62 protein-coding genes and 1 tRNA gene (2 of these 63 running past the window's edge) are annotated in these 53952 nt (G+C 64.4%); 30 read left to right on the top strand and 33 right to left on the bottom strand.

Translation table 11 applies throughout. The annotated features are described in order from the left end of the window. The 9 genes from fliN to KK137_RS02420 all read left to right on the top strand — a co-directional run. Positions 1–84, top strand: partial view of a flagellar motor switch protein FliN gene (fliN, locus tag KK137_RS02460; RefSeq protein WP_214534461.1) — the 3' end only. Its footprint begins 186 nt before the window's first position; 84 of the gene's 270 nt are visible here — the last part of the coding sequence; the start codon falls outside the window, past its left edge; its stop codon occupies positions 82–84. 5 nt (positions 85–89) lie between these two features. Further along, positions 90–368 carry a flagellar biosynthetic protein FliO gene (locus KK137_RS02455; protein WP_214534460.1) on the top strand — a complete coding sequence of 93 codons (279 nt, stop codon included), beginning with the start codon at positions 90–92 and terminating at the stop codon, positions 366–368. Continuing rightward, complete coding sequence (fliP, locus tag KK137_RS02450; RefSeq protein ID WP_214534459.1) at positions 365–1147, top strand: flagellar type III secretion system pore protein FliP; 783 nt, start codon at positions 365–367, stop codon at positions 1145–1147. Before KK137_RS02455 ends, fliP begins: the two co-directional genes overlap by 4 nt. 2 nt (positions 1148–1149) lie before the next feature. Then, complete coding sequence (gene fliQ / locus KK137_RS02445) at positions 1150–1422, top strand: flagellar biosynthesis protein FliQ (protein WP_214534458.1); 273 nt, start codon at positions 1150–1152, stop codon at positions 1420–1422. Continuing rightward, positions 1419–2204: a flagellar biosynthetic protein FliR gene (gene fliR, locus KK137_RS02440; protein ID WP_214534457.1), complete on the top strand. Its 786-nt coding sequence runs from the start codon at positions 1419–1421 to the stop codon at positions 2202–2204. The genes fliQ and fliR overlap by 4 nt, the downstream gene beginning before the upstream one ends. Next, positions 2201–3328, top strand: coding sequence for an EscU/YscU/HrcU family type III secretion system export apparatus switch protein (locus tag KK137_RS02435; RefSeq protein WP_214534456.1), 1128 nt, complete (start codon positions 2201–2203; stop codon positions 3326–3328). Before fliR ends, KK137_RS02435 begins: the two co-directional genes overlap by 4 nt. Positions 3329–3398: 70 nt before the next feature. Beyond that, a complete protein-coding gene (gene fliD, locus KK137_RS02430) occupies positions 3399–4814 on the top strand; it encodes a flagellar filament capping protein FliD (protein WP_214534455.1) in 1416 nt (471 codons plus the stop codon). Continuing rightward, positions 4814–5188, top strand: coding sequence for a flagellar export chaperone FliS (gene fliS / locus KK137_RS02425; protein ID WP_214534454.1), 375 nt, complete (start codon positions 4814–4816; stop codon positions 5186–5188). Before fliD ends, fliS begins: the two co-directional genes overlap by 1 nt. Before the next feature lie 111 nt (positions 5189–5299). Then, positions 5300–5974 (top strand): response regulator transcription factor, encoded by a 675-nt coding sequence (locus tag KK137_RS02420; RefSeq protein WP_214534453.1) that lies wholly within the window; start codon positions 5300–5302, stop codon positions 5972–5974. 350 nt (positions 5975–6324) lie between these two features. On the opposite strand, the gene KK137_RS02415 is transcribed toward KK137_RS02420, so the two are convergent. Together KK137_RS02415 and KK137_RS02410 are read right to left on the bottom strand one after the other, a co-directional pair. Beyond that, on the bottom strand, positions 6325–9003 hold the full coding sequence (locus KK137_RS02415) for a TonB-dependent receptor domain-containing protein (protein ID WP_214534452.1): 2679 nt from the start codon (positions 9001–9003) through the stop codon (positions 6325–6327). Between the two features lie 103 nt (positions 9004–9106). After that, a complete protein-coding gene (locus tag KK137_RS02410) occupies positions 9107–10729 on the bottom strand; it encodes a hypothetical protein (RefSeq protein ID WP_214534451.1) in 1623 nt (540 codons plus the stop codon). Positions 10730–10984: 255 nt separating this feature from the next. Here KK137_RS02410 and KK137_RS02405 point away from each other — a divergent pair, with 255 nt between their 5' ends. Beyond that, a complete protein-coding gene (locus KK137_RS02405) occupies positions 10985–11359 on the top strand; it encodes a tetratricopeptide repeat protein (RefSeq protein ID WP_214534450.1) in 375 nt (124 codons plus the stop codon). A gap of 103 nt (positions 11360–11462) precedes the next feature. Here the strand turns inward: KK137_RS02405 and KK137_RS02400 are convergent, their stop codons facing one another. Beyond that, a complete protein-coding gene (locus KK137_RS02400) occupies positions 11463–13226 on the bottom strand; it encodes a DUF8021 domain-containing protein (protein WP_214534449.1) in 1764 nt (587 codons plus the stop codon). Between the two features lie 13 nt (positions 13227–13239). Further along, positions 13240–15366, bottom strand: coding sequence for a PQQ-dependent dehydrogenase, methanol/ethanol family (locus KK137_RS02395; RefSeq protein WP_338027939.1), 2127 nt, complete (start codon positions 15364–15366; stop codon positions 13240–13242). Here KK137_RS02395 and KK137_RS02390 point away from each other — a divergent pair. The 3 genes from KK137_RS02390 to KK137_RS02380 all read left to right on the top strand — a co-directional run bounded on the left by KK137_RS02390 (position 15317) and on the right by KK137_RS02380 (position 20419). Continuing rightward, positions 15317–16468 carry an SMP-30/gluconolactonase/LRE family protein gene (locus KK137_RS02390; RefSeq protein ID WP_214534448.1) on the top strand — a complete coding sequence of 384 codons (1152 nt, stop codon included), beginning with the start codon at positions 15317–15319 and terminating at the stop codon, positions 16466–16468. The genes KK137_RS02395 and KK137_RS02390 overlap by 50 nt on opposite strands. Positions 16469–16934: 466 nt before the next feature. Then, entirely contained in the window at positions 16935–18518 is a 1584-nt protein-coding gene (locus KK137_RS02385; protein WP_214534447.1) for a Na+/H+ antiporter, read from the top strand. A 446-nt stretch (positions 18519–18964) separates the two neighbouring features. Further along, positions 18965–20419 carry an AMP nucleosidase gene (locus KK137_RS02380; RefSeq protein WP_214534446.1) on the top strand — a complete coding sequence of 485 codons (1455 nt, stop codon included), beginning with the start codon at positions 18965–18967 and terminating at the stop codon, positions 20417–20419. Here the strand turns inward: KK137_RS02380 and pyrC are convergent. Then, positions 20411–21445, bottom strand: a complete 1035-nt coding sequence (gene pyrC / locus KK137_RS02375; protein WP_214534445.1) for a dihydroorotase — start codon at positions 21443–21445, stop codon at positions 20411–20413. The genes KK137_RS02380 and pyrC overlap by 9 nt on opposite strands. A 228-nt stretch (positions 21446–21673) precedes the next feature. Between pyrC and ygfZ the strand changes: the two genes are divergently transcribed. Further along, positions 21674–22420 carry a CAF17-like 4Fe-4S cluster assembly/insertion protein YgfZ gene (gene ygfZ, locus KK137_RS02370; RefSeq protein WP_214534444.1) on the top strand — a complete coding sequence of 249 codons (747 nt, stop codon included), beginning with the start codon at positions 21674–21676 and terminating at the stop codon, positions 22418–22420. Positions 22421–22500: 80 nt separating this feature from the next. Here the strand turns inward: ygfZ and KK137_RS02365 are convergent, their stop codons facing one another. Next, complete coding sequence (locus KK137_RS02365; protein ID WP_214534443.1) at positions 22501–23100, bottom strand: TetR/AcrR family transcriptional regulator; 600 nt, start codon at positions 23098–23100, stop codon at positions 22501–22503. A gap of 28 nt (positions 23101–23128) precedes the next feature. On the opposite strand from KK137_RS02365, the gene KK137_RS02360 reads away from it, so the two are divergent. From KK137_RS02360 to KK137_RS02350, 3 genes are read left to right on the top strand one after another with little or no spacing between them, the layout of a single operon-like run. After that, entirely contained in the window at positions 23129–24007 is an 879-nt protein-coding gene (locus KK137_RS02360; RefSeq protein WP_214534442.1) for a metal-dependent hydrolase, read from the top strand. 38 nt (positions 24008–24045) lie between these two features. After that, complete coding sequence (locus KK137_RS02355; RefSeq protein ID WP_214534441.1) at positions 24046–24366, top strand: hypothetical protein; 321 nt, start codon at positions 24046–24048, stop codon at positions 24364–24366. 54 nt (positions 24367–24420) lie between these two features. Continuing rightward, complete coding sequence (locus tag KK137_RS02350; protein WP_214534440.1) at positions 24421–25062, top strand: FABP family protein; 642 nt, start codon at positions 24421–24423, stop codon at positions 25060–25062. A gap of 43 nt (positions 25063–25105) precedes the next feature. Here KK137_RS02350 and KK137_RS02345 read toward each other — a convergent pair whose 3' ends face one another. The 3 genes from KK137_RS02345 to rplU all read right to left on the bottom strand — a co-directional run bounded on the left by KK137_RS02345 (position 25106) and on the right by rplU (position 26589). Beyond that, positions 25106–25645 (bottom strand): GNAT family N-acetyltransferase, encoded by a 540-nt coding sequence (locus KK137_RS02345; RefSeq protein ID WP_214534439.1) that lies wholly within the window; start codon positions 25643–25645, stop codon positions 25106–25108. 164 nt (positions 25646–25809) lie between these two features. Then, positions 25810–26079, bottom strand: a complete 270-nt coding sequence (gene rpmA / locus KK137_RS02340) for a 50S ribosomal protein L27 (RefSeq protein WP_214534438.1) — start codon at positions 26077–26079, stop codon at positions 25810–25812. A gap of 24 nt (positions 26080–26103) precedes the next feature. Continuing rightward, positions 26104–26589 (bottom strand): 50S ribosomal protein L21, encoded by a 486-nt coding sequence (rplU, locus tag KK137_RS02335; RefSeq protein WP_214534437.1) that lies wholly within the window; start codon positions 26587–26589, stop codon positions 26104–26106. Between the two features lie 193 nt (positions 26590–26782). Here rplU and KK137_RS02330 point away from each other — a divergent pair, with 193 nt between their 5' ends. Both KK137_RS02330 and KK137_RS02325 read left to right on the top strand, forming a co-directional pair. After that, positions 26783–27286 (top strand): hypothetical protein, encoded by a 504-nt coding sequence (locus KK137_RS02330; protein WP_214534436.1) that lies wholly within the window; start codon positions 26783–26785, stop codon positions 27284–27286. Beyond that, positions 27286–27984 (top strand): Crp/Fnr family transcriptional regulator, encoded by a 699-nt coding sequence (locus tag KK137_RS02325; protein ID WP_214534435.1) that lies wholly within the window; start codon positions 27286–27288, stop codon positions 27982–27984. Before KK137_RS02330 ends, KK137_RS02325 begins: the two co-directional genes overlap by 1 nt. A gap of 12 nt (positions 27985–27996) precedes the next feature. On the opposite strand, the gene KK137_RS02320 is transcribed toward KK137_RS02325, so the two are convergent. From KK137_RS02320 to KK137_RS02290, 7 genes are all read right to left on the bottom strand, one after another. Beyond that, entirely contained in the window at positions 27997–28281 is a 285-nt protein-coding gene (locus KK137_RS02320) for a hypothetical protein (RefSeq protein WP_214534434.1), read from the bottom strand. A gap of 147 nt (positions 28282–28428) precedes the next feature. Continuing rightward, positions 28429–28860: a hypothetical protein gene (locus tag KK137_RS02315; RefSeq protein WP_214534433.1), complete on the bottom strand. Its 432-nt coding sequence runs from the start codon at positions 28858–28860 to the stop codon at positions 28429–28431. Positions 28861–28960: 100 nt separating this feature from the next. Then, positions 28961–29407 carry a molybdenum cofactor biosynthesis protein MoaE gene (locus tag KK137_RS02310; protein ID WP_214534432.1) on the bottom strand — a complete coding sequence of 149 codons (447 nt, stop codon included), beginning with the start codon at positions 29405–29407 and terminating at the stop codon, positions 28961–28963. Position 29408: 1 nt separating this feature from the next. Continuing rightward, positions 29409–29651 carry a MoaD/ThiS family protein gene (locus tag KK137_RS02305; protein ID WP_214534431.1) on the bottom strand — a complete coding sequence of 81 codons (243 nt, stop codon included), beginning with the start codon at positions 29649–29651 and terminating at the stop codon, positions 29409–29411. Positions 29652–29653: 2 nt separating this feature from the next. Then, the gene (gene moaA, locus KK137_RS02300) at positions 29654–30655 is read right to left on the bottom strand and encodes a GTP 3',8-cyclase MoaA (RefSeq protein WP_214534430.1); all 1002 of its coding nucleotides are present in this window, start codon (positions 30653–30655) and stop codon (positions 29654–29656) included. Between the two features lie 11 nt (positions 30656–30666). After that, positions 30667–31011: a Rossmann fold domain-containing protein gene (locus KK137_RS02295; RefSeq protein ID WP_250893553.1), complete on the bottom strand. Its 345-nt coding sequence runs from the start codon at positions 31009–31011 to the stop codon at positions 30667–30669. Beyond that, positions 31011–31382, bottom strand: coding sequence for a dihydroneopterin aldolase (locus tag KK137_RS02290; RefSeq protein ID WP_214534428.1), 372 nt, complete (start codon positions 31380–31382; stop codon positions 31011–31013). Before KK137_RS02290 ends, KK137_RS02295 begins: the two co-directional genes overlap by 1 nt. Before the next feature lie 189 nt (positions 31383–31571). Here KK137_RS02290 and KK137_RS02285 point away from each other — a divergent pair, with 189 nt between their 5' ends. After that, the gene (locus KK137_RS02285; protein WP_214534427.1) at positions 31572–32678 is read left to right on the top strand and encodes a hypothetical protein; all 1107 of its coding nucleotides are present in this window, start codon (positions 31572–31574) and stop codon (positions 32676–32678) included. 450 nt (positions 32679–33128) lie between these two features. Here the strand turns inward: KK137_RS02285 and KK137_RS02280 are convergent, their stop codons facing one another. The 3 genes from KK137_RS02280 to KK137_RS02270 are packed head-to-tail and all read right to left on the bottom strand — an operon-like array spanning position 33129 to position 35782. Continuing rightward, complete coding sequence (locus KK137_RS02280) at positions 33129–34016, bottom strand: class I SAM-dependent methyltransferase (RefSeq protein ID WP_214534426.1); 888 nt, start codon at positions 34014–34016, stop codon at positions 33129–33131. Next, positions 34016–35416, bottom strand: a complete 1401-nt coding sequence (thrC, locus tag KK137_RS02275) for a threonine synthase (RefSeq protein ID WP_214534425.1) — start codon at positions 35414–35416, stop codon at positions 34016–34018. Before thrC ends, KK137_RS02280 begins: the two co-directional genes overlap by 1 nt. Before the next feature lie 12 nt (positions 35417–35428). Then, the gene (locus KK137_RS02270) at positions 35429–35782 is read right to left on the bottom strand and encodes an ArsR/SmtB family transcription factor (RefSeq protein WP_214534424.1); all 354 of its coding nucleotides are present in this window, start codon (positions 35780–35782) and stop codon (positions 35429–35431) included. A 50-nt stretch (positions 35783–35832) separates the two neighbouring features. On the opposite strand from KK137_RS02270, the gene KK137_RS02265 reads away from it, so the two are divergent. After that, complete coding sequence (locus KK137_RS02265) at positions 35833–36315, top strand: SRPBCC family protein (RefSeq protein WP_214534423.1); 483 nt, start codon at positions 35833–35835, stop codon at positions 36313–36315. A 6-nt stretch (positions 36316–36321) separates the two neighbouring features. Here the strand turns inward: KK137_RS02265 and KK137_RS02260 are convergent, their stop codons facing one another. From KK137_RS02260 to coxB, 8 genes are all read right to left on the bottom strand, one after another. Continuing rightward, positions 36322–36738: a DUF983 domain-containing protein gene (locus KK137_RS02260; RefSeq protein ID WP_420829320.1), complete on the bottom strand. Its 417-nt coding sequence runs from the start codon at positions 36736–36738 to the stop codon at positions 36322–36324. A 91-nt stretch (positions 36739–36829) separates the two neighbouring features. Next, on the bottom strand, positions 36830–37399 hold the full coding sequence (locus KK137_RS02255; protein WP_214534422.1) for an SURF1 family cytochrome oxidase biogenesis protein: 570 nt from the start codon (positions 37397–37399) through the stop codon (positions 36830–36832). Between the two features lie 79 nt (positions 37400–37478). Then, positions 37479–38300 (bottom strand): cytochrome c oxidase subunit 3, encoded by an 822-nt coding sequence (locus tag KK137_RS02250; RefSeq protein ID WP_214534421.1) that lies wholly within the window; start codon positions 38298–38300, stop codon positions 37479–37481. 70 nt (positions 38301–38370) lie between these two features. Further along, positions 38371–38931, bottom strand: coding sequence for a cytochrome c oxidase assembly protein (locus KK137_RS02245; protein ID WP_214534420.1), 561 nt, complete (start codon positions 38929–38931; stop codon positions 38371–38373). Continuing rightward, positions 38928–39059: a hypothetical protein gene (locus tag KK137_RS16725; RefSeq protein ID WP_275950673.1), complete on the bottom strand. Its 132-nt coding sequence runs from the start codon at positions 39057–39059 to the stop codon at positions 38928–38930. Before KK137_RS16725 ends, KK137_RS02245 begins: the two co-directional genes overlap by 4 nt. Further along, on the bottom strand, positions 39056–39976 hold the full coding sequence (locus KK137_RS02240) for a heme o synthase (RefSeq protein ID WP_214534419.1): 921 nt from the start codon (positions 39974–39976) through the stop codon (positions 39056–39058). The genes KK137_RS16725 and KK137_RS02240 overlap by 4 nt, the downstream gene beginning before the upstream one ends. A 77-nt stretch (positions 39977–40053) precedes the next feature. Continuing rightward, a complete protein-coding gene (gene ctaD, locus KK137_RS02235) occupies positions 40054–41778 on the bottom strand; it encodes a cytochrome c oxidase subunit I (protein WP_214534418.1) in 1725 nt (574 codons plus the stop codon). 37 nt (positions 41779–41815) lie between these two features. After that, a complete protein-coding gene (gene coxB / locus KK137_RS02230) occupies positions 41816–42919 on the bottom strand; it encodes a cytochrome c oxidase subunit II (protein WP_214534417.1) in 1104 nt (367 codons plus the stop codon). A gap of 198 nt (positions 42920–43117) precedes the next feature. On the opposite strand from coxB, the gene pyrE reads away from it, so the two are divergent. The 7 genes from pyrE (at position 43118) to ruvX (ending at position 48553) form a co-directional block, all read left to right on the top strand. Continuing rightward, entirely contained in the window at positions 43118–43696 is a 579-nt protein-coding gene (gene pyrE, locus KK137_RS02225) for an orotate phosphoribosyltransferase (protein ID WP_214534416.1), read from the top strand. Then, positions 43696–44454 carry a pyridoxine 5'-phosphate synthase gene (locus KK137_RS02220; RefSeq protein ID WP_338027937.1) on the top strand — a complete coding sequence of 253 codons (759 nt, stop codon included), beginning with the start codon at positions 43696–43698 and terminating at the stop codon, positions 44452–44454. The genes pyrE and KK137_RS02220 overlap by 1 nt, the downstream gene beginning before the upstream one ends. Positions 44455–44587: 133 nt before the next feature. After that, positions 44588–44992 (top strand): holo-ACP synthase, encoded by a 405-nt coding sequence (acpS, locus tag KK137_RS02215; protein ID WP_214534415.1) that lies wholly within the window; start codon positions 44588–44590, stop codon positions 44990–44992. After that, positions 44989–45894 carry a signal peptidase I gene (lepB, locus tag KK137_RS02210; protein WP_338027936.1) on the top strand — a complete coding sequence of 302 codons (906 nt, stop codon included), beginning with the start codon at positions 44989–44991 and terminating at the stop codon, positions 45892–45894. The genes acpS and lepB overlap by 4 nt, the downstream gene beginning before the upstream one ends. Further along, entirely contained in the window at positions 45881–46978 is a 1098-nt protein-coding gene (locus KK137_RS02205) for an AI-2E family transporter (RefSeq protein ID WP_214534414.1), read from the top strand. Before lepB ends, KK137_RS02205 begins: the two co-directional genes overlap by 14 nt. Then, positions 46968–48089, top strand: coding sequence for a DUF3089 domain-containing protein (locus KK137_RS02200; protein ID WP_214534413.1), 1122 nt, complete (start codon positions 46968–46970; stop codon positions 48087–48089). Before KK137_RS02205 ends, KK137_RS02200 begins: the two co-directional genes overlap by 11 nt. Then, positions 48086–48553, top strand: coding sequence for a Holliday junction resolvase RuvX (gene ruvX / locus KK137_RS02195; RefSeq protein WP_214534412.1), 468 nt, complete (start codon positions 48086–48088; stop codon positions 48551–48553). The genes KK137_RS02200 and ruvX overlap by 4 nt, the downstream gene beginning before the upstream one ends. On the opposite strand, the gene KK137_RS02190 is transcribed toward ruvX, so the two are convergent. From KK137_RS02190 to argH, 4 genes are read right to left on the bottom strand one after another with little or no spacing between them, the layout of a single operon-like run. Next, the gene (locus tag KK137_RS02190) at positions 48550–49338 is read right to left on the bottom strand and encodes a precorrin-2 dehydrogenase/sirohydrochlorin ferrochelatase family protein (RefSeq protein ID WP_338027935.1); all 789 of its coding nucleotides are present in this window, start codon (positions 49336–49338) and stop codon (positions 48550–48552) included. The two genes, ruvX and KK137_RS02190, sit on opposite strands and share 4 nt — an antisense overlap. After that, a complete protein-coding gene (gene lysA / locus KK137_RS02185; RefSeq protein ID WP_214534411.1) occupies positions 49338–50594 on the bottom strand; it encodes a diaminopimelate decarboxylase in 1257 nt (418 codons plus the stop codon). The genes KK137_RS02190 and lysA overlap by 1 nt, the downstream gene beginning before the upstream one ends. A gap of 13 nt (positions 50595–50607) precedes the next feature. Then, positions 50608–50853, bottom strand: a complete 246-nt coding sequence (locus KK137_RS02180; protein WP_214534410.1) for a hypothetical protein — start codon at positions 50851–50853, stop codon at positions 50608–50610. After that, positions 50850–52226, bottom strand: a complete 1377-nt coding sequence (argH, locus tag KK137_RS02175; RefSeq protein ID WP_214535897.1) for an argininosuccinate lyase — start codon at positions 52224–52226, stop codon at positions 50850–50852. The genes KK137_RS02180 and argH overlap by 4 nt, the downstream gene beginning before the upstream one ends. Before the next feature lie 16 nt (positions 52227–52242). Between argH and KK137_RS02170 the strand changes: the two genes are divergently transcribed. After that, positions 52243–52827, top strand: a complete 585-nt coding sequence (locus KK137_RS02170) for a TlpA family protein disulfide reductase (protein ID WP_214534409.1) — start codon at positions 52243–52245, stop codon at positions 52825–52827. A 4-nt stretch (positions 52828–52831) separates the two neighbouring features. Beyond that, positions 52832–53605, top strand: a complete 774-nt coding sequence (locus KK137_RS02165) for a dioxygenase family protein (protein WP_214534408.1) — start codon at positions 52832–52834, stop codon at positions 53603–53605. 23 nt (positions 53606–53628) lie between these two features. On the opposite strand, the gene KK137_RS02160 is transcribed toward KK137_RS02165, so the two are convergent. After that, positions 53629–53704: transfer RNA gene (locus KK137_RS02160), tRNA-Val, on the bottom strand. Between the two features lie 55 nt (positions 53705–53759). Continuing rightward, positions 53760–53952 carry the final stretch of a TonB-dependent receptor plug domain-containing protein gene (locus KK137_RS02155; RefSeq protein WP_214534407.1) on the bottom strand. It continues 1649 nt past the right edge of the window, so only the last 193 of its 1842 coding nucleotides appear in the window; its start codon lies off the right edge, out of view; its stop codon occupies positions 53760–53762.

Raw genomic sequence — 53952 nt, 5'->3', positions numbered from 1 at the left:
GGCGAAGTCGTGGCCGAAGGCAACCGCTTCGGCCTGCGCATCCTGGAGCTGGTCGGACCGGCCCAACCCGCACTCGAGGCGTAATCCCAGTGGGCTGGTATATCCTCAAGCTGTTCCTGCTCCTGCCGCTGATCGGCGGGATGATCTGGGGCAGCCTCAAGCTGACCCAGCGACTGCAGGGCAAGTTCGGCGGCCCGCAAGGCGGCACCCGCGCGGTGCGGATCGTGGAGACGACCATGCTCTCCCCCACGATGCGCCTGGCGGTGATCGAATTCCATGGCCGCGAGATCCTCGTCTCGACTTCGCGCAATGGCCTCACGCGGCTGGCCGAAGCGCCGGCTCGCGAAGTCGTGGAGACCGCAGCGTGAAGCGTCTTGCCTCCCTTTCGGCGCTCGTCGCGCTGATCCTTCCGAAATTGGCCTACGCCCAGGCGGCTGTCGCGCAGGCCGTTCCTGCATCGGCGGCCATGCCGGGCGCGCTCGACCGCGCTTTCAGCAACATGGCCGGTGCAGGTGGCGAACCGCTGAGCCTGTCGCTCCAGCTGCTGCTGGTCATGGGTCTGCTGACGATCCTGCCGGCCCTGATCCTGATGATGACCAGCTTCACCCGCATTATCGTGGTGCTGGCGATCCTGCGCCAGGCGCTGGGGCTGCAGCAGTCTCCGCCGAACCAGGTGCTGATCGGTCTGTCGCTGTTCCTCTCGCTGTTCGTCATGGCGCCGACGCTGGAGAAAGTGAACGCCAACGCGCTCGCCCCCTATTCCGCCGGCCAGATCAACGCTGAACAGGCGATCGCGGCGGCCGGTACCGAATTCCACGGCTTCATGATCCGCCAGACCCGCAAGACCGACCTGGCGATGTTCGCCGACATGGCCAAGGCGCCGAAGTTTCAGTCTTCCGCCGATGTGCCCTTCTCGATCCTTCTGCCGGCCTTCGTCACCAGCGAGCTCAAGACCGCCTTCCAGATCGGCTTCATGCTGTTCCTGCCGTTCCTCGTCATCGACCTCGTCGTCTCCAGCGTCCTCATGTCGCTGGGCATGATGATGATGTCGCCGATGCTCGTTTCCCTGCCGTTCAAGCTGTTGCTCTTCGTCCTCGTCGACGGGTGGGCGCTGCTGATGGGCTCCCTCGCGGCGAGTTTTGTCTAGCGATGGACGACCTTTCCAACCTGCTTGCGCTCGCCGACAGGATGCTGTGGGTCACGGCGCTGCTCGCGGCGCCGGTGCTCCTCGCCAGCCTTGCGGTGGGTCTCGTGATCGGCCTGATCCAGGCCGCGACCTCGGTCAACGAGCAGACCCTCACCTTTGTCCCGAAGCTTGCCGCGATCGCCATCGTGCTGGTCATCTTCGGCGCGTCGATGATGACGCTGCTGGGTGATTTCATGCAAGAGATCTTCGCAGAGATAAGCCGCATCGGCCAATGATCGCCCTCGACTTCGGCTTCGGCGCCCTCGAGACCGAGTTCTGGCGCGTCGTCTTCCTGATGACCCGGATCGGAGCCGCGATGATGGCGGCGCCGATCTTCGGCGCTGCGATCATCCCGGTGACCGTACGCACTTGTGCGACCGGCGCGGTCGCCGTGTTCGTAGCCGCCTGGATGCCGGGTATCCCAGTGCCCGAAGCGCTATTTTCGGTGCAGGGCCTGCTGGCGGTTCTCGGTGAAGTCCTGGTCGGCGTCTCGCTGGGCTTCGTGTTGCAGATCGCCTTTGCCGCTCCGGTCGTGGCAGCGGAACTCATCGGCGGCGGCATGGGCATGAGCATGGCCATGGCGGCGGACCCAAGCGGCGGGGGCCAAACCACTGCCTTCGGGCAATTCTTCACCATCGTCCTGACGCTTATCTTCCTTGCGACGGGGGCGCACCTCCACTGGATCCACCTGGTGGTCGAAAGCTACAACGCCTTCCCGCCGGGAGAGACCTGGCTCGGCGCCGATCGCTTTGCGCTGATCGCCTCGTTCGCCGGCACCATGCTCGAAACCGCTGTGCGCATCGCGCTACCGGTGACGCTGGTACTGCTGCTGGTGCAGATCCTCACCGGCGTGCTCAGCCGTTCCGCGCCATCGCTCAACCTCTTCGCCCTCGGCCTTCCGGCGGGCGTGCTGGCCGGGATCACCGCGGTGATCCTCGCCGCGCCGATGATCTATGACCAGCTTACCGGTGTCGCCGCAGTCTCGCTCGAACAAGTCGAGGAAGTGCTGATCCGATGAGCGAGAGCGCCGGCGAAAAGACCTTTGCGCCAACCGAGAAGCGCCGCCGCGACGCAGCCACCAAGGGCGACGTCCTCCGCTCGCGCGAACTGTCGACCGCTGCCGTCATGCTGTTCGGCGCCGCCTGGCTCGCCTTTGCCGGGCCCTGGCTTCTCGGCGATATGGCCGACGCCCTGCGCGGCGGTCTGACATTCGACCGGAACGCGATCGACAACTTCAGCGTCGGCTCGACGCTCATCTCACTGCTGCTGTCGGTGTTCCCGCCGCTCGCCTCGCTGGCGGTACCGATCATGCTGCTCACGGTCGTCTCGCAACTCGGCTTTTCCGACGGGCGCTGGGTCGGCTCCAACATCGCCTTCAAGGGCTCGCGCATCAATCCGCTGTCGGGTCTCAAGCGTATGTTCGGCATGACCGGGGTGATCGAGATGGGCAAAGGCCTGCTCAAGATTGCCCTGCTCGGCGGCATCGCGTTCTATTGGGGCAGCAGTTGGCTCGAAACGATCGCGGGCATGGGTAAGGGCAACCTGTCGCAACAGCTTCAGGCCGGATGGGGCGCGCTGATCAGCCTGCTCTTCGCCCTCGCCGCAGGCCTGGTCGCGATCGCGCTGATCGACGTGCCGATCCAGTGGGTCCGCCGCATGCAGCGCCTCAAGATGAGCCACCAGGACATGCGCGACGAGAACAAGGAGGCCGAAGGCTCGCCCGAGGCGAAAGCCATGCGTCGCCAGCGCCAGCGCGAGATCGCCATGGGTGGCGTCGCCCCGGCGATGCGCGAAGCGCAGTTCGTCCTTACCAACCCGACCCACTTCAGCGTGGCGATGACCTACGACCCGGAAAAGGCTTCAGCTCCGATCGTCCTGGCCAAGGGACGCGGCGAAAAGGCCATGGCCATGCGCGAACTGGCCCACGAACTGGGTGTGCCGATGATCGAACTGCCACAACTCGCGCGGTCGGTCTACTTCACCACCCGCGAGAACCAGACGATCCGCGAGGAGCTCTACGGCGCCCTCGCCTCGGTCCTGGCCTTCGTCTACTCGCTCAAGCGCGGCGAAATGCCGAGCCTCCCCGCGATCGACGTGCCGCTCGAACTGCGCTTCGACGCGGAAGGACGGTTGGGTTCGTAGCGAAGATCCTCCCCGTAACGCGGAGGAATTTTCCCCTTAATCCTCACCCTCGCCAGCCGTTCTGCCATTCATGAGCGAAACCAGTTCCATCGTAAGCGCCCTCGGTGCCGGTAGCGGCGTCGACATGGTCGCGTTGGCCAACAACCTTGCCCTCACGCAATTCAAGCTGCGCAACGACAGGCTGGCGGCCAAGAAGGACCTGCTGAGCCAGCAAATCTCTTCCGCGTCCTCGATCAAGAACATGCTGACCCAGCTCGCCTCCGCGATGGGCGAGCGTGTGCGCGTGGGCGACCTTTCGCCGCAGCCGAGCGTTGCGAACGGCAGCGTGGCGACCGCCTCGAGCCCGAGCGGAACCCAAGGATCGGGCACCTATTCGCTCGAGGTTCTGGCGCTCGCCAGCTCGCAGACCCTCTCAAGCCCGGCCCTTGCCTCGAGCACGACGGTTGTCGGTGCGGGCAAGCTGACCTTGCGCTTCGGCGCAACGACCGCGGCGGGATTCACCGAAGGCACCAAGGCCGCGGTGGAAATCGACATTCCGACCGGCGCAACGCTGTCCACCATCGCTTCAGCCATCAACGCGAAGAGCTCCGGCGTCACCGCTTATGTCGCGCAGACGAGCTCTGGTGCCCAGTTGGTGCTCAAGGGACCCGACGGGGCCCAGAACGGCTTCATCGTCGAAGCTACGGAAACCGCCGGCCAGGAAGGGCTAGCCGCGCTGGCCTGGAACCCTTCCGCTGGGGGCGCCTCCTCCAGGCTCCTCGCCACCGCAAGCGATGCCTCGTTCAAGCTCGACGGCTTGAGCATGACCAGCGCCAGCAACACGATCTCGAACGTCGCGCCGGGCCTCTCGCTGTCGCTGACCGGTACGAACGCCGGATCGCCGACCAAGATCACCTTTTCCAACCCGTCCAGCACGATCGCCACCGCGATGCAGGATCTCGTTGACGCGCTCAACGAGATCGCCGGCGACTTGAAGGCGGCGACCGATCCCACGTCCGGCGATCTCGCAGGCGATCCGGGCGCCCGCAGGCTCAAGCAGCAGCTGTCGAAGCTGGCGGGCGAGATCGTCATGCCGAATGGGGCCGAAGGCTCGCGAACGCTGTCGGATCTCGGCCTCGCCATCCAGCGCGACGGCACGTTCAAGCTCGACACGACGCGCCTGCAGGCCACGCTGACTCGCGATCCCGCCGGTGTGGCTGCCATGTTCACGACCGGCCTCTACGGTGTCTATTCGACAATCGACAAGGTCGCCCGTGCCGCCACCACCTCGACCGATCCGGGTTCGCTCGGCGGATCGATCACCCGATACCAGAAGCTGTCGACCCAAATCACCGAACAGAGCGCCAAGCTGGCCGATCAGCAGGAAACCCTGCGCGCCAACCTGGTGAGCCGCTTCGCCAAGGCCGACACCCGCATCAGCACCTCGCAATCGACCTTGAGCTTCCTGAAGCAGCAGATCGAGTCCTGGAACGCCGGGAAAGATTGATGCTGGCCTTCACCGACCCGCGCGAAGCCTATCGTCGCAGCGAAATCGAAGCCCGTATCCAGGGCATCGGCGATCCCGGCGACCTCGTCCGCATCTGCATCGAGCAGGTCGTCGGCGGCCTGGGTCTTGCGCTCATCACCAACAAGCGGCCGGACCCTGCGGCCCGAAGCAAGGCGCTTTCGCGGGCCCTTTCGGCCCTCATCGCGCTGGAGATGGGCGTGGACCAATCCGCGCCGCTCGCCCCGGCCTTGATGCAGCTTTACGGGGCGGCGAAGAGGACCATCCTCGACAGCGTCATCTCCTTCGACAGCGAGATGCTCGGGCGGGTCCGGGCCGACTTCATCGAAATCGGCAGGACGCTGAAGAACGCTTGAGTGCGCAGAACCTCCCCCAGCCCACTGGAGGAGGATGAACCTCGCACATCCGTAACATGCCCGTCATATCCCTGCGGCATTCCGGTCCTGAAAACCGGGAATGAGCGGCGTATGATCATGGTCAACATTTTCACTACCAGCCCGCTTGGGGGACCTCAGGGCGACTTCCAGCACGGAGGCGTCACGTTCACGTTCGACCTGCTGGTCGAGGACACTCCCAGGCGGCTTGTCGAAGGCCCCATGTACGCTTTCGTGGATTGGGCGCTTCCCGGTATATCCGGTCTCGAGATGTGCCGCCGCCTGCGCGCCAATCCGCGCACGGCCTATGCCCACCTGACGCTCGTTCTCGAAGAAGACGATCCCGAGGACAACCGCCGCGCGCTCAAGGCCGGGGCCGACGACTACATGGTCGGTCCACTCGATCGTACGCGCGTGCTCGACAGGGTGCTGGCGCTGTTTTCCGAGCGGCAGGATCATCATGCCGCCCGTACGGTGGTTGCCGGCGGCCTGGTGATCGATCTCGTGGCATTTCAAGCTCGCTGGCGCGGCAACCCGATCCGGCTTGCCCCCAACGAGTTCCGGCTGCTGCGCTTCCTCGCCGAAAATCCCAACAAGGCCCACTCGCGGCAGGACATCATCAAGGGCCTGGGCAAAGGCTATGCCCATATCGGCGAGCGCACGGTCGATGTGTGGATGAAGCGCCTGCGCCCTGCCCTGCAGGAAGCGGGTATGGGCGACGCGATCCGCACCATCAGGATGGTCGGCTATTGCCTCGACGTGACCTAAGGAAAAACAACTTTCCTACAAAGGCTTAGGCATCGCATAGACTTGTGGTGCCCTTCCCGCCTTCCTCGCCCGGCGCGTTCAACGCCAAGCTCAATGGTGCGTTGAAAGGTTACACGGGTTTTTCGAAGCACCGCGGAATTCCGCCGAAAAAGGCGTCACCCCGGGAGTTCCGAAACCCCGAAATGCGTGTGCGCAAAGGTTACACTGGGCCGGGACATGGGAAACTCGCCGCCCGCGACCTCAAGCGAGCGGCGGAGGGAGCCGGCTATGCGGCGCCAGCCCCTCCGACACTGACCTACGGCGAAAGCCACCTCCCTGTGACCGCGTCGCGATCACAAGGAGGGTTGAACTCAGAACGTCACCTGCGCCGACAGCGAGATCAGGCGGCCCATGTCGTAAGTGTTCACGTCGATGCGGTTGTCGCCCGCCTGCTGGAACTCTTCGTGACCCGTGCCGAGGATGTTGCGGACCTCGAACTTGAACTCCACTTCCTTGCCGGCCAGTTGCACGCCCTCGCGCGCCACGAAGTCCAGGCGAACGCCAGGCTTTTCGATCACGTCGGGCTGCGGCGGCGTGCCATTGAGGCCGCGGCTCACCACGCGCGAGCTCGCGTAAGTCAGCAGGAAGGTCTGCTGCGACAACCGGTCGGGATGCTCGAGGCCGACCTGAAGGTTGACGATGTGGTCCGATTGCCCAGTCAGCGGCGAACCGTCGCGGAAGTAGTCGGTCGCCAGGCTCGACGATGCGGCATAAACCGCAGTGGTATCGTCGGCGCCGACCTTCAGTTCCGATTGGGTGTAAGTGTAGTTTCCGATGACGACAACCCGGCGGTCGCCCGGAAGAGTACCGGGGGCGAAGTCGAAGTACTTCTGCAATTCGATCTCGCCGCCGTAGAGCCGAGCTTCCGGCGCGTTGGCGTAACTGGTGGTCAGCAAACCGCTAAGCTGGGTCACGAAAGCTTCGATCGGACGATCGATCTTCTTGTAGAACCCGGCAACCGAGAGGCGCTGGTCGGCATCGAAATACCACTCGCCGCGCAGTTCACCGTTCCACAGCTCGCTGTCCACCAACAGCGGGTTGCCGAGGTAGACGCGGTTGCTCTCCGGATCATTGTACGGTTGGTAGATCAGCTCGCGGAACTGCGGCCGGGCGATGGTCTTCGAAGCGCTCGCTCGCAACTGCAGGTCAGGCTGGACTTCCCAGGTGAGAGTTGCGCCGGGCAACCAGTAGCTGTTGCTCAGCGCGGTGCTCGCGGAGGATCCGCTGGGGTTGGTGAACACCTGCACCGGCGTGACCGTCTGGTCGGCCGATTCAAAGCGCACGCCCGCGTCGAGGCTGACCCCTTCGGCAAACTCGATCGTGGCCTTGCCGTAGGCGGCGTAAGTCGTCAGCTCTGCGAGGAATTCCGGGGTGCTTTCGTCTTCCTCGATCAGGCCGATGTCGTAGTAATCGATGACCGAGGGTTGCAGCAGCAGGTCCGGGCGGAACAGCCCAACGCCCGGCTCGAACGTGGATGGAGCGTCAAACAGGAAGCCCCGGCGCGATTGGGTACGAGCGGTATCCTGATAGGCGCCCCCGACGGTGACGGTCACCTCGGGAATGACCTCGTAGCTCAGGTCGAGTCCGCCGGACCACAGGTCCTCGTTGAGGTCCGAGAACGCAATGTCGGCCGAGCCGCTGTTGCGGTTCAGGCGGTTGACGAAGTAGGCGCCGAGCGGATCGGTCGCCGAATTCGAACGTACATATTCGAACGAGAGCTCGTACGGGGCTTCGCGCTGCGAGTTCGCGTAGCCCGCACGAACGTCCAGCCCGACGCGATCGGCGATTTGGAACTCGCCGACGATCTGGGTGTCGATCAGCTGCCGTTCGTACCAGGCCGTATCCTGCTGCAGGAAATCGGCGACGCCTTCGTCCTTCTTGCCCTGGGCCAGGCGCGCCTGTTTGATCGTGTCGCGAATGAACAGGTTGGTCCAGCGGATGGTGTGTTCGCCGAACTCGTAGCCCAGGCCAATGAGCGCGTTGGTAACCATGCGCTGGTCGGTCGTCACGCGGCGGAAATCGCTGTCGAGTGTAGAGAGATCGGCGCTGAGCGAGGTCTGCTGGATCGCATCGCGGTTGAGCCACTTGCTGCTGAATCCACCGCCCACGATGAGGCCGAGCTCCCCGTCGCCCACCTCCCAGGAGTCGCCGCCCGAAAGCGACATCGAGTAGTTGGGCGGAAGGTGCTTCCAGCGCTGGACGATCGCATTCCGGCCGTTGACCAGCTCGCGGGCGATTGCCTGCGTATCGACCGTGCCGTCGCTGATGCGGGCGCCACTGTCGAAGAAGGCCTGCAGGGCCGGCGGAATGTCGCGCTGGCCGTTGTCGAAGCCGGTCCAGTCGGACGAGCTGCCGTAGAAGTCGTAGCCGAGCTGGTTGGTCGTCTCGGTGTCCCACTGCCCGCCGACCCCGACGGTAAGGAACGCTTCGGCCGGAATTGCCTTGGTAGTCAGGTTGATGACCCCGCCGCCGAACTCGCCCGGATAGTTCGCCGAGTAGCTCTTCTGCACGAGCGAGGAAGCGATGACGCCAGTCGGGAACAGGTCGAGCGGCACCACGCGCCGCAGCGGTTCGGGGCTCGGCAGGGGCGAGCCGTTGAGCAGGGCCAGCGAGTAACGGTCACCCAGGCCGCGCACGTAGACAAAGCCCGATCCGACCACGCTCAGGCCGGTCACGCGGCCAAGCGCGCCGGCGATGTTGCCTTCGCCGGTGCGGGCGATCTGCTCGGTCGTGAGAACCGAGAGAACCTGTGACGCACCCTGGGTCGGATCGCGGTTGATGCGCCCGGTGACGATGATCGCACCGCCGGGGATCGAGATGTCGGTATCCTCGACCGGCTGGTCCGCGGGAGCAGACGCTGTGCCGTCGTCCGGAGTGGCTGCTTCCTCGGATGCGGCCGCTGGAACGGCATCCTGCGCCCATGCCGATATCGGGCACGTAAGCGCGGTGGTTAGAAGAAGCAGCCCCGCCAGCTTCTTGCCAGTGGTCATAACCTGGACCCCCATGGGTAAAACAAAAAACAAGACCGGGCCGGGCCCGGATACGACGAAGGGGCGGCCCCGGAATGTCTCCGAGGCACGCCCCTCCAGTTCATTACGAGATGGTAGGCAGGCTGGTGCAGTTGCCCGAGTTGTCGGTTCCGAAGTTCGCCAGCGCGCTGTTGCAGGTCCACCCGGCGTACCAGGTGTCCGCGGCATCCTTCACCGCGCCAACATAAGTGGTCGAGTCGAAGAACGAAGAGATGGTCTTCGGATCGGTCGCCACCAGTGCCGTCTCATTGGCGCCATTGATGAACAGGCCGGTCAGAGTGTTGGTGAAGGCGTCCTTGTTGTTATTGCCGGTAAAGACCGCCGCAACGTCAGCCGCGGTGAAGGCGACGCCGGTGCTGCCGCTGCCGATGAACTTGGTGGCGTTGCACTCCAGTGCCACCGAGCGAGCCAGCAGCGTGTTGCGCAGCGCAGTCGATCCCGTTCCGTGACGACGGACGCACTCGTTGTTCGGCGAAATGATCATGCCGTTGACGAGAGTGATGTCCGAGTTGCCGCGGAAGAGCGCCGACGCCTGGTCGTTGTTGTCGTTATTGACGCTGGCCTGGCGCTGGATGGCAGTGAAGTTCGCCACCTTGAGGTTCGTACGCGGTGTGTCGGCTTCGTTGCCGTTGCTGTCGATTTCGAACAGGGCGTCACCGATCCCGTCGCGCTGAAGGAGCAGGGCATATTGAACGTTGACGCGCGCCCCCGTGTCGACGTCGAGGCTGTCGTCGTCGGCGCCGGTCGCGATGTAGTACTTCATGTTGAACTGGCCGCCGAAGAACTCAGCACCGTCGTCCGAGCTGTTGTGGCTGTGGATGTGATCGATGGTCGTACCGCTGCCGACGCCTTCCGCGGTGAGAGCCTGGAGCTCCACGTTCTGACCCAGGACGAAGCCCGAATAACGGATCTGCACGTAGCGCAGCGAGCCGGCATTGTAGGTGTCGTCCGCACCGCCGAAGCGGGCCGGATCCGGTGCACCTTCAGTCTGACGTTCGCAGGTTCCCGCGGCGACCGAACCCGTCGTGCAATCCGTTGTACGGGCGCGGCCCATCAGCACGACCCCACCCCACTGGCCCTGCGAGTTGTCCGTGTTGAGGCCAAGGACGTTGTCGCGGCTGGTGAAGATGATCGGCTGGGTGGCCGTACCGACGGCGCTGATCGTATTGCCCCGGTTGACCGCGAGCCAGGACTGGCCCGTACCGCCGAAGAGGATCACGCCCGGCTCGATGGTAAGCTTGACGTTGGTGTCGCTGGTCAGCGTGGCAGTGGGGCATCCGACGGTGGAGGTGGCGAAGGGCGCTCCGGCAGTCGGGGCCGAGAAGCCGCCGTCGCAACCCACGTCCACGCGGCCGTTCAGGCGGTAGAGGACGCCGGGAAGGCGCGGCAGAGTGCTCGACGCGCGGATAACGTGGGGCAAGTCGCAAACGCGCCATTCGCCAGTCGGCCCGGAAATCGTGCCTGCGTCGGTAAGCCCCTGCGGATCGGTGATGGTCGGGCAACCCGAGGCCGGAGTCACCAGGGCTGGCGCCGTTGGCGTGGGCGTCGGCGACGGGCTGGGCGCCGGAGCCGGTGGGTTGATGATGACGTTGCCACCGGTACCCGGTGAAGCGATGTCCTCGGGACCGCAGGCGGCCAGCGCCAGGACACTGCAGCCAAGAACGAGCGAGCGAGAAATATTAGTCACGAAGCGGTCCCCCTCAAAAATCCGGGAATGCGGATGGCGCGATTCGAAATTCGCGACTCGCCAGTTAGGACCGGGAGGTGACAGTTTTTTTTCAAACTTCTCCAAATAGATATATGTCCGAAATATTACATTTATGACGACTCTTGATGTTCATTCATTTTTTCATGATTTCACTTTTATGACAGTATTACATTTTCATTGCAGATGGATTTGAGCCGGCGCACTATCGCCAGGTAGCAAGCGGGGAGAAAAGCCATGGCTGCAATGTTTGTGCTATCGGCGGTGATCGCCGTGCATTCAGTTACTTCGGTGCCGGGTCCAGAACCCGTGGTCACCGAAGTCAAGGAAGTCGCCTTTGAATCTCTGATCGAGGGTCGGGCCGAAGAGGCTATCGTCACTCTCGAAGCTCAGCGAGCCAACGAGCCTAACGATCCAGCTGTGCTGATCAATCTCGGCACCGCCTATGCGAAGACCGGCCAGTGGGCCAAGGCCGAAGCGGCCTACAAGGCCGCGATGGCCAGCAGGGTCGGGTATCAGCTCGAACTCTCGGATGGCCGCTGGACCGACTCGCGCTCGGCCGCCCGTCGGGGGTTGCGCAGCCTCGGGACCACCTCGCTCGCAATGCGCTGACGCGCAGCTCATTGGGTCAAGAGCCCAAGGTCGCAAAAGAGGGCCCGGGGGAAGCACCACCCGGGCCCTTATTCTGTCCGATCGTCACGGAACGGTCATCCGACTAGTCGTGCGGCTTCATCCCGTAGGGCAGCTCTGACGTGAACGCCTCGACGCGCTCAATCTTGCCGTCGACGAAGCGCAGCAGGACCACGACCTGGTAGGTCAACGGATATCCGCTTCCCCCGCTGGCGGGCAGATCTTCGAACAGGCGGTAGGCGATCAAGCCACGGCTTTCGTCGGCCGCGAGCAGTTCCTTGTCGCGTATCCGCTCGATCGCCGCGAGCGGGGCCGAGCCGAACGCTGGAGCGCAGGCAGCCACGTCCTGGCCGTTCACTACCCACCGGCAGTTGTCGGCCAGCCCGGCGGGAGCCTTGCCGTCCTTGGCGGTCATGGCAGTCTGGAACGCCTCGGCGCCCGCAATCATCGCCGCGCGCGAAGTACGCCTGCCTTGCGGGACGACGGCGAACGTCGGTCCCGCAAGCGGCTCGACGTAGGGCGTGCCGTATTCCTTACGCCGGATCAAAGCGTCGATACCGCCGATCTGGCGGCCTGCGCTGGTAACCGTGATCGCGGCCCAGGCCGGCTGGCCGTGCTCCTCCACCCGGCCGATCCACACGCCCTTGCCGGTCTGGGCATCGGCGACGACCAGCGGCTTGGCGTCGATGGCGGTGATGCCCTGCCAGATGCCCTCGTTGACGCGGATACCGACGCTGTTTTCAGCATAGGCGACTTTGTCCGCCCAGGGCAGCTGCTGCCACTGCCCGCGCACGGGATAGGCCTGCATGACCGCGTTGGTGTTCGCCGCGACACAAGCCGTGTCGCAGGCGGCCGGGTCAGGCTGGTGGGACGGCGCCACGGCCGGGCCCCAGAACGGGTTCTGCTTGAAGTAAGGCACGTAGGTGAACACCGCCTCGATCCGCTGGATCTCCGCATCCTTGATCCGGAACGCTTCGAGCAACGTGATCGAGTTCGGCCACTTGAGCGCCGTCTTCATCTCTCGCCCATTGGTCAGCAGGTAACGGTCCCACTCGTTGGCGTGATCGAAGAAGCCCCGGCCCACGGCCACGCCGCGTTCTTCGTCGATGATGAAGAAGTCGCGGCGGATGCGTTTGTTGATGCGATAGAGTCCAAGTTCGAACTGCGCCCGGCAGCCCGAGGCGATCGCCGCCGCGTTGCCACCCCCGCCGCCCGGAGGCGGGGCGGTGGTGGAGATGCCGTTTTCCAGCCGCGCGCAGTCCTCGGAGAATGGCGCGAAGACCTGGCCGTCGTTGACCTCGACCGTGTCGAAGTAGGAGTCCGCAATCGCGTGCATCCGCTCGCGGCTGCGGCGCTGCTCGGGGGGGAGGACCTGATTGAACTCCGGGTCATGGACCATCTTGCTCACGTCACCGAACGGCGCGGGGAGCGAGGTCTTGCGGTGGACCACGCTCTCGATCTCGTCGATCTTCCCGTCGGCCACATGGATGCGGACCGCGTAGATCGCGGGCACACCGTTCTCCTTGACCGAGCCGAACCACGCGGCATTGCCAGTGGTGGGGTCGGCGGTTTCCAGGCCGACCGCATCGACGCCGGTCACCGTGTTCCACAGCCCCTCGCCCACCGGGATGAACACGTTGTTCTCGGCGAAGCGCACATTGGCGGCGAGCGGGAGACTCGAGGGATCGCGCGCTTCCAGCGCCTTCATGTGAGCCTTGAGCAACCCGATAAGGCATTCGCGGTCACAGGCGGGAATGCGCACCGCGCTATCCTCGCCCGGAGCCTGGGCGGCCAGCGGCGTCGCGGCGAGCACGAGGCAGCCCGCCACCAGTCGAGTAATCGCACGCATCCTCATTATCCCCCTATTGTGCCTTGGCGGACGCGTCCGCGTAATCCTCGTTGCCCCGTGCGATCAAATAGGCGTGGATCGCCTCGACATCTGATGGCGAGAGCACGTCCGCAAAGCTCGCCATGCCCTTGTCGGCGTAGAGCCCCTTGAGGACGATGTCGTTGAACTTCGCATGAGTGTCCGCGGTCATGAACCGCAAGTCCTTGACCCCGCCCACAGCATTGTCGCCGTGGCAGCGATTGCAGGTCTGCCCGAACAGCGCCCGGCCTTCACCCACTTGCGCCTCGGAGGCCCGCAGCATCGGCGGGCGTGGGAGCGCCGAGGGCGGTGGCAGAGGCGGGAGCGACACGCCCTTGGCGTCGAGCTTGAAGACCAGCAGTTTCGCCGTCGAGGTCTGGAACGGCCCGAGGTTGTAGACCGGTGATCCGCCCCACCCCGCGTTGATCGCAATATATTGCTCGCCGTCGATCATGTAGGTGATCGCCCCCGCCACGGGCGCCTGGTCGATGTTCATCTCCCAGAGCTTGGCCCCGGTGTCGGCCCGATAGATCGCCAGCGTCTTGTCGATCGTCCCCTGGATCAGGAGGTTGCCCGCCGTCGCCAGCACGCCGCCCGAGCCCGGATGGGCATAGGGCACGCGCCAGGCCTCGCTCTGCGTCACCGGGTTCCAGGCCAGCAGATAGCCCTTCTCCTTGGCGTTTGCCTCTTGTTGCAGCTTGGCGCGCAGTTCCGGCATGTTGCCGTAGCCCTGCCCGCTATTCGAGCGGTGGTGCACGAAGTTGAACGCGCCATCCTCCGCGCGGGCATAGATCGAAGGCTGCTCCTGCGCGCTCAGGTACATGAGGCCCGTCAGCGGGCTGTAGGCCATCGGATGCCAGGTATGCGCGGCGAGCCAGCTCGGGCTCATCAGGTGCGGCGTCGTGGTGTTGTGCGCGCCGGGCTGGAGCACCGGGCGCCCCGTCTCGAGGTCGATGCGGCTCGCCCAGGTGTTCTCCGACACATAGGTCTCGGCAGAGATCAGCTTACCCGTCGCCCGGTCGAGGACGTAGAAGAAGCCGTTCTTCGGCGCCTGCATGATGACCTGGCGCGGCTTCCCGGCGATCTCCATGTCGGCCAGCACCATCGGTTGAGTGCAGGTGTAGTCCCACTCCTCTTCGGGGACCATCTGGTAGTGCCACTTGTACGCACCCGTGGTCGCATCGACCGCGACGATCGAGCAGAGGAACAGGTTGTCGCCCTTCCCCTCGCTGCGGAAGTGCCACATGTGCGGCGAGCCGTTGCCCGTGCCGATGTAGACCAGGTTGAGCTTGGGATCGTAAGCGAAGCTGTCCCACGCTGTGCCGCCGCCGCCGTACTTCCACCATTCACCATGCCAGGTCGGCAGCGCGATCTTCATCGCCGAGTCCGAAGCTTCGCCATCGGGTCCGTCCGCCGGGTTGCCGGGCACCGTGTAGAACTTCCACAGCTGCTTGCCGGTCTCCGCGTCGTAAGCGACCACGAACCCGCGCACGCCGTAGTCCGCGCCGCCGTTTCCGATCACGACCTTGCCGTCATAGACCCGCGGAGCGCCGGTAATCGAATAGGCGTCCTTGTCGTCGAAGGTCTGCTCGGACCAGACTTCCTTGCCCGTCTTGGCATCGACCGCGATCAGACGCCCATCGAGCGCGCCGATGTAGATCTTGCCGTTCCACGCCGCGATTCCGCGAGCCGATGGACCGCAGCAGGCCAGCCGCGCCCACTCAGCGCCAACCTTGGGATCATAAGTCCATAACTTTCGACCCGTTTTGCCGTCATAGGCGGTGACGATGTTGTAGATGCTGACGTTGTAGAGCACCCCGTCGATCACCAGCGGGCTCGCCTGAACGCCGCGGAAGGTCTCGAGGTCGTCGTACCAGGCGAGGCCGAGGCGCCCGACATTGCTATCGTTGATCTGGTTGAGCGGGCTGAAGCGCTGTTCGTCCCAGGTGCGGCTGTAGGACTGCCAGTCACCCACGCTGGCCGGTGCATCGGTATTGCGCATGGTGTCGCCGGTCACTTCGGCCGGCCCGGCGCTCAACGCCATGCCGTTGGCCAGGAGTCCCAGCGACGCGATGGCCGCAATCGCCCGCGCACTCATCCTCGAAGCGGTGAAGTCCGTCACCCGTCCCATCCCCAATCCCGATACCCTTGTTTTGCCGTTCTTTGCCGGGCGCGAGCGCTCCTGTGAAGCCTCAAGCGAACTTTCTGCGGCAATCACCCTTCCAACCCGTCCGCTGCGCTCTATGATGCTGCCAAGACTAGAAAAGCGAGAGGGAGAGATCATGAAGAACGGCGCGATGCTTGGGGCCCTGTTGGCGGCGGGATGCGTCATTCTCCCGCTGTCGTCGGCCAGTGCCGACATCCGCGTCAACGGCAGCCGCATCCACCCCGAGAGCATTACCGCCGACGCGGCAGGCAACATCTACACCGGCAGCGTGCCGGGGACGATCTACCGCGCCAAGCCCGGAAGCGACACCGCCGAACCGTGGATCGTGCCGAGCGCGGCGAACGGACTGACCTCGCAGCTGGGCGTGCTGGTGGACGATGCGCGCGGGGTGCTCCTGGTCTGCAACAACCCGCCCTTCGGCGGTCCGCCTCAGTCCGGCGCGAAGTCGAGCCTCAAGGCGTTCGACCTCAAGACCGGCGAACTCAAGGCGAGCCATGACTTTCCGACCGGCGGGCCGATCATCTGCAATGACATCGCCGTCGACCGCGGCGGGACGACTTTCGCAACGGACACCTCGGGCGGGCGCATCTTCGCGCTGGCACCGGGTGGCAGCGAGCTGACGGTCTTCGCAGCCGATCCAGAACTGGTCGGAATTGACGGTATCGCCTTCGCCGCAGACGGCGCGATGTACATCAACAACGTGCGCAAGAACACGGTCCAGCGGGTCAACCGCAAGGGCGGCGGCGCCTATGAAGGCCTGACAACCCTCACCCTCTCCGAGCCCGTGAACGGCCCGGACGCGCTGCGGCCCGTCAGCGGCAACCGCTTCCTCCAGGCAGAGGGCCCCGGCAATCGCGTAACCTACGTCGATATCGAAGGCGACCGGGCGATCATCACCCCGATCAAGACCGGCCTCGATTCCTCACCCGGCGTCACCCACATTGGCAACACTGGCTACGCCACCGAGGGCAAGATCAACTACCTGTTCGACCCGGCCCTGAAGGAGAAGAGCCCAGACCCCTTCTTCATCCGCAGCTTCCCGCTCAGCGGCCAGTGAAGGCAGTCGAAGGCAAGACCGCCTTCGTCACTGGTGGAACGAGCCGATCGGCTCGACATGGCGAAGGTCTTTGCCGGGGCAGGGATGACGGGGTCCCGGCCGACATCCGCGAGGATCGCATCCCCAAGAATACCCGCGGCTCCGAGGCGCCACGCCCCAAACGCCAGGCCGCTATCCTGCGCGCTGGAAGAGGACAAGCAGCGCGAGGCGACCGCGCCTGAGTTGAGACCGGGGCTGGTTGAAAGCCCAAATCCATCGCGAAGCGCTGTAGGGTAGACGACCCGCGCACTGCGGGTTTTTCCCTATGCAAGCAAACCCTTAACAATCTTAACATTTCTGTAGATGCAGTAGCCGGGTCTGTAGAACTTTTTCCGGGTGAGCGGCCTGGCGGCAAAGGCAGCCGTCACGCCGACGCTTGCCAGAACAGAACCGGGTGAGAGCCGGCCAAAGCTGAACAGGGGGGCTCATGCATCCCGTCGATACTTTCGAACTCGTTCTGTCGCTTCTCGCTGTCGTGGTCGCGCTGCATTGGGCCGCGCAACGCGCGGGCTTTCCACCCTCGATTGCCTTGCTCATCGGGGGTGGTGCGATGGCCTTTATTTCAGGCCTGCCGCCGGTTGAACTCGACCCGGAGCTAGCGCTGGTCCTGTTTCTCCCGCCGCTGGTTATGGACGGCGCTTACTACACGGCCTTGGGGCGTTTTCGGCGCCATTTGCCGGGGATATTGTCGCTCGCGATCGGCGCCGTCATCTTCACGACGCTTGCGGTGGGCCTCGTGGTGCACTGGCTCGTGCCCGGTCTCCCGTGGGCTGCTTGTTTCGCGCTCGGGGCTATCGTTTCTCCGCCCGATGCAATTTCGGCTCGCGCCGTGCTGCACCGCGTAACGCTGCCCCGTCGGCTATCGGCCCTGCTTGAAGGGGAAAGCCTTCTGAACGACGCGACCGGCCTGGTGCTGTTCCGTTTCGCAGTGGCCGCCGCCCTGAGCGGGGTCTTCGATGCAGGCGCCGCCCTTTCGACTTTCATCGTGCACGCGTTCGGCGGCGTGGCCGCGGGACTGGCGGTATCGGCGCTCTGGATCTTCGCGGTGCGCCATCTGCGGGACTCGACCCTGATCATCATGGCCAACACCCTGATGTGCTGGGTCGCCTATATCGCCGCCGAGACCCTTCACGTCTCCGGCGTCATCGCCACGGTCATCGCGGGATTGGTGCTGGGCTGGTACCAGCACATCATCCTCCCGGCGCGCATCCGTCTTCGCGGCGCGGTCGTATGGCAGACGCTGGTGTTTACGCTGGAAGCGCTGGTCTTCATCCTCATCGGCTTCTCACTGCGCGGCGTGCTGGATCGCGTCGGCGGCATCGAAGCCGTCACGCAGACCATGGCGGTTCCCATCATCGGCGTGGTACTGGCGGTGACGGTGGCGCGCTTCGTGTGGGTCTTCGGCACCGATCTCGTTCAATACGCGCTCTGTGCGATGGGCATGACCTACCCCCGCCCGCTGGGCCCAAGAAAGGCCACCGTGCTGTCCTGGACCGGCATGCGTGGAGTGGTAACCCTGGCGGTGGCGCTGTCCTTGCCCGCGGCGATGCCTGGGCGGGACCTGATGTTGGTGACGGCCTTCGCGGTGATCTTCGCCACGATCGTGCTGCAAGGCGCCACTCTGGGCTGGCTGATCCGAATGCTGAAGCCGGTGGACCGGGATCCCCCAGCGCAAATGAGCATGGCCGAAACCGAAGCGGCCATCGAGCGCGCGCGGGCGGAGGCGATGGAGGTTCACGCCTATGCTCCAGACGGCACCCTGATCCACCCGAACCTGCTCGACGAATCCCGCAAACGCCTTGAGATCGTCCAACGCTATGCGGCCGACGAAGAGGGTTATGCGGAAGGCTTTCGGCTGCATTTCGAGGTGCAGCAGCGCACCCTTGCCGCAGGACGCGCCGAACTTCTGCGCATTCATCGCGCGGGCCTGATCGAAGACGAGGTCCTGCACGATCTGGAGCATGACCTGGATATCGAGGAACTCGCCATCATCCTTCAGCGAGGGGAATGACCCGCACAAGCCCTTGAATTAACAAAAACTGCTTTCCTACAGACGCTCGCCTGGTCCAGGGCGGCAGTGGCTCTTTCGTATCGTTGGATTGGCGTTTGTGGCGCGCGCCGACTCCCCGAGCTTGTCTCGGGGAGGGTGGTGGGCCCCTCCAAGTTGACACTTTTTTTCCGCAGATCCCCGGGAAAAACACGCAAGTTGACACTCTTGTGAACTAGCCCCGCGACGGTGTCACCCCGTCACCCCTAAAGTGTCAACTTGGCCCGATACCCTGCTCCCCCCAACCCGGATCGAAGTGATGGCCCTCGCTCCAGACCTCTGTAATGATCACGCCACACCGCGCGTGTTGGGATGGCCCGATCGAATGGCGGCGCGGCCCGCGGTAGGCGCGCTAGCCCGTTTTGCAGGGGCCCGGTGACCTGCTGGCCGGGACAGGATAGGTACTTCGGATGCCGACACGATTCCCGGAAGTCCGCGCCGCGCTGGACGAGCTCCGCGCCCTCTACGATGCCTCGGTGGGGAACCTGCGGGATGCGCTCCAGCTCTACGCGGAGCAAGGCACGCCTCCGGCGCTCGAAGCGCGCCGTCAAGGGGCCTTCGCCTATCCCGAGCTTTGCGTGGCATACGAACCTGGGGGCACCCCGCCACCGCTTTCGCGGTCGTACGCCCGCCTTAACCAGCCGGGGCTCTATTCGACCAGCATTACTCGCCCCGACCTCTTCGCCGACAGCCTTACCGAACAACTCGACCAGCTGGTCGGCGATTTCGGGGCCACGGTCTCGGTAGGGCGTTCGGCGAGCGAGATACCCTTCCCCTACGTACTCGATGGTTCGGGGATCGAACTCGGCACGATCAGCGCGGCGGACCTCGCAAGACACTTTCCCTCGACCGAGTTGGTCCACATCGGGGACGAAATCGCCGATGGCCTCTACCAGCACCAACCTGGTAAGCCGCGACCGCTCTCGCTGTTCGATGGGCCCAGGACAGACTTCAGCCTCGCGCGCCTCAAACACTACACCGGCACCCCGCCCGAGGACTTCCAGCACTTCGTGCTGTTCACCAACTATGCGCGCTATGTCGACGAGTTCATCGAGTTTGCCACCGCGGCATTGAGGGAGCCCGGCAGCGATTACAGCCGGCTCGCCGTGCCGCGCGGAAGCTACACTCGCGACGGCCTGGTAGACCCGCAGGCGCAAGTCGCAGCCGGATCCTGGCGCAAGTACCAGATGCCCGCCTACCACTTGGTCGCTGAAGGGAAGCGCGGCATCACCTTGGTCAACATCGGCGTCGGCCCATCGAACGCCAAGACCATCTGCGACCACCTGGCCGTGCTTCGCCCGCACGTCTGGCTGATGATCGGCCACTGCGGCGGGTTGCGTGAGAGCCAGAAGATTGGCGACTATGTCCTGGCCCACGCCTACCTGCGCGACGACCACCTGCTCGACGACCTGCTGCCGCCCGAGATCCCCCTTCCTGCCATTGCAGAGGTCCAGCAAGCGCTTTTCCAGGCGACGCTAGCGGTCACCGGCGAGGACGAGGACGCAGTCAAGACGCGCCTGCGTACGGGTACCGTGGTGACAACCGATGACCGCAACTGGGAGCTTCGGTACACCCGCTCCGCGCTGCGTTTCAATCAGAGCCGCGCGGTCGCGATCGACATGGAGTCGGCCACGGTCGCTGCGCAGGGCTATCGCCACCGCGTCCCCTACGGGACCTTGCTCTGCGTCTCCGACAAACCCCTGCACGGAGAGCTCAAGCTTCCGGGCCAGGCCAACGCCTTCTACCAGTTCGCCACCCACCAGCACTTGCGCGTGGGGATCGAGGCGCTCGGCATCTTGAAGCAGGACGTCGAGGCCTTGCACAGCCGCAAGCTGCGCAGCTTCGACGAGCCACCGCTACGCTAGCTGCCAGCGCAGGGTCTGCCCCGCATGGAACGGCACGACATCAGTGCCATTCACGTCGATCACGTCCGGCACTTGCACTTCCGTCCGCTTCAGGGTCACCGTACCCTCGTTGAGCGGCAGTCCATAGAAGCGCGGCCCGTTCTCACTGGCGAAGGCCTCGAACCTTTCGATCGCACCCTCGTCGTCGAACACGGTCAGGTAGCTCTCGAGCGCGAAAGGCGCGTTGAAGATGCCCGCGCAGCCGCATGCCGATTCCTTGGCCTCCCGGGCATGGGGTGCCGTGTCGGTGCCGAGGAAGAACTTGGGCGACCCCGAGGTCGCCGCGCGGCGCAGCGCCAACCGATGCTTCTCCCGCTTGGCCACCGGCAGGCAGTAGGCGTGAGGCCGGATGCCGCCCACGAGCATGGCGTTGCGGTTGATGTGAAGATGCTGCGGCGTGATCGTCGCTGCGACCTTGGGTCCGGCGGCTTCGACGAAGTCGACCGCGTCTTCGGTCGTGGCGTGCTCGAACACCACTTTGAGCTCGGGCAGGTCATAGAGCAGTGGTGCGAGGATGCGCTCGATGAACACCGCTTCCCGGTCGAACACGTCGATCTGCGGGTCGGTCACCTCCCCATGGACGCACAGGACCATGCCGATCTCCTGCATCCGCTCCAGCACCGGGCGGATGTTGGCCACGTCCGTCACGCCGTTGTCGGAGTTGGTCGTGGCGCCCGCCGGGTAGAGCTTTGCCGCCGTGAACGCGCCCTCTTCGAACCCTTCGGCGAGGTCATCGGGATCGGTCGCGTCGGTCAGATAACAGGTCATGAGCGGCTCGAAGTCCGTCCCGGGCGGCAGGGCCGAGAGGATGCGCTGGCGGTATGCGGCCGCCCCGGCGGCTTTCGTCACGGGCGGCACGAGATTGGGCATGACGATGGCGCGGGCGAACTGCCGGGCCGTCCATGGAGCGAGACCGCGAAGGATCTCCCCATCGCGCAAATGGACATGCCAGTCGTCGGGTCGACGGATGGTCAGCGAATCGGTCATGCCGGGTCTCTCGTGGCTAGCGAAAGTGACGAGGGGTGACAGGGGTGACACTGTTCTGAATGTGTCAACTTGGCGCCGGAAAGTGTCACCCTTGCCCGTAAAGCGGCGAAATTCGGTCGCTGGAAGACAGGGTGATCAGGGCTCATTTCCAAGCCCATGGCACACTGGCGCGGAGTAGGACAGACCTGCTTGCTTGACTATCGTCGCGCCCCGCCCAACTTGCGGTCCATGGCCCACGAACGCTTGTTCTCCCGCGCGGTAATACGCATCACCCCTGAAGATCCGGCCGAGGATGCAGCCCGCTTCCTCCAGGCTCTCGTCACCAATGACGTAACCGGCGAACTGCCGGTCTACGCCGGATTGCTGACCCCGCAGGGCAAGGCCCTGTTCGATTTCATCGTCTGGCCTGGCAGCCATGGGGCCCTGTTGCTCGACTGCGAGGCCGAGGCGGCCGAGGACCTCGTGCGGCGACTTTCGCTCTACCGCTTGCGGCGCAAGATCGGGATCGCGGTCGACCCCTCGCTCGGTGTGTACTGGCAGGCGGAAGTAGGAGATGGCGGCGCCCCCGATCCGCGCCTGCCGGGGCTCGGCCAGCGCTGGATCGCTGCCGTTTCCGATGAGGATCAATCAGTCGACGCCGAATGGCAGCGGCACCGCCTCACACTGGGCGTGCCCGAGGGCCGAGCCGAACTTGGCGACGTCTTGTGGCTGGAAACCAACGCCATGGAACTCGGCGGGGTGTCATTCTCCAAGGGCTGCTACATCGGACAGGAGAACACTGCGCGGATGAACTGGCGGCAAAAGATCAACCGGCGTTTGCTGGTCGTGCCGCTCGACCAGTCGGAAGAGAAGCGGCGCAAGGCCGCCTATCCTGAGCTCGGGCTGGCCATCGATCACTGGCGGGTGGAGGACATCGCCCCGGCGCTGCTGCCGCATTGGCTGGAGCTGGCGGAACCCTCTGACGACGCAGGCTAAGGGCCTGTGCACGGGCGGCGCAGATTGGGGCCTCACTGCCCGCGCTTAGATGCTCTAGTGGGCCGTCCGCAGTCGCAGACCTAGCCCGCGATGTAGCCGCTCTTCACATAGGCCGCTGTCAGCATGGCCTCGGCATGATCGCGCGTCGTGTCTCGTGGGACCTGCAGCGAATGGGCGAGGCGTTCGCCCATCATCGCATCACCCAGTGCCATCAGCACCAGCGCCAGCGTCGCCTCGTGCATCGTGCGCTCCGCGCCCGGTGTCAGCTCCTGAGGATGCAACTCGTCCACCAAGCTGTGAATCATGTCGATGATCGGATCGAGTGCATTCTCGTTGCCGGTCAGGATCATCCAGGTCGCGAGCGCCCCACCGCCTTCGCGATCCATGATGTCGAAAGTCAGCTCGACGATCTCACCGGGCGTACCCAGACCGGCACGCGTGGCGACCGCCGCCTCGGCGATCGAGGCGCAGACGGTGGCGGCGAGATGCTCGGCCAGGGCCTGCTGCAAACCGGACGCGGAGCCGAAGTGGTGCAGCAGGTTGGCGTGTGTCCGATCGACCCGAGAGGCCACGGCCTTCAACGTCACCGCCTGCGGACCGGCTTCGATCAGCAAGGCTCGCGCGGCTTCGAGAGCCACGCGGCGGCTCTCATCCGGGGTCAGGCGCTTTCTTATTGACATGTTTGTCAGTTAATCCCACCCTGCTTCCATGAACGCACCTTCCCACTTCGGCGAGGATGCGGCAAGCGCCGCCGCGCCGGCATCCCACACCTTAACCGTACGCGATCGCCGGTTTGGCCGGAGTTCAAGGCAAGAACGCTGGTGGCTGGGCGGCGATCCCGTCGCGACGGCCTGGTTCAACGCCTTGTCCGCGACATTCCCTCGCGGGGAGGCGCTGTTCATCGACTCGGTGCGGGCTTTCCGTGAGGGCGCCTCCCCCGAACTCGAAGCCGAGATCCGCGCCTTCATCAAGCAGGAGATCAACCACACCCGCGAGCACCTGGCCTTCAACCGCGCGGCGGAGGAAGCGGGTTACGACATGAGCCGCATCAACGATCGGGTTGGGCGGCTGATCGAGCTTGTCTATGCGCGGCCAAAACATGGCTGGCTCGCGGTCACCATTGCACTCGAACATTTCACCGCCATGTTCGCTCACCAGTTCCTGCGGCATCCGCAGCACTTCGCCGGAGCCAAGCCCGACCAGGCCGAGCTGTGGCGCTGGCATGCGGTTGAAGAGATCGAACACAAGGGCGTCGCCTACGACACATGGCTCCACGCGACCAAGGACTGGAGCCGATGGAAGCGATGGAAGGTGAAGAGCCTGCTCATGCTGGTGATCACCAAGCGTTTCGTGACCAACCGCTCGCGCGATGCGCTCGACCTGCTGGCGCAGGACGGCATCACCGGCTGGCGGGCGAAGGCGCGGCTCGGCTGGTACCTCGCTGGGCAGCCGGGCATCCTGCGGCGGGTGTTTCCCGAATGGTGCGCCTATTTCGTGCCCGGCTTCCATCCGTGGAACCAGGACGACCGGGCGCTGATCCAGCGCTACGATAGCGAGTACGCCGCGGCGGTAATGCCGGCCGAGTAGCCATTGCGGAGGGTCGCCTCGCGGCTCATAATCGCGCGATGCGATGGAGCCCGCTTCTGCTGCTGGCCGCACTGAGCGGTTGCTCGGAGAGTGTCGATACCTTCCACGTCTATGATCCGGACGGAAGGGTCCGAGCGGCCCATGTGCAGCTCTGCGGTACCGAGACTCCGATGCTCCAGCACGGGAAGTACTTCTTCGCCGGTGTTCCGATCACGTGTGAGGGTAGCGGCCAGATCCACTTGGCATACCGCGACGGAGACCGCGCTGACTGCGCAATCGGCCACGTGAGCACCGGCTCGCAGCAGTGGTATTTTCGCGCCCAGAAGGCGAGCTGCGAACCCCGGGAGATGCACGGCTAGCCACTTTTCCGGCAGACGTTATGAGGGCATCCGGCAACAAGGGGGCATCGTCGCGTGGAATTACCTGAAGACATCTTCACCGAACCGGAGAACGTCGATCCGGAAACCTTGCACAACCTCGGCCCCTTGCGCCGCCTCGCGGGCACCTGGGAAGGTTTGCGCGGCGTGGACGTCAATCCGAAGGCCGACGGTCCCGAGCAGCGCGACTTCCGCGAACGAATCGAGATGGTCCCGATCGACCCCCAGGCCAACGGGCCGCAGCTGTTCTATGGCCTGCGTTACCACGTCCATATCAACACGCCTGAAGAGGACATTACCTTCCACGACCAGGTCGGATACTGGCTGTGGGAGCCTGCGACCGGTCTTGTCCTGCAGACGATCGCGATCCCGCGCGGGCAGGTGGCGATTGCGGCGGGCCACGCCAACCCTGACGCAACCAAGCTGGTGCTGTCCGCCGAACGGGGGCAAACCGAGTACGGCATCTGCTCGACGACCTTCCTCGAGCTGGCCTTCCGCACCGATTCCTATCGTATCGAGGTCGACTTCCACGAAGACGGCTCGTGGAGTTATGTCCAGGACACGATGCTGATGGTTCGCGGCCAGGACACGCTTTTCCAGCATCGTGACCGCAATCGCTTGAGCAAGATTGTAGAGCCAGACCTCAACCCGTGGTCGAAGATTTTGCGGGCTAAGTAAATGAACCAATCCTCCCCGAGCCATCTCGGGGAGGACTATTGGCTCAAGCCGCTACCGGCATTCGAGCAGAGCAATCCTCGCTCAATTCGGCCGAATATTCGACCGACAGCGAAGTCGTTCCCCGCGCCAGGCTTGGGCGCTTGCTGGTGCGACCGGTGGGCACGAAGCCGACCTTGCGCAACACCCGGCCCGAGGCCGGATTGTCGGCAAAGTGGTCGGCCCGCACACGGCGGTATCCGATCGCCTGGGCGAGCTTGAGGATCGCTTGGTTCGCTTCGGTGGCATAGCCCTGCCCCTGGTGCGAGCGAGCGATCCAATAACCGATGGCCGGCTCGCCCTGCTCTTCGTGGAAGCCGCAGACGCCGATGATCCGCCCGCCTTCGTCAGGTACGGTGATGAGAAAGCTCGGCAATTTGTCCGGCTTGGGCGTGGTCAGCCACTGGCGGGCATGGTCCATGTGGTAGGGCCAGGGAACGCGAGCAAGGTTGCGCACGATCGATTCGTCGCCGATGGCGCGCGCCAGTTCCGGCGCGTCCTCTATCCAGCCAGGCCGCAGGAACAGCCTCTCGGTGCGAATGAACATCCAACGTACTCCCTTGCTCCGCCGCGCGCCTTAGGAAGAGCGCGTGACAGTGTGATTGCGAGGGAGAAAAACAAAAAGGGAGACGGGTTGGCCCGTCTCCCTCTTGAGCCGGATTGATCCGGCCGGGCCATCCCTGAGGATGACCCCTTTAGCGAGTCATCCGATTATTCGGCGGCTTCTGCCATAGCGTCCACGGACACGTACTTGCGGCTCTGCTTGCCATCGTGGAATCGCACCTTGCCTGCGGTGAGCGCAAAGAGGGTGTGATCCTTGCCAATGCCGACGTTCACGCCCGGATAGACGCGGGTGCCGCGCTGACGGATGATAATGTTGCCGCCGACCACTTCCTGGCCGCCGAACTTCTTCACGCCGAGGCGACGGCCAGCCGAATCGCGACCGTTGCGCGAGCTACCGCCTGCTTTTTTATGTGCCATCTCGAACTACTCCTCGGACTTCTCTTAGTCGGCCTTCTTGGCAGCCGGCTTCTTGGCCGGTGCCTTCTTGGCGGCGACGGGCTTCTCGGCAGCGGCTTCCGTCTTCGGAGCCGGCTTCGCAGCCTTGGTTTCCTTCACAGCGGCCGGAGCGGCTTCAGCCTTCGGCGCTTCGGCCTTCTCAGCAGCAGCCTTCTTCGGGGCTTCCGACTTCGCATCGCCGACTGCGACGATTCGCAGCAGGGTCATCTGCTGGCGATGACCGGCCTTGCGGCGGTAGTTGTGCCGGCGGCGCTTCTTGAAGACGACGACTTTCTCGCTCTTCGCCTGGGCAATGATCTCGGCCGAAACCTTGACCTTGGCGGCATCCTTGAGGTCGCCACCTTCGCCGGCGAGCAAAACGTCACCCAGCGTGATCGTGTCGCCGGCTTCACCCGCCAGCTTCTCGACCGCGATCTTGTCTCCGGGGGCGACGCGATACTGCTTGCCGCCCGTGCGCACTACTGCGAACATGGTCTTCAAATCCGTTCGTTACGACTGCCGCTTTCCCGGGATATCCCGTGTAAACGACAAAAAAGGCGCCCAGTGGGGCACCGGAAAGTGCGCCGCCGTTAGGCCAACAGCCTGTCTCTGTCAACGCTCCGCCGGAGCATTTTCGGCTCGGCAACGCTGGAAACCGCTTCAGTGCACAGCTAAGGCCGTCCCGATGCGTTTCAAGCCCACTGCCCTCCCCTTGCTCATCCTGGCATTACCGCTGACCGCCTGCGCCAGCGCGTCCGACGCTTATCCGAGCCTGGCGATCCGCGAGGGGGAGAGGGTCGAAGGGACGATGACGCCCGTCATCCCTCCCGTCATTCGGCCTGCCGCGCCCGCCGGTGTGCTCAGCCGCGTGGACCAGCTGGAAGCCGAGGCCTCCAGCGCCAACCAGGCCTTCATGTCGGCGACTCCGGCCGCGCGCCGAGTGGTCGGCGCGGCTCGCGGGCAGGACATCGGCAGTGAGAACTGGTCAGTGGCGCAAGTCGCGCTGGCCGGGCTCGAGGCCGAACGCAGCAAGGCCATGACCGCGCTCGCCGACCTCGACCGGCTCTACGTCGATGCCGGAGTCGCGGGCACCGAGATTGAGCGAATCGCTTCCGCCCGAGAGAGCGTCATGTCGCTGGTCGAACAGCAGGACGCCGTGCTTGAGGAATTGGCGGGGAGCTTGCGCTGATGGGGCTCAACTGTTCCACCTGCCCCGTCAGAGATCGGGCGGCCTGTTCGGTGCTGACCGATGGCGAGCGCGAAGCGCTGGCTCGCTCGGGCCGCTCGCGCAAGCTCAGGCGTGGTGAAGTTCTGTTCGCCGCGGGTGACGAAAACACCGCCTGCGCCACTCTGCTCAAGGGCGCGCTCAAGGTGACCAGCGTCGACGAACAGGGCACCGAGCGAATCCTCGCCATCGTTCACCCCTCGGGCTTTATCGGCGAACTGTTTGCGCCTTTCGCTCACCATGACGTGGTCGCCCTCACCGACAGTGAGCTGTGCGTGTTCCCCCGTAGCGAGATGGGCCGGGCGATCGACCTCAATCCCAGGTTGAGCCAGGCCTTGCTGCGGCGCTCTCAGGAAGACTTGCTCCAAAGCCGCGAACTCCTCGCCCTCAGCGGCCGCCGCAGCGCGCCGTCTAAGGTCGCGGGTCTCGTGATGGGTATCGCCGAAGGGGCGAGCGATTCGTCGTGCCACGCGGCGCGCGAATTCGAGCTTCCGCTGACTCGCGGCGAGATCGCGGGAATGCTCGGACTGACGATCGAAACTGTCAGTCGCGCGCTGACGAAGTTCGAGCGCGACGGGGTCATCCGACGAAGGGGAGCGCGCGGAATCGAGTTGCTCGACCCGGCACAACTGGGTTGGGTCGCAGAGGGCGCGGAACTCTAGACCCGACCTGGCTCAGTTGCCGTTGGTGGCGTTCCTGGTGCGCTGCAGTTCCCGAGTCTTGTCACGCGCCTCCCGTTCTTCCTGCTGCCATTGCTCGGGCGTGCGGCAGACCTTGGGGCCTCGCACGCGCGAGCCGACCGGCGTCAGCCTGCGGCAGGTCAACTTTTCAGTCGACCCATCGGCGTTGGTCACCGTGACCGGGTCGGCAGTCCGATCCTGGGCACGAGCCGGCATCGCCGTCGGCAAAATCGATACAGCCAGCACCAGCGAAAGGCCTGTCAGTTTAGTAAGCGACATTGAAATCATCAGCCCCCAAGTTTCATTCGATACAATCGCTCCTTGGATCGGTTTTTGCAAGCGGGCGGATGATCGGCTCGGGAAGCCTGGTGCGCGGGATCGATTGGCTCGACCCCGCGCGGCTGGGCCAGGGTGTGGAAGGCGCGGTTAGCGGACCACCGCGGCGATAATCACCGCAGCAAGGCCCCACAGCAGGATCAGAACCGGGAGGATCAGAACCTGCACGGCGGCTGCCCCAGCAGTGCTGCGGCCATACGGGGTCATCACCCCGCGCTGTTGGAAGCGGCTCCAGCTGGTCAGCTGTTGCGGGTTGAGCGGCCCCATTTTCATCCACATCGCCGGCACAGCGAAGAACATCGCGACGAACACGATGAAAATCGCCATCGGTACGATCAGGCCAGGATTACCAAAGCCCACGGCCATCACGCCCAGGAAGCCGAAGTAGGACGCCGCGGTCCCGACGTAGAGACCAGCCGGAAGTTCGAACGTGCGGTCGACCGAAGTCGGCAGGCTCAGCGCGGGTTCATCCAGAACGATCGCCTTCTCGGCGACAACTTGGCGAGTCAGTCTTTCGGCCATGGTTCACTCCTGTCTGTGAGAACAGGCATGCGCCGAATCGGCCAGAAGCGCTTTGATGGCGATCAAATCCTCAACGCTACGCGACAGGGAGGATCGAGGATTACCCCCAGCGCTTAAGGTCGGAATGATCCTGCTGGCGAGGTTCGATCCAGTGCCAGCCGTCAGCACGTTTCTCGCGCTTCCAGAACCAGGCGTTGCTCTTGAGGTGATCCATCGCAAAGTCCGCGGCTTCGAAAGCGTCGCGCCGGTGGCGTGCAGCCGCGGCAACCAGCACGATGGGCTCGCCCGCTCGCATCAGGCCGGTGCGGTGGATCAGGAGCAAGCCGTCCAGAGGCCAGCGGGCCAGCGCCTCTTCCGCGAGCGCTTCCATGCCGGGCTGCGTCAGCGGCTCGTAATGGCTGAGCTCGAGCGCCTCGACCCCTTCGTCGGGGCGCACTTTGCCGACGAAGCTGGCGATACCGCCTGCCGCCGGATGGGTTGCCGAGAAGGCCGCCAGCTCGGCCTCCGGAACCAGAGCATGATCGAGCAGCCGAACGTCCCGCGCCATGTCAGCCCCCGCTGACGGGAGGAAGCAGCGCAACTTCGTCGCCATCTGCGGCCGAAAGCGCCGTCTTGTCGGACAGGAGCTTGCCGTTCACGGCCAGCTTGACCTTGTCGCCGCGAGCCCCTTCTCCCAAAGGCCCGGGAAGCGCCGTCAGCAAACCTTCCCAATCCAGAGGGCCGGGCACGAGCGTCTCGGGGGCGCCCGAAAGGTCGGCCAGCTTGCCCAGGAAGACCAGCTTTACGGACATCGTCAGCCGCCGGTGAGCGACATGTGACGCGGCTGTGCCGGTTCCTGGCCGCGTTCGATGCGGAAGTGGTGGCGCTCTGGCTTGATCCGCATCGCTTCGTCGAGCGCAGCGGCAAGGTTCGCATCCGGCGAGTCGGACCGCAGCGCGGCCCGCAAGTCGACCTGCTCCGCCCCGCCGAGGCACGCATAGAGCTGCCCGGTCGCCGTCACCCGGATGCGGTTGCACCCGGCACAGAAGTTGTTCGTCAGCGGTGTGATCAGACCCAGTCGCCCGCCGGTCTCGACCACGTCGAAGTAGCGCGCAGGGCCGCCGGAGCGGTATTCGCTCGGGACCAGCGTCCAACGGGCTTCAAGCGCATCCTGCACCACGGTCAGCGGGAGGTAGTGATCGACCCGTTCGCCCTCGACCTCGCCCAGCGGCATGACTTCAATCAGCGTCATGTCATGGCCCTGGGCGTGGGCCCATTCGACCAGGAACGGAATCTCCGCCTCATTGAGATTCTTGAGCGCCACGGTGTTGAGCTTGACCTTGAGCCCCGCTTCCTTGGCGGCGGCAATGCCCTGCAGCACCTGGCCAAGCCGATCGCGGCGGCTGAGCGTCTGGAACAGGCTATTGTCCATCGTGTCGAGCGAGACGTTGATCCGGCGAATACCAGCCGCCGCCAAATCGTCCGCGTGCTGCGCCAGTTGTGTCCCGTTGGTGGTGAGGGTCAGCTCTTCCAACCCGTCCCCGAGCTTGCGACCGAGAGCCTGGACAAGCTGGATCATGTCACGCCGGACGAGAGGCTCGCCCCCAGTCAGGCGGATCTTGCTGATGCCGCGATCGATGAAGGCCAGCGCGAGCTTGTGCAACTCTTCAAGGCTGAGCACTTCCTTGCGCGGAAGGAACTGCATCTGCTCCGGCATGCAATAGCTGCAGCGCAAATCGCACCGGTCGGTCACCGACAGGCGGAGGTAGGTGATACGCCGATTGAACGCGTCAACTAGAGGGGCAGAGCAACTCATCCAGATCGTATCTAGTCGTTTTCGCCGGATTTGCCATCCACGGTGAGGATTTGGCCCGTGATGCCGGGAGCGGTGGCCAGGAATGCGAGCGATCGAGTGATTGCCGCCTCGTCCTCTCCCCCGATGCCGTTCACTCGCAACGGTGTAGCGGCGCGGGCCAGGTCCTGGATCGCGGCAAGCCTCCAGGCTCGATGATCATGAGGGGCGGATGGGAACACGATAACCAAGCCCTCCCCATCCTGGGAAGGATCGAGCTGGCCTAACTCCGCTCGAATTCGGGGCAGCACGTCCGCATGAAACACGGCCGCCGCGTCGAGCGCACCTTCGGGTAACGGTCCGACGCGGATGACCGCCATCAACGCCGCTCGCGATGCAGGGTGATGCCTATCTTCTCGTCCGCTTCGCTCAGCGCCAGCTTGACGATCTTGACCGTCACCGCCTCGACCCGCTTGTCTTGCAGGAACAATGTCTCGCACACGTGGTCGGCCACTGCCTCGATCAGCTTGAAATGCGTACCCCCGTCGAGCGCTTCGGAACACGCGAACTTCAGGTCCATGTAGTTCTTGCTCGCGTCGAGCGAGGTGTCGGGATCGTAGTGCTCGATGGGCTTCATCCGCACTTGCACGGCGAAGCGCAGCGGCTGCGGCTTGCCCGTCTCTTCGGAGTAGATCCCGGTGTGGACCATGTGCTCGAAGTCGGCGATCTCGAGGATCAGGCTGTCTTGCATTCGGGGAGAGTCTTCCTTGGCTTGGCGCCGCCGATGGCACCAAGAAGGGCGAAAGTCCATCGGCCGCGATCGAGGCCCCACCCGTGCGACAATTCGCGACTTATCACCCTTGGGGACCGCGGTTATAGCCCCACGACTTTCGCCCGGCCGCCGACGCCGGAGCGCACTTGAGAACGCCAGGGGATCGCCATGAACAAGCTTGCTCTCAACCTTCGCCTTGCCGGTGCCGCCGCTGCACTTGCCGCAAGCCTCGTTGTGCCCGGAGCGGCATTCGCCCAGCAGGCCGGCGCGGACCTCACCGTGATGCCGCCGGTATCGACTGACTTCCAACCGAAGAAGACCTCGTGGGGAGACCCCGACTTCCGCGGCACCTGGCCGATCAACGACGTGGCCGAACTGCCGGTCAACCGGCCGGAGCAATACGGCAACCGCTTCTTCAAAACCGAAGAGGAACTCGCCGCCGAGCAGGCCCGCGCAACCGAGCTCGAGACTCGCTACGCCAAGGAAGAGAAGGAAGAGACCATCGGCACCGGGCACTGGATCGAATACCTGGCCGGCGCCCGCCGCACTTCGATGGTGATCGACCCAGTCGACGGCAAGCTCCCGGCCATGACTCCGCAAGCCGAGGCGCTGCACCGCGCGGGCCGTTCGAGCTGGACGCCCAACACCAGCTTCGACTGGGTGACGGACTTCGATTCGTGGGATCGCTGCATCAGCCGCGGGTTTCCGGCCTCGATGCTGCCGTTCCGCTACAATAACGGCATCCGCATCTACCAGGCACCAGGCTACGTAACCATTGCGCTCGAGATGCTCGGCACACGTGTCATTCCCGTGCGCAGCGCCGACCATTGGCCGGAAGGCGTCGAGGCGTATCTCGGCAACAGCGTCGGCCACTGGGAGGGCAACACGCTTGTCATCGAGACCACCAACCTGAAGTCAGGGGACAGCGCCACCCGCGACATGTTCGCCCGTAACGGTTCGCCGCTGAACATGGCCACTCGTGGGGTGCCGCCATGGAACACGATCCCGACGAGCCAGCAGGCCAAAGTGGTCGAGCGCCTGACCATGACCGGCGAGAACACGATCACCTACGAGATGACCTACTCCGACGCGCAGGTGTTCACCGCACCGTGGACGGTCCGCTTCGACTGGACGCGCGACGATTCCTATGAGTTCTTCGAATATGCCTGCCACGAAGGAAACGTGCAGGTGCGCAACTACATTACCGCCTCGCGCGCCGGGCGGCTGGAAGCGGCCTCGGCCGACGATCTTGCCGCCGAGGGTGGCGGCCACTGAGGTGAGTGACGGAGGGATGAGCAGGTCGAACGCTCACCCCTCCGCCATCCCCGAACGTGCTCGGGGATGATTAGGCGACGAGCGTCGACAACGCGATGCCGAGACTGGTCACCAGAATGAGGGCGGTCAACCAGTACTCGGGGTAAAAGCGGCGGCGCTGAAGAGGGCGGCGCCTCAGCTCGAAGCCTTGTGGCTGATGTAGGGCCTGACCAGGCATCTTTCGTCTCCGTAAATCTTCGCGCGACATGGCGCTATTTTGGCGACGAATGGGTTCCAGCGCCTTACCCAGCAGGGCTTCGGATAATGCTTAACGCCAAGGCGTAAGCGCAGCGAAAAATTAACCATGCCCCGGGCCCCGGGAAAACGAGGAACACCCTAAGTCGCGGAGGGTATTGTCTTAATGCCGCGCTCGGCGCGCTCGCCCACCCCTCTCCCTGGGACAGAGGGTTTCTAGTCGTTGCTCCAGCGGGCGAAGATCGCGGTCGGCAGCAGGCGGCCACCTTCCCCGTCCTCTCGTACGGCGAGATCGCCGTGCTCAATCCGGCCTGGAAGATCGGCGAAATGCTCCGCCAGCAGCCCGGCCAGCGCCAGGCTGCTCATGCGCACGGCGTAGACCGTCAGGAACAGGAAACGGCTGTCCTGATCGAGAAGGCGGCGGCAGTCGGCGATCAGCGGCGGCAGGCCTTCCTCGATCCGCCAGACCTCTCCTTCGGGACCGCGGCCGAATTTCGGCGGGTCGAGAATGATTCCATCGTAACGCTTGCCCCGGCGCACCTCGCGCGCGGTGAACTTGGCCGCGTCATCGATCAACCAGCGGACCGGACGCTCCGCCATGCCGGAAAGAGCTGCGTTCTCGCGCGCCTGTGCAACCGACTTCTTGCTCGCATCGACATGAGTGACGGGACCGCACTCACTCAGGGCCAAGGTGCCGACGCCGGTGTAGCCGAACAGGTTAAGCGTTTGCACATCGGCCTTCCCCGCCAGTCGGCCGCGCATCCAGTCCCACACGGGCGCCATATCGGGGAAGAACCCGAGGTGCCGGAACGGAGTGCAGTGCGCGGTGAAGCGGACCTCGTTCCACATCAGCGGCCAACCTTCTTGCGGAACGGCGCGGGCGAACCCCCAACGCCCCCCGCCATCCTCGTCGGAGCCGGGGACGAACTCGCCTTCCGCATCCCAGTCGTCGAGACGCGCCGACCACAGCGCCTGTGGCTCGGGTCGGATAAAGCGATAGGCACCATAGCGCTCGAACTTGCGCCCGAAGCCGCTGTCGATCAGGCCATAGTCGGCCCAACCGCTGCCTTCGATCACCAGCGGCTGTTCGACGAACTCTGCCATCAGGCCGAAGGGGTCGCGTGCTCCGCGACGTAAGCGGCGACCGCCTCGTAAGTGCCCGGAAGCTCGGTGTAGCGCTCCTCGCGGTCGAACAGGTCGCCGACCCGCGTAGGAAGCGGGGGACGTTGGCCGGTAGCGCGCTCGACAGCGTCGGGGAACTTCGCCGGGTGCGCCGTCGCCAAGGTGACGACGGGAATCTCGCGCGGGAGGCCGGCGGCGCGGGCAGCGTGAAGGCCGATGGCAGTGTGCGGATCGATCACCTCTCCACACTCACGCGCTGCCCAGGCCATCGCCTGCGTCATCTCGGTCGCGTCGGCACGAGCGCTGGTGATCAGCGCCGCGGCGCCTTCCCGCTGCGAGTTGGTGAGCCGCATGGCCTTGCTCGCCTCAAAGCCCCGCATTTGTTCAGCCAGGGCAAGGCCGTCACGTCCGCCGCAATCGAACAACAGCCGCTCGAAGTTGGAGCTGACCTGGATGTCCATCGAAGGCGCCGCGGTCGGTGTGACCGTTCCGGCCGAGTAGTCGCCCGCCGAAAGCGCGCGGTGAAGGATGTCGTTGACGTTGGTGGCGACGATCAGCCGCTCGATCGGCAGCCCCATCTGCGCCGCGACGTAGCCGGCGAAAACGTCCCCGAAGTTGCCGGTCGGCACGCTGAACGCAACCTTGCGCTCGGGCGCGCCGAGCTGGAGCGCCGAGGCGAAGTAGTAGACGACTTGCGCCATCAGCCGGGCCCAGTTGATCGAGTTGACCGCGCTGATGTGGAAGCGGGTCGTCATGACGGTGTCGCCAAACATGCGCTTCACCATCGCCTGGGCATCGTCGAAGCTGCCTTCGATGGCGATGTTATGGACGTTGGGCGCCTTGACCGTGGTCATTTGCCGCCGCTGGACCTCGCTCACCCGGCCCTTCGGGTGCAGCATGAAGATGTCGATCCGCTCGCGCCCGGCAACCGCGTCGATCGCAGCAGAGCCGGTGTCGCCGCTGGTGGCTCCAACGATGGTCAGGCGGTCGTCGCTGCGGGAAAGGAATTCCTCGAACAGCCGGCCAAGCAGCTGCAGCGCCACGTCCTTGAACGCCAGGGTGGGTCCATGGAACAGCTCCAGCAGCCACTGCTGCTCGTCGAGTTGCTTGAGCGGTGTGACGGCGGCGTGGGCGAAGCGACCGTAAGCCTCGCTGCACAGCTCGCGCAGGCGCTCTTCGGTCAAGCTCGTGCCGACGAAAGGCAACATGACGCGCACGGCCAATTCGGCATAAGACAACCCGGCCATGTCGGCGATCTGCTCGGGCGTGAACCGCGGCCATTCGCGCGGCACATAGAGGCCGCCGTCGGACGCCAGTCCGGCCAGGGTGACACCTTCGAAGTCGAGCGCAGGCGCGTTGCCGCGGGTAGAGACGTATTCCATCGTGCGCAGCGGTTAGCGGCGGGCCGCTGGCGTGGAAAGAGTTTCCTGCTCCAGATCAATCTTCAGACGATGAAGCCGCCCCACCGCCTGCGCAGCGAGCGGCCCGATCCAGCGCTCGTGGATCGCCTGGATCGGCATCGCGTCGAGATAATTGAACCGCTCCCGCCCTTTCCGCACCGCCACGACCAGACCCGCGCGCTCGAGAGCGCCGAGGTGGAGCATGACGGTGCAGCGGTCGAGTTCGGGAAAGCAGGCGCAGAGCTGCTTGGTGGTCAGCGGCCGCAGCTTGAGCACGTCGCAAATACGTCGCCGCACGGGATTGGCCAGCGCCTTGAAAACCGCATCCAGATCGTCTTCGGTTGACATGTTATCTTTTTATAACATAATTTCCTGCGACTCAAGCGAGGAAGACCGTTATGGAACTCAAATTCAGGGTCGCCGCCCGCGTAGCCAAGCCAGTGCACGAGGTGTTTGAGGCTGTCGCAGACCCGAAGCAGTTATCGGAATACTTCACCACCGGCGGCGCCAAGGGCCGGTTGGAGACGGGAGCCACGGTAACGTGGGATTTCCACGACTTCCCCGGCGCCTTCCCGGTCCACGTTGTCGAAGTCGTACCCAACCAACGGATCGTGCTTCGCTGGCAGGCGAACGAAGGCGAAGCGCCCAATGTCGAAGGCGGCGAGTTAACCGATGCCGATTACGAGACCACGGTCACCATGAACTTCAAGTCGCTCGACGACGGCCGGACCCTGGTAGAAATCGCCGAGGAAGGCTGGCGATTCAACCAGGGCGCACTCGGCGCCTCCTACGGAAACTGCCAGGGCTGGTCGCAGATGCTTTGCGCACTCAAGGCCTGGCTCGAGCACGGCATCAACTTGCGCGAGGGGATGTACAAATAGGGGGAGCTAGTCCGGCTTCCGCTCATCACCGTGGAGTTGGGCCCACAAGGCGTCGGTCCCGGCTTCACGGCTCTTGTTCACATATTGCGAAGCGACGAGCCAACCCTTGATCGGCCGCAGCGGCAGCACACAGCCCGCCACCATCAACGGCACCGACGTCAACAGGTGGACCCAGATCGGTGGAGTGAATGCGACCTCGAGCCAGACGACGATGAAAATCAGCGGCAGCGCCACGATGCAGAGCGAGAAGAACGCGGGGCCGTCATCGGGTGAGGCAAAGCGATAGTCCAGTCCGCAGGACTCACAGCGATCGACGAGCTTGAGCCAGGACTTGAACATGTGTCCCTTCCCGCAACGCGGACAGACACCTTTCCAACCAGCCTTGAGTATCCACGGCAGGGCTTCACCTTCCTTGAGGGTGATCACTGGGCACTCCTTCTGCTGGCCATGATTTGGAGATAGGCCCACGACCGCCGTTTGCCACCAGCATTGGCTTGCCTGGGGTAAACTCGCACTACGGCTCCCGTCTGCGCCGTCGGAGCGCGAGGACGTATATCACCAGCGCCGTGACCGCGAAGAAGAACCACTGGCCCGCGTACATCAAGTGGTTATTGGGAAGGTCCTTGGGGTCGGGCGCGGCGAGCGGCTTCAGACCCACTGCGGGCTTGGCGACGTGGAGGATGCCGTGCGGGGCGATGACCCCGCTGACCTCTCCACCCGTCCAGGTGAACGGCTGCGTCGGCAGCGACCAGCCAAGAGCTACCTCGGCTTCCCCTCCGCCATCGAGCGCGCAACGGGCGATCTGGGCGACGCCCTTCGAACCATCGACCGCCGTCGCGGCGGTGGTGCGCATTCCGATGACGCGCTGGCAATCGAACTGACTCCAGCGAAATAGCGAGTGCTCAAGCTCGGCTTCCGTCCGCGGCCAAGCGACCGCGGAGGACAGGGCCTGGGCCTGGCTGTACTGCGCGATCAAACCCTCTTTCCATTCCGCACGGCGAAGCTGCCATACGCCAAGGCCGATCATCGCCGCGATCGCGGCGGCGACGATGATCGTGGGAAGAACAGGCAGCTTGCGGGTCATCGGGCGCTCAAATCAAAAGGGCAGCCACGGCCAAGCCGGGCTGCCCCTTTGTCGTTTCAAATACGTGGGTCACTCAACCTCAGTGGTAAGCCGCACCCCAGCCACCCCAGACGTAGACGACGACGAACAGGAACAGCCACACCACGTCGACGAAGTGCCAGTACCAGGCAGCTGCTTCGAAGCCGAAGTGCTGCTTCGGGGTGAAGTGACCCAGGTAGGCGCGACGCAGGCAGACGATCAGGAAGATCGTGCCGACGATCACGTGGAAGCCGTGGAACCCGGTCGCCATGTAGAACGCCGAACCATAGGTGTTCTCGCCGAACGGGAACGGCGCGTGGATGTACTCGTAGGCCTGGATGCTGGTGAACAGGAGGCCCAGCAGGATCGTCAGCCACAGGCCCTTCTTGAGGCCGTCACGATCACCGTGAATAAGGCAGTGGTGTGCCCAGGTGACGGTGGTGCCGGAGCACAGCAGGATCAGCGTGTTGAGCAGCGGAAGGGCGAAGGGGTCCATGACCGCTTCGATCGCCTTGGGCGGGAACTGTCCGCCGATTACCTCGGCGATCTCGCTCGGGAAAAGGGCGAAGTTGAACCAGGCCCAGAACCAGCCGACGAAGAACATCACTTCCGAAGCGATGAACAGGATCATGCCATAGCGCAGGTGCAGCTGCACGACCGGTGTGTGGTCGCCCGCCTGGGCTTCCTTCACGATGTTCGAAAACCAGCTGAAGAAAGTGGCGATCAGGCCGGCGATGCCGAGACCCAGGACCAGCCAATGGCCGGGCAGGTCGTGCATGAACAGCACCATGCCCGTGGTAAACGTCACTGCCGAAGCGGCACCGGCAATCGGCCAGATGTCGGGTGGCAGAATGTGATAATCGTGGTTCTTGGCGCCGGCCATGTGAACTTTCCTGATCCTTGATGCGGTGGCCCTTAATGCGGTGGCGCGGGCCGGTCTAGAGGTTTGCTAGCTACCTTGTGCGATGGAACGTGTAGCTGAGGGTAATCTGCTCAACATGCTTCATGTTGGGATCGTCGAGCGCCTTGGGATCGACGTAGAACAGCACCGGCATCGCGACTTCCTCGCCCGGCTTGAGCGTCTGCTCTGTGAAGCAGAAGCACTGGATCTTGTTGAAGTACTTGCCCGCCTGCTCGGGCTCGACGTTGAAGCTGGCCGTGCCCGTAATCGGAACCGCGCTGAGATTCTTCGCCTCGAAGATCGCCATGTCGCGTTCGCCGAACTGCACCGTGTCGGTTACGTGGCGCGGACGGAAGGTCCAGGGCATGTCCGCAGCCGTGTTGGCGTCGAAGCGGATGGAGATCGTCCGCACCCCGGCGTTCTGGGCCTGCTTCTGCGCCTCGACAGCCTCCGCCATCGTCGCGCGCTGAGTGGTGCCGCCGAAGCCGGTCACGCGGCAAAACAGGTCGTAGAGCGGTACCGCGGCATAACCCAGTCCGAGCATGGCTAACGCCACGATCAGGGCGATAAGACCGACGCGGCGATTCTTCCGTTCGATCGAGGCCGTACTCATCCGCCGCTTCCTACCTTCACGATAGTGATCGCATAGAACAAGGCCACAAAGGCCGCGAGGACCAGCGCCAGGGCGATGTTGCGCCCACGGCGGGCCTTCTTGAACTGCGCTTCTTCTTCCGGAGTCATGACGCAATCCCCTGCCCCAGTATCAGCCGGTCCGCAACCAGCGCGGCGAACAGGGCGAAAAGATATAGAACCGAAAAGCCGAACAGGCGCTTTTCCGGCTTCATTTTGTCCTCCTCCTGACGGCTTCGGAACGCGACCGGGAGCGCGAGGATCACGAACAGGCCGGACAGAACCAGCGCGGCCATTCCGTAGATCGCGCCAGTGCCGCCAATCCACCAGGGCGCCAGGCTCACGGCAAAGAGGATGACCGAATAGATCAGTATCTGCCGCCGTGTCGCGCCCTCACCGGCCACTACCGGCAGCATCGGAATACCGGCCTTGGCGTAGTCCGACTTCACGAACAGCGCGAGGGCCCAGAAGTGCGGCGGGGTCCACATGAAGATGATCACGAACAGCAGCACCGGCATCAACGTGATGTGGCCCGTCACCGCGACCCATCCGATCAGCGGCGGGAAAGCCCCCGCCCCACCGCCGATGACGATGTTCTGCGGCGTGCGCGGCTTGAGCCATATGGTGTAGATCACCGCGTAATAGAGGATCGAGGCGGCCAGGATCAGCCCTGCCAGCCAGTTCACCACCAGCCCCATCACCAGGACAGAAGCAACCGAGATCGCCACGCCGAAGTCGCGGGCGTCATTGGGCCTCATGCGGCCTTGTGGAAGCGGCCGCTGGGCGGTGCGCTTCATCTTGGCGTCGATGTCCGCTTCCCACCACATGTTGAGCGCGGCCGCGCCCCCGGCGCCGACCGCAATGCACAGCACCGCGGTGAAGGCGATCACGGGGTGGATGTGGCCAGGCGCGGCAAGCAACCCGCAGAGCCCGGTGAATACCACCAGGCTCATCACGCGCGGCTTGGTCAGCGCGAAGAAGTCGCGCCATTCGGCCGGGAGCGTCTGGGTCTGGGCAGTTGCTGTCATGGTCTTACCTGAAAAGGGGGCGCACCGTTACCGGCACGCCCCCTCCTTATTCCCTGCGGCCCGTTTGGGCCACCGCGTCAGTGAGCCGTCGCCGTGTCCGGCTTGGCGCCGATCGCGTCGTGATGCGAGTGGTGGTCCTCGATCACCGGCAGCGTTTCGAACTGGTGGTACGGCGGCGGGCTGGACAGCGACCATTCGAGCGTGGTCGCACCTTCGCCCCAGTAGTTCGCCGGCGCCTTCTTGCCTGCGACGAACGCGTAAATCAGGTTCGCGAAGAAGATCAGCATCGAGCCGGCCATGATCACGTAACCGATCGAGGAGATGTGGTTCCAGTACTCATAGGCCGGGGTGTAGTCCGGATAGCGGCGAGCCATCCCCTGCAGACCCAGGAAGTGCTGCGGGAAGAAGATGATGTTCACGCCGATGAAGAAGATCCAGAAGTGCAGGTGGGCGAGGAACTCGCTGTGCATCTTGCCGCTCATCTTCGGGAACCAGTAGTAGAACCCGGCGAAGAGCGAGAATACCGCACCCATCGACAGCACGTAGTGGAAGTGCGCCACCACGTAGTAGGTGTCGTGCAGGTTGTCGTCGAGACCGCCGTTGGCCAGCACGACGCCGGTCACGCCGCCGACGGTGAACAGGAAGATGAAGCCCATCGCCCAGACCATCGGGCTCTTGAACTCCAGGCTGCCGCCCCACATCGTCGCGACCCAGCTGAAGATCTTGATGCCGGTCGGCACCGCGATCACCATGGTTGCGGCAGTGAAGTACATCTTGGTGTTCACGTCCATGCCGACGGTGAACATGTGGTGGGCCCACACGACGAAGCCGACGACCCCGATCGCAACCATCGCATAGGCCATGCCAAGGTAGCCGAACACCGGCTTGCGGCTGAAGGTCGCCACGATCTGGCTGATCATGCCGAAGCCCGGCAGGATCATGATGTAGACTTCCGGGTGACCGAAGAACCAGAACAGGTGCTGGTAAAGGATCGGGTCGCCACCGCCCGCCGGATCGAAGAACGTCGTGCCGAAGTTACGGTCGGTGATCAGCATGGTGATCGCCGCGGCGAGCACCGGCAGTGCCAGCAGCAGCAGGAACGCGGTCACCAGAACCGACCAGGCGAACAGCGGCATCTTGTGCAGGGTCATCCCCGGCGCGCGCATGTTGAAGATCGTGGTGATGAAGTTGATCGCGCCCATGATGGAGGCAGCGCCCGCCAAGTGCAGCGAGAAGATACCGAAGTCGACCGCGGGTCCGACCGATCCGGACGTCGAGAGCGGTGCATAGACCGTCCAGCCTGTACCGGCGCCATTGCCAGTACCGCCGGGGAAGAACGCCGAAAGCATCAGCGAGATGAAGCCCGCAACGGTCAGCCAGAACGAGATGTTGTTCATGCGCGGGAACGCCATGTCCGGCGCACCGATCATCAGGGGCACGAACCAGTTGCCGAAGCCGCCGATCATCGCCGGCATGACCATGAAGAACACCATGATCAGGCCGTGAGCGGTGATCAGGACGTTCCACATGTGGCCGTCATGATTGATGTCCGAAGGCGTACCGTTCAGGAACTCCACGATGTGACCCATGATCTGCACGCCCGGCTCGGCGAGCTCCCAGCGCATCAGGCCCGACACAGCACCACCAATGATCCCCGCGAAGATTGCGAAGATCAGGTAGAGCGTGCCGATGTCCTTGTGGTTGGTGGACATGAACCAGCGGGCGAAGAAGCCGGGCTTGTGATCGGCATCATGGTGATGCTCGTCCGCATGGGCCTGGAAATGGTCGGCGGTGGTAGCCATCGTCAGCGTTACCTTAAAATCTATCGTTCAGCGAAATTCAGGCGGCGGGAGCCGTCGCGGCGGGCGAAGCGTCAGCGGCGGGAACCGCGGCCGCGGGCGTGGCTGCCGGAGCGGCAGCCGGAGCAGCCGCAGGTGCCGCGGCAGGCGCGTCACCGGGAACCGTGCCACCCTGCGAGCGAACCCAGGCTTCGAACTGCGGCCGCGGCAGAGCCTCGATCGCGATCGGCATGTAGCCGTGGCGAGCACCACACAGTTCCATGCACTGCCCGTAATAGATGCCCGGCTCGTTGATCTTGAGCGTGCGCTCGTTGATTCGGCCGGGGACAGCGTCGATCTTGAACCACAGCGACGGCACGCCGAACGAGTGGATCACATCGGCACCGACGACCTGGATGCGAATCGTTTCACCGACCGGCACGACCATGCGGTTGTCGGCGGCTAGGTGGCGCGGCTCGCCACGCTTGTCGGCCTCTTCCTCGCTCAGCATGTTCGAGATGACTTCGAACCCGCCGTTGTCGGGATAGGTGTAGCCCCAATACCACTGGTAGCCCGTCGCCTTGATCGTCAGGGCGTCCTTCGGCGCGCTTTCGTATTGGCGGGCCAACAGGGTGATCGAGGGAACGGCGATCACAACCAGGATCAGCACCGGCACCACAGTCCAGATCACTTCGATCAGGGTGTTGTGGCTGGTCTTCGACGGCACTTCGTTGCGCTTGCGATTGTAGCGCACCACCACCCACAGCAGCAGCGCCAGGACAAACAGGCTGATGGCAGTGATGATCGGCAGCAGCACGAAGGTGTGCATGCCATAAGCGAAACGGCCATCGTCGGTGTGCTGGGTCTGGAAGTTGATCGCGCCGGGCGTCGGGGCGCCCTTGATCCATTCCGGACCGAGCGGCTTGTAGGTGTTATCCAAAACGACCTCGCCGATCGCGGTAGCCTCGGCCGGCGTGGCCGCAGGGGCTTCGGCCGCGACGGGGGCAGCAACGGCAGCAGCAGGAGCCGCGACAGTCGATTCGGCGGGCGGCGTGGCAACCGCAGCCTCCTGTGCGAGGCTCACCTGCGGCGTCGCGGCGACGGCGAAGAGTGAGGCCAGGATGAGGGTGTGCAACCGCTTGCGGGCGATATCGCCGAAGTTCATTTTACTGACGCTTTCCGTTCTCGATTGACGCGCGCTAAGGCTCGCCCGACCCCGGGCAGGGCCGGTTTTGGCGGGCCTATACGCCCGCTTGCCCCATGCCTCAAGCGCTTCTAGGGAGATTTTTCGCATGGATCGTCAGGGGGGTATGAACGCCGCCCTCGGCAACTGGAACTGGTACACCGAAAGGCCGCTCCCCTCATGACAGAAGACGAGGTACTTGCAGAGTTCCGGGCCAGCCACGCCCTGCTGGAGGGTCACTTCCTGCTCTCCTCCGGCCGGCACAGCGGTTATTATCTGCAATGCGCCCGCGTGCTGATGAATCCCGAACGCGGCGGCAAACTCGCCCGCGCGCTCGTGCAAAAGCTCCCGCGCGAACTGCGCAGCCAAATTCGCAAGGTAGTATCCCCGGCGATGGGAGGGGTCATTATCGGGCACGAAGTCGGTCGAGCGCTCGATGTTGATGCGATCTTTCTAGAGCGCCCAACCGGCGTGTTCGAGCTGCGCCGCGGGTTCGATATCGCGGAAGGCGAGAAGATCCTTCTGGTGGAAGACGTCATCACCACCGGGCTCTCCAGCCGCGAGGCGATGAAGGAGATTGTGGCCCTGGGAGGAGACGTCATCGCAGCGGCGGCTCTGGTCGACCGGACCGGAGGCGAAGTCGACCTCGGCGTGCCGTTTCATGCTCTCGTGACAATCAATTTCCCGACCTACGAGGAAAGCGAAGTTCCGCCCGAGCTGGCCGCCATTCCGGCGATGAAGCCGGGGAGCCGCAAATAGTGGCGTTGCAGCAGGCTCGGGGCGGGCGGTCCGCGGGTCGCTTACGTCTCGGCGTCAACATCGATCACGTCGCCACGATCCGCAACGCGCGCGGAGGCGAGCATCCCGACCCGGTTCGCGCGGCGGAGATCGTCGCGACAGTTGGCGGCGACGGGATCACCGCGCACCTTCGCGAAGACCGGCGCCACATCCGCGACGAGGACCTCCGCCGAATCCAGGCCGCTACGGATCTGCCGCTCAACCTGGAGATGGCCGCCACCGACGAAATGGTGGAGATCGCGCTGCGCCACATGCCGCACGCAGCCTGCATCGTTCCCGAGAAGCGCGAGGAACGCACCACGGAAGGGGGGCTCGACGCAGCCGGTCAGCACAATCATCTGCAGCCGGTCGTATCACGCCTGGTCGACGCGGGCATCAGGGTAAGCCTTTTCATCGCTCCCGACGAGCGCCAACTCGAAGCCGCCTTGCGGCTCGGCGCCCCCGTCGTCGAGTTCCATACCGGCGAATACGCGCACGCCACAGGCGATCAGGTGGCCATCGAGCTCAAGAAGATCGCCGACATGGCTGCGCTAGCGGCGAAGAACGGCATTGAACCCCACGCCGGCCACGGCCTGACATACGAGAACGTGCAACCGATCGCGGCGATCCCGCAACTCGCCGAACTCAACATCGGCCACTATCTTATCGGTGAGGCCGTTTTCGTCGGCCTGGAGAATGCGGTGCGGCGGATGCGCGAAATGATGGACGCGGCGCGGTGATGCTCCCTCTCCCCTTAGGAGAGATAAGAGGCCCGTGCCGCATGCGCGGGACGGGTGAGGGTCACGGGGCCCAATCGCCCTCACCCTTCCGTGGCTCCGCCACTCTGTCTCTCTTCGGCGCGGAGAGGGCATCATGATAATCGGCATGGGGTCAGACTTGTGCAATATCGAGCGCATTCAGGCCGCACTCGACCGCCATGGCGATCGATTCGAGTTGCGCTGCTTTACCGTGATCGAGCGGGCGAAGGCGGCCAAGCGACCCTTCACTCGGGCTGGAACGTACGCCAAGCGCTTCGCCGCCAAGGAAGCCTTTTCCAAGGCCGTCGGCACCGGGTTCTTCCAGGGCGTCTACATGAAGGATATCGGAGTAGTGAACCTACCCTCCGGCGCCCCGACCTTGCACCTTGAAAATGGCGCGGCGAAGCGGCTTGCGGAACTGACACCGGATGGCCATGAGGCGCACATCCATCTTACCCTTACCGACGACCATCCCTGGGCCCAGGCTTTCGTCGTAATCGAGGCACGCCCGCTACCGTGAACGATCAGCCTTCCGAACCGATTGGTACCGAGGAATCACCGGCCAAGCCGAAGAAAAAGGTCAACTGGCTGGCGGAGGTCCGCGGCCTGCTGCTGATGCTGCTGGGAGTACTGGCGTTTCACACCTTCGTCGCCAAGCCGTTCTACATTCCCAGCGCCTCGATGGTCCCCAACCTTCTCGTCGGCGACAGGCTGATTGTCAGCAAGTATCCGTTTGGCTGGAGTTGGGTCTCTGCCTCATTCCACCTGCTCCCGAGGAGTGACTGGCGCATTGCCCCGGCAACACCCGAATATGGCGACATCGTCATCGCCGTCCCGCCGGACAGGGCAGAAGATTATATCAAGCGCGTAGTCGCCCTTCCCGGCGATCGCATCGCCATGGTCAATGGACAGATCATTCTCAACGGCAAGGAAGTTCCGCAGGACGTCGAACCTCCGGTGCGAATTCCCGTGGCCGACCAGCAGTTCTGCGACGGACACCCTTGCCTCGCCGATTTCGATCAGTTCCGCGTGCGCGATCCGGATGGGCGTGAGTTCTACGAGCCGCCCACCTATCGGGAAACACTTCCCAATGGCGCGAGCTACCTGATCATCGACCACTTCGACCAGCAACTCGACAATTTCGACGAGATCGAAGTGCCCGAAGGCTACGTTTTCCTGATGGGTGACAACCGCGATCACTCGGCGGATAGCCGGGCACCGGCCGCGCCGTTCGGCAATGGCCTCGGAGGCCCGGTGCCCATATCGAGCGTCGGCGGTCGTGCCGAAATCATCACCTTCTCTCTCGACGGCAGCGCCGGCTGGAATCCCCTGAGCTGGTTCAGGGCATTGCGCCCGGACCGCGCTTGGACCACTCTTCGCCCTGAACTGCGCAAGGCGGGAGAGGATGATGGCAGAGGCTGACGCCAGCGAAGGTCCTGCGGGCGACAACCGGGCGAGCCCGACCCACATCACGAGCCCGGCCCTGCGCTACGAGGCCAAGCGAGCGCTGCTTTGGGTCACCATAGTCGGCCTCGCCATCCTGGCGATCTACATCTCACAAGCCTTGCTGGTGATCTTCGGCGCCATGGTCTTCGCCTCGATGCTCGACGGCGGAGCCCGCCTGCTCGGGCGGGTCCTTCCTATCGGGCGCGGTTGGCGGCTGGCGATCGTGCTGCTCCTTGCGACTGGCTTCATCGTCTGGCTGGTCCAGTTCGCGGGCAACCAGATCGCTTACGAGGCGGCCGAACTTCCGCAGATCGTCTCCCAACAAGCCAATCGATTCTTAGTGTGGCTCGACCAGAAGGGTTTCGATATCGAGCTTAAGGACGTTCAGGGCGTGGCCGGCCAACTGATGAGCGGCGTCGGAACGCTGACCAAGGCGATCGGTGGTCTTCTGGGCGGTCTGACCACCTTATTTCTGGTGGCGATCATCGGCCTCTACGTCGCGCTCGAGCCGCGGTTATACGAACGGGGCATCGCCTGGATGCTCCCGCCCGAGCGGCGCGGGAATTTCTACATCACGGTGAACCGCATGGCTTTCACCATGCGCCGACTGATGGGCGGACGCCTGCTCGGCATGGTTTTCGAGGGCGTGTTCACCTGGATCATGCTGGCGGTCTATGGCGTGCCGATGGCGGCGCTGCTCGCCATCCTGACCGGCATGCTCGCCTTCATTCCGAACGTCGGCGCGATCGTATCCGGGATCTTGATGATCCTCGTCGGGTTCTCCGGCGGTCTCGAGATGGGGCTCTACACGATCTTCGTCTACTTCCTGGTCCAGAACATCGACGGCTACATCGTGGTGCCGCTCATCGCGAGGAAGACCGTCGATCTTGCCCCGGCGCTGGTACTTGCCGCCCAGCTCATTATGGGGGTGTTGTTCGGAGTGCTTGGCCTGTTCCTGGCCGATCCCCTGCTGGCGATGATCAAGGTCGCGCTAGAGCGCCGGGCGGAGCAGAACGAACAAGGCGGGTCGCAACTCAAGGTGGAGGCCGATGGCCCGTAAGTTTCTCTACATTGTCGCCTTTTTCCTGGTCATCCTGATCGCCGGTGCCTTCGCTTTGCGCTTATGGTCGAGCAAGCTGGCGGAAATCGCCTTCGTGCCCTCGACGGAGTTCGTCGTCCAGGACCCGCTCGCTAGCAATGCATATCAGGACCCGGCAATGTGGTTCTCGCGGCCCGGCATTGGAGCGCCGACAGATCCGTCGCGTTGGCAGCCCGCCGGGGTACCCGCTGCGACCAAGCCGCCGGTTAACTTCGCGGTCTTTTTTGTCCATCCGACCAGCTATCTTGAGAGCGTCCACTGGAACGCGCCGCTCGACGACCCTCAGTCGGAGATGCGCGCCAAGCTATATCTCCGTGGCATGGCGAGCCCCTTCAACCGGGCGAGCGAGATCTGGGCGCCGCGTTATCGCCAGGCGACGTTCGGCGCGTTCCTCACCGATGCCGCAGGCGCTGACGAAGCGATCGACGCTGCTTATCAGGACGTTGCGCAGGCTTTCGACTACTTCGTCGACAGTGTCGGCCCCGACACGCCGATCGTGCTTGCGGGGCACAGCCAGGGCTCCCATCACATCTTGAGGCTGTTGCGAGAGAAGATCGCCGGCACTCCGCTGCAGCAGCGTATTGCGATGGTCTATCCCGTGGGCTGGCCGATCTCTGTTGCGCATGACCTCCCCGCGCTCGGGCTTCCCGCTTGCGCCACGCCAGATCAGGCCGGCTGCATCGTGACCTGGTCGAGCTTCGCCGAACCGGCCGAGCCAGACGCCTGGTTCGAGATCTTCCGGGCTTCGAAGGGCTTTGACGGGCAGCCGCGGGGCGAAGGTCCGATCCTTTGCGTCAATCCACTCAACGGAACGTTGAACGGCACCGCCCCTGCTTCCGCAAACCTCGGCACGCTGGTCCCGAACCAGGACATGACGAGCGGCGAACTGGTCCCCGGCGCGGTACCGGCGCGCTGCGACCCACGGGGAATTCTGCTGGTAGGTGATCCGCCTGAGCTCGGCATGTACGTGCTGCCGGGGAACAACTATCACGTCTACGACATCCCTCTGTTCTGGCGGAACCTGCAGGAAGACGTGACCCGCCGGATCGGTGCCTGGTCGGCCCCGCGATGATTACCGAGCAGGCAGGCGAGTTCCGTTCCGCCCTGCCCGATGGCGGGGTCTTGCTCGGGCTTGATCTTGGTACAAAGACCATCGGTACGGCGCTGTGCGACGCCGGGTGGAGCTTCGCAACGGCGGGGAAGACGCTGCCGCGCGGGAAGTTCACGCGCGACCTGGCAGCGCTACAAGCCCTCGTGACGGAGCGGCGAGTCAAAGGCGTGGTGATAGGGCTGCCCCTCAACATGGACGGCACGGGCGGCCCCCGCGCCCAGGCTAGCCGTGCCTTCGCGCGCAACCTCGCACCCTTGGGCTTGCCGGTGCTGCTGTGGGACGAACGCTGGTCGACCGCGAGCGCAGAGCGGGACATGATCTCGCAGGACTTTAGCCGCGCCAAGCGGGCCGAACGTATCGACAGTCACGCCGCCGCGGTCATCCTGCAAGCGGCGATCGACCGCCTGGCCGGGGGGATTCTCTAGGCGTTCGGCGCCCGCCGAAGCACCAAGACCAAGCCGCGCGGCAGAGATCCGTCATGCGGTAAGGTCCGCCGCACCGCGTCGGCTCGAGCGCGGTCGAGTACCGCGGAGCCAATCTCCGGCTCAAACAGAATGGCGTCCGCACTGCCTAGCAACCGGGCCTGCCTCAGAGTCAGCTCATCCGGATCGTCGCTGCTGATCGTGAGTTCGATAGCCTCGACCGTCACGGGTGCCGGTGCCTCGGCCAACCACTCGTCAACGCTGACAGCCGCGCCATCCTTCAACGGGTCGAGCGCGCCGCCCTCGGCCAACGCTGCGTCGAGTGCCATGCGACGGTCCGCCGCGATCGGCCAGCGGGCGCGCAGTTTCGCCCGCGCACTGTTTAACGTCTCGGCCAGTCGGCCAAGATCTGCGGGAAGCAAAGCCTCAAGCCGCAACCGCAGCTGCTTGGCCAGGCCAGCCGATGCTCCGGAAGTGCCGACTGCAATCAACACCGGGTCGCGGTCGAGCAAACTCGGCACGGTGAAGTCACACAAATCCGGCCGATCAACCGTGTTTACGAGCACACCGGCAGCTCGAAGCCGCGCGGCGTCGGCCTCACAGGCGGCAGCATCTTCATGGGCGACAAAAGCCAGTCGAGCCCCGCGTAAAAGCCCATCCTCAAGTTCGCTTGAGGTATAAGCTCCAGCCCTTTCGACGAGGCGCCTTTTCGCCTCGGCGGCGGCTCCCTCCCCCAGCACGATGACCGATTGTCCGGCGACGCGATGGAAGAGTGGGAGCGACCGCATCAGAGCCAGTCCGGCACCCGCTCGGCAGCGGTTATTTCTTCCGGGAGGATGCGGTCGGCGACGATGGCGTACTTGTCGCCATCAACCATAACCTCGGCCACGAAGCCCCGGCTGTTGTAGCTCGAGGCCATCGTCGCACCGTAAGCCCCGGCCGTGCGGAAAACCGCCAGGTCACCGGCTTCGACGCCCTCGATGTTACGACCCATGGCAAATGTGTCGCCGGTCTCGCAGATCGGCCCGACAATGTTGGCGGTCATCCGCTTGTTCGAAGGGCGGACCGCCTCGAAATCATGCCATGAACCATAGAGCGCAGGACGCGCCAGGTCGTTCATGGCGGCGTCGACGATCACGAACGGATCGCGAATTCCGCGCTTTACGCGCACGACCTTGGTGAGCAGAACCCCGGCGTTGCCCGCGATGACGCGGCCCGGCTCGAACATCAGACGAACGTCCCAGCCCGCGGTCACCCGTGCGACCATCGCGCCATATTCGGCCGGGCTCGGCATGACGTCACCGGCCTTGTACGGGACGCCCAAGCCGCCGCCGAGATCGGCATGGGTCACCTTGAGGCCCACCGCGCGCAACGTGGCGATCAACGTGCCGAGCTTCTCGAACGCCCGCTCAAGCGGCGAGAGATCGGACAGCTGGCTGCCGATATGTACAGCGACACCGCGCATATCCAGGCCCGGCAAGGCGGCAAGGCGCGCGTAGATCGCCGGGGCCTCTCCGATCGGAACGCCGAACTTGTTGTCGGCCTTGCCGGTCGAGATCTTGTCATGCGTACCGGCATCGACGTCCGGATTGACGCGCAGCGCACAGGGCGCGCGAACACCGCGTGCAGCGGCGAGCACTGAAAGTTCGGTGCCCTCTTCTTCCGATTCGAGGTTGAACTGGCCAAGTCCGGCATCGAGCCCGCGGATCAGTTCGTACTCTTGCTTGCCGACGCCGGAGAACACGACTTCGCTTGCAGGCATGCCCGCAGCCAGAGCGCGTGCCAGTTCGCCGCCCGAGACGACGTCGGCCCCAAACCCTTCTCGCTGCATCACTCGCAGCACCGCGAGGTTGGGGTTGGCTTTCACGGCGAATGCCAGGTGGGGGTCTCCGAGCGGAGCCAGCGCCTCCTTGAACACGCGCGCATGGCGTTCGAGCGTCGCGCGCGAGTAAACGTAGACGGGGGTGCCGACTTCCGCGGCGATGCGGGCCAGCGGAACGTCCTCGGCGTAAAGCTCGCCGTCGCGTAAGTGAAAATGATCCATGATTAGACTGTCTTTACCCTTCGGGCGGCAGGTCGAACGGGTCGTCCTCGCGCTCTTCGGAGCGCTGTCGCAATTCGACATTGCGAGTGGGGACGGCCTGTGTGTTGGGCTCCAGCAACTCGGCTGAAGTCTCGGGCTCGTTCCGGGCGAACGGAGTGGGCGGCAAGGGTTGCCCAGCCGCCTGTTTCAGGTCCTGCTGGCTACCACAGGCTGCGAGGCCCAAGCCCACAAGGAGCACGAGAACGCGAAGACGAGTCATCCACCCATACCTAGCGCTTCACGCGCCTCGGCGATACGCTTGCGTACTTCGACGGGCGCGGTGCCGCCGTGGCTCGCCCGGACAGCGACCGAGGCCTCGACCGAAAGCGCCGCGTAGACGCCCTCCCCGATTCGGGCGTCGATGGCCTGCAAGTCGGCCAGAGACAGGGCCTCGAGCGCGATGCCGCGGCTCTCCGCCAGCTTCACGGCGGCGCCGGTGATGTGATGCGCCTCACGGAAGGGAATGCCCGCCTGGCGCACTAGCCAGTCGGCGAGATCGGTCGCGGTGGCATAGCCGAGCTCTGCCGCCTGGCGCATCCGATCGGTCCGAAACTGCGCTTCCGCGACCATCCCGGTCATCGCCGCGACCGACAGGCTCAGAAGGCTTGCGGCTTCGAAAACCGGCGGCTTATCGTCCTGCATGTCTTTCGAATAGGCGAGCGGCAGGCCCTTCATCGTCACCATCAACGACACCGCGCTGCCAACGATGCGTCCGGCATGGCCGCGCACCAATTCCGCCGCGTCGGGGTTCTTCTTTTGCGGCATGATCGAACTGCCGGTCGAAAGCGAATCCGGCAAGCGCACAAAACCGAAGGGCTGGCTCGCCCAAATGATGAACTCTTCCGCCAGCCGCGAGAGGTGCAGGGAACACTGCGCCGCCGACATCAGGTAATCGAGCGCGAAGTCGCGGTCGGATACCGAGTCCAGGCTGTTCGCGGTCGGCTTGTCGAAACCTAGCGCTTGCGCGGTCATCTCGCGGTCGATCGGGAAGCCGGTCCCCGCCAGCGCCGCGCTCCCCAACGGCGATTCATTCGCGCGCTTACGGGCATCGGCGAACCGCGAACGGTCGCGCCGGAACATCTCGTAATAGGCCATGAGGTGATGACCCAGCGTGACCGGTTGCGCTGTCTGCAGGTGAGTGAAGCCCGGCATGATGCTGTCGGCATGTTCGGCAGCGCGCATTACCAGAGCGCGCTGGAGCGCCTCGAGTCCAGCGTCGACCTGGTCGATCGCATCGCGGACCCAAAGGCGGAAGTCGGTCGCTACCTGGTCATTGCGGCTGCGCCCCGTGTGCAGGCGGCCCGCCGCTGCGCCGATCAGCTCGGCCAGCCGGCTCTCGGTGGTCATGTGGATGTCTTCGAGCGACCAGTCCTCCGGAACCCCTTCCGCCTCGTACTCGGCGGCGACCCTGTCGAGGCCTGCCTCGATCGCCTTGGCGTCCTCCGCCGAAACGATCCCACAAGCACCGAGCATCGCAGCGTGAGCCTTGCTCGCCGCGATGTCCTGGCGCCACAATGCCTTGTCGAACGGGATCGAAGCGTTAATTTCGCGCATGATCGAGCTGGGCCCTTCCGCGAAGCGCCCGCCCCACATCTGGTTGGAGCCTGCAATGCCCCGTTCGCCGTCGTTCTTGCTCACGTGTGTTATCGCCCTCGTCGTCGCGGGCTGCGATAGGCAAAGCACCGAACCCGCGCAACCGCAGGAAGACGCTTCGGCTGAAAACGATGCCCAGCTCACCGGCACCCTAGACCGCAGCTTTGCCGGCCAAGCCCTTCCTGCGGTGGAGCTGGTCGACCCCTCCGGCACGACGCTGGCGATGGCGGACCTCAAGGGCAAACCGACCCTGGTGAACCTCTGGGCCACCTGGTGCGTCCCCTGCGTTGCGGAGATGCCGATGCTCGACAAGCTTGCCGCTGAACTGGGCGACAGCGTGCGCGTCGTAACCATCAGCCAGGACATGAAGGGCGCCGAGGTGGTCGAACCGTTCTTCGCCCAGCGAAAACTCGCAAACCTGCCGAAGTGGATCGACCAGAAGAACGATCTGCCGATCGCTTACGGCGGCGGCGCGGCCCTGCCGTTGACCGTGCTCTATGATGCCGAAGGCAAGGAAGTCTGGCGCATCATGGGCGGCTTCGACTGGTCCAGTTCCGAGGCGCACCGACTGGTAGCGGAAGCGACGTCAGGAAAGGGATGACACGATGTCCCAGCTGAGCCGCGACCTTGCCGCCGGAATGGACCGCAGGCGCGTGCTCGGTGGCATCGCCCTTGGGCTGGGTGGCGTGCTGGCGGGTTGCGGATCCAGGGCGGGAGCCCAGGATGGCGCGACAGCTTGCATGGCCACACCGACGGAGACCAAGGGCCCATTCCCGGCGGACGGCAGCAACGGATCGCAACGGCCGATCAACGTCCTCGATCTGGACGGCGTGATCAGGCGCGATATTCGCTCAGGGTTTGCCGGCATGTCGGGAACCGCGGAAGGCGTGCCGTTCGAACTGGAGATCGAAATCGTCGGTGCGACTTGTGGCGTCCTTCCGGGCCACGCAATCTACTTATGGCAGAACGACGCAAAGGGCGCCTATTCCCTCTACACCCACGCAGAGACGAACTACCTCCGCGGTCTGCAGCCTGCCGATGCGAAAGGCCGCGTCCGCTTCACCAGCATCGTGCCGGGATGCTACGGCGGTCGCTATCCCCATTGCCACTTCGAAGTGTTCGAGAGCGCCGAGGCCGCCGTTGGCGGTGCGCGCCCGCTATTGGTCTCGCAACTGGCTTTCCCCCAAGCGGAATGCCGCGCAATCTACCTCAACGACGCTCGATATGGCGACTCGCTGAGCAACCTAGAGCGACTGCCCATCGGCCGAGATTTCGTTTTCGGCGATGCCGATGCCGCCGGGCAGGCACGACAGACTGTGGTGCTAACTGGGGATCTGGCACACGGGTACCGAGGAGTGGCCAAGGTGGCGCTGGGTTAGATCGAAGCCGCCTGGATCGCGAATGGTGGGCGGTGACGGGCTCGAACCGCCGACCCTCTCGGTGTAAACGAGATGCTCTACCAACTGAGCTAACCGCCCTAAAATCGGAAGCCGCGAGATAGCGCGTCTTCGCCGCAGGTCAACGCCTGTTGGTCTAGGGAAGGACGAACTTCAACCCGGCGTAGATGGCCCGGCCCGCAGTTCCGTAGCTAAGAACCTCCTCGTAGTCCGCATCGAGCGCGTTCTCTAAGCGGCCAAACAGCTCCAGCTTATCACTTATCCGGTAGCCGGCGGCGATCCGGACCAGCGTGTAGGCGTCGAGAGCGGTCTTCTCCGCCACGAAGCCG

The organism is Croceibacterium selenioxidans (genome assembly GCF_018599195.1).
In the GTDB taxonomy this organism is placed as follows: Bacteria; Pseudomonadota; Alphaproteobacteria; order Sphingomonadales; family Sphingomonadaceae; genus Croceibacterium_A; species Croceibacterium_A selenioxidans.
Note: the sequence above shows the minus strand (reverse complement) of the source record. Positions and strands in the feature narration are given on the sequence as shown.

Bases quoted from the DNA above. Each gene is read 5' to 3' on its own strand.
- fliQ (WP_214534458.1), top strand. From the start codon at position 1,150: ATGGACGACCTTTCCAACCTGCTTGCGCTCGCCGACAGGATGCTGTGG.
- fliR (WP_214534457.1), top strand. From the start codon at position 1,419: ATGATCGCCCTCGACTTCGGCTTCGGCGCCCTCGAGACCGAGTTCTGG.
- KK137_RS02435 (WP_214534456.1), top strand. From the start codon at position 2,201: ATGAGCGAGAGCGCCGGCGAAAAGACCTTTGCGCCAACCGAGAAGCGC.
- fliD (WP_214534455.1), top strand. From the start codon at position 3,399: ATGAGCGAAACCAGTTCCATCGTAAGCGCCCTCGGTGCCGGTAGCGGC.
- fliS (WP_214534454.1), top strand. From the start codon at position 4,814: ATGCTGGCCTTCACCGACCCGCGCGAAGCCTATCGTCGCAGCGAAATC.
- KK137_RS02420 (WP_214534453.1), top strand. From the start codon at position 5,300: ATGATCATGGTCAACATTTTCACTACCAGCCCGCTTGGGGGACCTCAG.
- KK137_RS02415 (WP_214534452.1), bottom strand. From the start codon at position 9,003: ATGACCACTGGCAAGAAGCTGGCGGGGCTGCTTCTTCTAACCACCGCG.
- KK137_RS02405 (WP_214534450.1), top strand. From the start codon at position 10,985: ATGGCTGCAATGTTTGTGCTATCGGCGGTGATCGCCGTGCATTCAGTT.
- KK137_RS02400 (WP_214534449.1), bottom strand. From the start codon at position 13,226: ATGCGTGCGATTACTCGACTGGTGGCGGGCTGCCTCGTGCTCGCCGCG.
- KK137_RS02390 (WP_214534448.1), top strand. From the start codon at position 15,317: ATGGCCGCAATCGCCCGCGCACTCATCCTCGAAGCGGTGAAGTCCGTC.
- KK137_RS02385 (WP_214534447.1), top strand. From the start codon at position 16,935: ATGCATCCCGTCGATACTTTCGAACTCGTTCTGTCGCTTCTCGCTGTC.
- KK137_RS02380 (WP_214534446.1), top strand. From the start codon at position 18,965: ATGCCGACACGATTCCCGGAAGTCCGCGCCGCGCTGGACGAGCTCCGC.
- pyrC (WP_214534445.1), bottom strand. From the start codon at position 21,445: ATGACCGATTCGCTGACCATCCGTCGACCCGACGACTGGCATGTCCAT.
- ygfZ (WP_214534444.1), top strand. From the start codon at position 21,674: ATGGCCCACGAACGCTTGTTCTCCCGCGCGGTAATACGCATCACCCCT.
- KK137_RS02365 (WP_214534443.1), bottom strand. From the start codon at position 23,100: ATGTCAATAAGAAAGCGCCTGACCCCGGATGAGAGCCGCCGCGTGGCT.
- KK137_RS02360 (WP_214534442.1), top strand. From the start codon at position 23,129: ATGAACGCACCTTCCCACTTCGGCGAGGATGCGGCAAGCGCCGCCGCG.
- KK137_RS02355 (WP_214534441.1), top strand. From the start codon at position 24,046: ATGCGATGGAGCCCGCTTCTGCTGCTGGCCGCACTGAGCGGTTGCTCG.
- KK137_RS02345 (WP_214534439.1), bottom strand. From the start codon at position 25,645: ATGTTCATTCGCACCGAGAGGCTGTTCCTGCGGCCTGGCTGGATAGAG.
- rpmA (WP_214534438.1), bottom strand. From the start codon at position 26,079: ATGGCACATAAAAAAGCAGGCGGTAGCTCGCGCAACGGTCGCGATTCG.
- rplU (WP_214534437.1), bottom strand. From the start codon at position 26,589: ATGTTCGCAGTAGTGCGCACGGGCGGCAAGCAGTATCGCGTCGCCCCC.
- KK137_RS02330 (WP_214534436.1), top strand. From the start codon at position 26,783: ATGCGTTTCAAGCCCACTGCCCTCCCCTTGCTCATCCTGGCATTACCG.
- KK137_RS02325 (WP_214534435.1), top strand. From the start codon at position 27,286: ATGGGGCTCAACTGTTCCACCTGCCCCGTCAGAGATCGGGCGGCCTGT.
- KK137_RS02320 (WP_214534434.1), bottom strand. From the start codon at position 28,281: ATGTCGCTTACTAAACTGACAGGCCTTTCGCTGGTGCTGGCTGTATCG.
- KK137_RS02315 (WP_214534433.1), bottom strand. From the start codon at position 28,860: ATGGCCGAAAGACTGACTCGCCAAGTTGTCGCCGAGAAGGCGATCGTT.
- KK137_RS02310 (WP_214534432.1), bottom strand. From the start codon at position 29,407: ATGGCGCGGGACGTTCGGCTGCTCGATCATGCTCTGGTTCCGGAGGCC.
- KK137_RS02305 (WP_214534431.1), bottom strand. From the start codon at position 29,651: ATGTCCGTAAAGCTGGTCTTCCTGGGCAAGCTGGCCGACCTTTCGGGC.
- moaA (WP_214534430.1), bottom strand. From the start codon at position 30,655: ATGAGTTGCTCTGCCCCTCTAGTTGACGCGTTCAATCGGCGTATCACC.
- KK137_RS02295 (WP_250893553.1), bottom strand. From the start codon at position 31,011: ATGGCGGTCATCCGCGTCGGACCGTTACCCGAAGGTGCGCTCGACGCG.
- KK137_RS02290 (WP_214534428.1), bottom strand. From the start codon at position 31,382: ATGCAAGACAGCCTGATCCTCGAGATCGCCGACTTCGAGCACATGGTC.
- KK137_RS02285 (WP_214534427.1), top strand. From the start codon at position 31,572: ATGAACAAGCTTGCTCTCAACCTTCGCCTTGCCGGTGCCGCCGCTGCA.
- KK137_RS02280 (WP_214534426.1), bottom strand. From the start codon at position 34,016: ATGGCAGAGTTCGTCGAACAGCCGCTGGTGATCGAAGGCAGCGGTTGG.
- thrC (WP_214534425.1), bottom strand. From the start codon at position 35,416: ATGGAATACGTCTCTACCCGCGGCAACGCGCCTGCGCTCGACTTCGAA.
- KK137_RS02270 (WP_214534424.1), bottom strand. From the start codon at position 35,782: ATGTCAACCGAAGACGATCTGGATGCGGTTTTCAAGGCGCTGGCCAAT.
- KK137_RS02265 (WP_214534423.1), top strand. From the start codon at position 35,833: ATGGAACTCAAATTCAGGGTCGCCGCCCGCGTAGCCAAGCCAGTGCAC.
- KK137_RS02255 (WP_214534422.1), bottom strand. From the start codon at position 37,399: ATGACCCGCAAGCTGCCTGTTCTTCCCACGATCATCGTCGCCGCCGCG.
- KK137_RS02250 (WP_214534421.1), bottom strand. From the start codon at position 38,300: ATGGCCGGCGCCAAGAACCACGATTATCACATTCTGCCACCCGACATC.
- KK137_RS02245 (WP_214534420.1), bottom strand. From the start codon at position 38,931: ATGAGTACGGCCTCGATCGAACGGAAGAATCGCCGCGTCGGTCTTATC.
- KK137_RS16725 (WP_275950673.1), bottom strand. From the start codon at position 39,059: ATGACTCCGGAAGAAGAAGCGCAGTTCAAGAAGGCCCGCCGTGGGCGC.
- KK137_RS02240 (WP_214534419.1), bottom strand. From the start codon at position 39,976: ATGACAGCAACTGCCCAGACCCAGACGCTCCCGGCCGAATGGCGCGAC.
- ctaD (WP_214534418.1), bottom strand. From the start codon at position 41,778: ATGGCTACCACCGCCGACCATTTCCAGGCCCATGCGGACGAGCATCAC.
- coxB (WP_214534417.1), bottom strand. From the start codon at position 42,919: ATGAACTTCGGCGATATCGCCCGCAAGCGGTTGCACACCCTCATCCTG.
- pyrE (WP_214534416.1), top strand. From the start codon at position 43,118: ATGACAGAAGACGAGGTACTTGCAGAGTTCCGGGCCAGCCACGCCCTG.
- acpS (WP_214534415.1), top strand. From the start codon at position 44,588: ATGATAATCGGCATGGGGTCAGACTTGTGCAATATCGAGCGCATTCAG.
- KK137_RS02205 (WP_214534414.1), top strand. From the start codon at position 45,881: ATGGCAGAGGCTGACGCCAGCGAAGGTCCTGCGGGCGACAACCGGGCG.
- KK137_RS02200 (WP_214534413.1), top strand. From the start codon at position 46,968: ATGGCCCGTAAGTTTCTCTACATTGTCGCCTTTTTCCTGGTCATCCTG.
- ruvX (WP_214534412.1), top strand. From the start codon at position 48,086: ATGATTACCGAGCAGGCAGGCGAGTTCCGTTCCGCCCTGCCCGATGGC.
- KK137_RS02190 (WP_338027935.1), bottom strand. From the start codon at position 49,338: ATGCGGTCGCTCCCACTCTTCCATCGCGTCGCCGGACAATCGGTCATC.
- lysA (WP_214534411.1), bottom strand. From the start codon at position 50,594: ATGGATCATTTTCACTTACGCGACGGCGAGCTTTACGCCGAGGACGTT.
- KK137_RS02180 (WP_214534410.1), bottom strand. From the start codon at position 50,853: ATGACTCGTCTTCGCGTTCTCGTGCTCCTTGTGGGCTTGGGCCTCGCA.
- argH (WP_214535897.1), bottom strand. From the start codon at position 52,226: ATGTGGGGCGGGCGCTTCGCGGAAGGGCCCAGCTCGATCATGCGCGAA.
- KK137_RS02170 (WP_214534409.1), top strand. From the start codon at position 52,243: ATGCCCCGTTCGCCGTCGTTCTTGCTCACGTGTGTTATCGCCCTCGTC.
- KK137_RS02165 (WP_214534408.1), top strand. From the start codon at position 52,832: ATGTCCCAGCTGAGCCGCGACCTTGCCGCCGGAATGGACCGCAGGCGC.